Source organism: Clostridium algidicarnis DSM 15099, assembly GCF_002934235.1.
In the GTDB taxonomy this organism is placed as follows: Bacteria; Bacillota; Clostridia; order Clostridiales; family Clostridiaceae; genus Clostridium_L; species Clostridium_L algidicarnis.
In genome coordinates this window covers 346029-403699 of sequence record NZ_PTIS01000001.1, presented here as the reverse complement: position 1 = coordinate 403699, position 57671 = coordinate 346029, and the positions used below count along the sequence as shown (strand labels likewise).

60 protein-coding genes (2 of these 60 cut by a window edge) are annotated in these 57671 nt (G+C 29.6%); 5 read left to right on the top strand and 55 right to left on the bottom strand.

Annotation, left to right across the window (positions count from 1 at the left end; genetic code table 11):
- The 13 genes from BD821_RS01955 to BD821_RS01895 all read right to left on the bottom strand — a co-directional run.
- On the bottom strand, nucleotides 1-580 hold the 5' portion of the coding sequence (locus tag BD821_RS01955; protein ID WP_104409053.1) for a CD0519/CD1768 family membrane protein. Its footprint begins 593 nt before the window's first position; the window shows 580 of its 1173 coding nt (coding positions 1-580); its start codon is at nucleotides 578-580; its stop codon lies off the left edge, out of view.
- A gap of 36 nt (nucleotides 581-616) precedes the next feature.
- The gene (locus BD821_RS01950; RefSeq protein ID WP_104409052.1) at nucleotides 617-1258 is read right to left on the bottom strand and encodes a cyclodeaminase/cyclohydrolase family protein; all 642 of its coding nucleotides are present in this window, start codon (nucleotides 1256-1258) and stop codon (nucleotides 617-619) included.
- An 83-nt stretch (nucleotides 1259-1341) separates the two neighbouring features.
- On the bottom strand, nucleotides 1342-2865 hold the full coding sequence (gene hutH / locus BD821_RS01945) for a histidine ammonia-lyase (RefSeq protein WP_029453239.1): 1524 nt from the start codon (nucleotides 2863-2865) through the stop codon (nucleotides 1342-1344).
- 210 nt (nucleotides 2866-3075) lie between these two features.
- Entirely contained in the window at nucleotides 3076-4182 is a 1107-nt protein-coding gene (locus BD821_RS01940; protein ID WP_242971444.1) for a glycosyltransferase family 4 protein, read from the bottom strand.
- Nucleotides 4183-4202: 20 nt separating this feature from the next.
- The gene (locus BD821_RS01935; protein WP_104409119.1) at nucleotides 4203-4925 is read right to left on the bottom strand and encodes a WecB/TagA/CpsF family glycosyltransferase; all 723 of its coding nucleotides are present in this window, start codon (nucleotides 4923-4925) and stop codon (nucleotides 4203-4205) included.
- Nucleotides 4926-4944: 19 nt separating this feature from the next.
- A complete protein-coding gene (locus BD821_RS01930) occupies nucleotides 4945-6195 on the bottom strand; it encodes an O-antigen ligase family protein (RefSeq protein ID WP_104409050.1) in 1251 nt (416 codons plus the stop codon).
- 39 nt (nucleotides 6196-6234) lie between these two features.
- Entirely contained in the window at nucleotides 6235-7323 is a 1089-nt protein-coding gene (locus BD821_RS01925; RefSeq protein WP_104409049.1) for a glycosyltransferase family 4 protein, read from the bottom strand.
- A gap of 67 nt (nucleotides 7324-7390) precedes the next feature.
- On the bottom strand, nucleotides 7391-8779 hold the full coding sequence (locus tag BD821_RS01920) for a sugar transferase (RefSeq protein ID WP_104409048.1): 1389 nt from the start codon (nucleotides 8777-8779) through the stop codon (nucleotides 7391-7393).
- 225 nt (nucleotides 8780-9004) lie between these two features.
- Nucleotides 9005-9763, bottom strand: coding sequence for a tyrosine-protein phosphatase (locus BD821_RS01915; RefSeq protein ID WP_104409047.1), 759 nt, complete (start codon nucleotides 9761-9763; stop codon nucleotides 9005-9007).
- 17 nt (nucleotides 9764-9780) lie between these two features.
- Nucleotides 9781-10464 (bottom strand): CpsD/CapB family tyrosine-protein kinase, encoded by a 684-nt coding sequence (locus BD821_RS01910; RefSeq protein WP_104409046.1) that lies wholly within the window; start codon nucleotides 10462-10464, stop codon nucleotides 9781-9783.
- 8 nt (nucleotides 10465-10472) lie between these two features.
- On the bottom strand, nucleotides 10473-11147 hold the full coding sequence (locus BD821_RS01905) for a YveK family protein (RefSeq protein ID WP_104409045.1): 675 nt from the start codon (nucleotides 11145-11147) through the stop codon (nucleotides 10473-10475).
- A gap of 71 nt (nucleotides 11148-11218) precedes the next feature.
- A complete protein-coding gene (locus tag BD821_RS01900) occupies nucleotides 11219-12292 on the bottom strand; it encodes a tetratricopeptide repeat protein (protein ID WP_104409044.1) in 1074 nt (357 codons plus the stop codon).
- 53 nt (nucleotides 12293-12345) lie between these two features.
- Nucleotides 12346-14082, bottom strand: coding sequence for a phospho-sugar mutase (locus BD821_RS01895; RefSeq protein WP_104409043.1), 1737 nt, complete (start codon nucleotides 14080-14082; stop codon nucleotides 12346-12348).
- A gap of 214 nt (nucleotides 14083-14296) precedes the next feature.
- On the opposite strand from BD821_RS01895, the gene BD821_RS01890 reads away from it, so the two are divergent.
- On the top strand, nucleotides 14297-15757 hold the full coding sequence (locus tag BD821_RS01890) for an aminotransferase class I/II-fold pyridoxal phosphate-dependent enzyme (RefSeq protein WP_104409042.1): 1461 nt from the start codon (nucleotides 14297-14299) through the stop codon (nucleotides 15755-15757).
- 44 nt (nucleotides 15758-15801) lie between these two features.
- Here the strand turns inward: BD821_RS01890 and BD821_RS01885 are convergent, their stop codons facing one another.
- The 13 genes from BD821_RS01885 to BD821_RS01825 form a co-directional block, all read right to left on the bottom strand.
- Nucleotides 15802-16377: an indolepyruvate oxidoreductase subunit beta gene (locus tag BD821_RS01885; RefSeq protein WP_104409041.1), complete on the bottom strand. Its 576-nt coding sequence runs from the start codon at nucleotides 16375-16377 to the stop codon at nucleotides 15802-15804.
- Nucleotides 16370-18139 (bottom strand): indolepyruvate ferredoxin oxidoreductase subunit alpha, encoded by a 1770-nt coding sequence (gene iorA / locus BD821_RS01880; RefSeq protein WP_104409040.1) that lies wholly within the window; start codon nucleotides 18137-18139, stop codon nucleotides 16370-16372. Before iorA ends, BD821_RS01885 begins: the two co-directional genes overlap by 8 nt.
- 18 nt (nucleotides 18140-18157) lie before the next feature.
- Nucleotides 18158-19054 (bottom strand): bifunctional enoyl-CoA hydratase/phosphate acetyltransferase, encoded by an 897-nt coding sequence (locus tag BD821_RS01875; RefSeq protein WP_104409039.1) that lies wholly within the window; start codon nucleotides 19052-19054, stop codon nucleotides 18158-18160.
- A 215-nt stretch (nucleotides 19055-19269) separates the two neighbouring features.
- Nucleotides 19270-20079 carry a phosphatidate cytidylyltransferase gene (locus BD821_RS01870; protein ID WP_104409038.1) on the bottom strand — a complete coding sequence of 270 codons (810 nt, stop codon included), beginning with the start codon at nucleotides 20077-20079 and terminating at the stop codon, nucleotides 19270-19272.
- Nucleotides 20079-20783 carry an isoprenyl transferase gene (locus BD821_RS01865; protein WP_242850899.1) on the bottom strand — a complete coding sequence of 235 codons (705 nt, stop codon included), beginning with the start codon at nucleotides 20781-20783 and terminating at the stop codon, nucleotides 20079-20081. Before BD821_RS01865 ends, BD821_RS01870 begins: the two co-directional genes overlap by 1 nt.
- A gap of 137 nt (nucleotides 20784-20920) precedes the next feature.
- Complete coding sequence (gene frr / locus BD821_RS01860) at nucleotides 20921-21478, bottom strand: ribosome recycling factor (RefSeq protein WP_104409037.1); 558 nt, start codon at nucleotides 21476-21478, stop codon at nucleotides 20921-20923.
- A 15-nt stretch (nucleotides 21479-21493) separates the two neighbouring features.
- Nucleotides 21494-22207 (bottom strand): UMP kinase, encoded by a 714-nt coding sequence (gene pyrH, locus BD821_RS01855; protein ID WP_104409036.1) that lies wholly within the window; start codon nucleotides 22205-22207, stop codon nucleotides 21494-21496.
- Between the two features lie 73 nt (nucleotides 22208-22280).
- On the bottom strand, nucleotides 22281-23204 hold the full coding sequence (gene tsf, locus BD821_RS01850; protein WP_104409035.1) for a translation elongation factor Ts: 924 nt from the start codon (nucleotides 23202-23204) through the stop codon (nucleotides 22281-22283).
- 70 nt (nucleotides 23205-23274) lie between these two features.
- On the bottom strand, nucleotides 23275-23976 hold the full coding sequence (gene rpsB / locus BD821_RS01845) for a 30S ribosomal protein S2 (protein ID WP_029453256.1): 702 nt from the start codon (nucleotides 23974-23976) through the stop codon (nucleotides 23275-23277).
- 215 nt (nucleotides 23977-24191) lie between these two features.
- A complete protein-coding gene (gene codY, locus BD821_RS01840) occupies nucleotides 24192-24968 on the bottom strand; it encodes a GTP-sensing pleiotropic transcriptional regulator CodY (RefSeq protein WP_029453257.1) in 777 nt (258 codons plus the stop codon).
- A 234-nt stretch (nucleotides 24969-25202) separates the two neighbouring features.
- The gene (topA, locus tag BD821_RS01835) at nucleotides 25203-27290 is read right to left on the bottom strand and encodes a type I DNA topoisomerase (protein WP_104409118.1); all 2088 of its coding nucleotides are present in this window, start codon (nucleotides 27288-27290) and stop codon (nucleotides 25203-25205) included.
- A gap of 120 nt (nucleotides 27291-27410) precedes the next feature.
- Nucleotides 27411-28475, bottom strand: a complete 1065-nt coding sequence (dprA, locus tag BD821_RS01830; RefSeq protein WP_104409034.1) for a DNA-processing protein DprA — start codon at nucleotides 28473-28475, stop codon at nucleotides 27411-27413.
- 101 nt (nucleotides 28476-28576) lie between these two features.
- Nucleotides 28577-30121 (bottom strand): YifB family Mg chelatase-like AAA ATPase, encoded by a 1545-nt coding sequence (locus BD821_RS01825; RefSeq protein WP_104409033.1) that lies wholly within the window; start codon nucleotides 30119-30121, stop codon nucleotides 28577-28579.
- A 145-nt stretch (nucleotides 30122-30266) separates the two neighbouring features.
- Here BD821_RS01825 and BD821_RS01820 point away from each other — a divergent pair, with 145 nt between their 5' ends.
- The gene (locus tag BD821_RS01820; RefSeq protein ID WP_104409032.1) at nucleotides 30267-30632 is read left to right on the top strand and encodes a YraN family protein; all 366 of its coding nucleotides are present in this window, start codon (nucleotides 30267-30269) and stop codon (nucleotides 30630-30632) included.
- Here BD821_RS01820 and BD821_RS01815 read toward each other — a convergent pair.
- From BD821_RS01815 to pta, 19 genes are all read right to left on the bottom strand, one after another.
- The gene (locus BD821_RS01815; RefSeq protein ID WP_104409031.1) at nucleotides 30610-31440 is read right to left on the bottom strand and encodes a ribonuclease HII; all 831 of its coding nucleotides are present in this window, start codon (nucleotides 31438-31440) and stop codon (nucleotides 30610-30612) included. The two genes, BD821_RS01820 and BD821_RS01815, sit on opposite strands and share 23 nt — an antisense overlap.
- Before the next feature lie 16 nt (nucleotides 31441-31456).
- Nucleotides 31457-32299, bottom strand: coding sequence for a ribosome biogenesis GTPase YlqF (gene ylqF, locus BD821_RS01810; RefSeq protein ID WP_104409030.1), 843 nt, complete (start codon nucleotides 32297-32299; stop codon nucleotides 31457-31459).
- Nucleotides 32300-32404: 105 nt separating this feature from the next.
- Nucleotides 32405-32749 carry a 50S ribosomal protein L19 gene (gene rplS, locus BD821_RS01805; protein WP_029453264.1) on the bottom strand — a complete coding sequence of 115 codons (345 nt, stop codon included), beginning with the start codon at nucleotides 32747-32749 and terminating at the stop codon, nucleotides 32405-32407.
- Nucleotides 32750-32865: 116 nt separating this feature from the next.
- Nucleotides 32866-33585, bottom strand: coding sequence for a tRNA (guanosine(37)-N1)-methyltransferase TrmD (trmD, locus tag BD821_RS01800; RefSeq protein ID WP_029453265.1), 720 nt, complete (start codon nucleotides 33583-33585; stop codon nucleotides 32866-32868).
- Nucleotides 33575-34072 (bottom strand): ribosome maturation factor RimM, encoded by a 498-nt coding sequence (rimM, locus tag BD821_RS01795; RefSeq protein WP_104409029.1) that lies wholly within the window; start codon nucleotides 34070-34072, stop codon nucleotides 33575-33577. The genes trmD and rimM overlap by 11 nt, the downstream gene beginning before the upstream one ends.
- Before the next feature lie 69 nt (nucleotides 34073-34141).
- Nucleotides 34142-34369 carry a KH domain-containing protein gene (locus BD821_RS01790; RefSeq protein ID WP_029453267.1) on the bottom strand — a complete coding sequence of 76 codons (228 nt, stop codon included), beginning with the start codon at nucleotides 34367-34369 and terminating at the stop codon, nucleotides 34142-34144.
- 55 nt (nucleotides 34370-34424) lie between these two features.
- Nucleotides 34425-34682: a 30S ribosomal protein S16 gene (gene rpsP / locus BD821_RS01785; protein ID WP_029453268.1), complete on the bottom strand. Its 258-nt coding sequence runs from the start codon at nucleotides 34680-34682 to the stop codon at nucleotides 34425-34427.
- Between the two features lie 34 nt (nucleotides 34683-34716).
- On the bottom strand, nucleotides 34717-36066 hold the full coding sequence (ffh, locus tag BD821_RS01780) for a signal recognition particle protein (protein WP_029453269.1): 1350 nt from the start codon (nucleotides 36064-36066) through the stop codon (nucleotides 34717-34719).
- A 10-nt stretch (nucleotides 36067-36076) separates the two neighbouring features.
- Complete coding sequence (locus BD821_RS01775; RefSeq protein ID WP_029453270.1) at nucleotides 36077-36433, bottom strand: putative DNA-binding protein; 357 nt, start codon at nucleotides 36431-36433, stop codon at nucleotides 36077-36079.
- Between the two features lie 80 nt (nucleotides 36434-36513).
- Nucleotides 36514-37422, bottom strand: a complete 909-nt coding sequence (gene ftsY, locus BD821_RS01770; protein ID WP_104409028.1) for a signal recognition particle-docking protein FtsY — start codon at nucleotides 37420-37422, stop codon at nucleotides 36514-36516.
- A gap of 15 nt (nucleotides 37423-37437) precedes the next feature.
- The gene (gene smc, locus BD821_RS01765) at nucleotides 37438-40995 is read right to left on the bottom strand and encodes a chromosome segregation protein SMC (protein ID WP_104409027.1); all 3558 of its coding nucleotides are present in this window, start codon (nucleotides 40993-40995) and stop codon (nucleotides 37438-37440) included.
- A gap of 108 nt (nucleotides 40996-41103) precedes the next feature.
- Nucleotides 41104-42171: an elongator complex protein 3 gene (locus BD821_RS01760; protein ID WP_104409026.1), complete on the bottom strand. Its 1068-nt coding sequence runs from the start codon at nucleotides 42169-42171 to the stop codon at nucleotides 41104-41106.
- A complete protein-coding gene (gene rnc, locus BD821_RS01755) occupies nucleotides 42164-42868 on the bottom strand; it encodes a ribonuclease III (protein ID WP_029453274.1) in 705 nt (234 codons plus the stop codon). Before rnc ends, BD821_RS01760 begins: the two co-directional genes overlap by 8 nt.
- Nucleotides 42869-42977: 109 nt before the next feature.
- Nucleotides 42978-43211, bottom strand: a complete 234-nt coding sequence (acpP, locus tag BD821_RS01750; RefSeq protein ID WP_029453275.1) for an acyl carrier protein — start codon at nucleotides 43209-43211, stop codon at nucleotides 42978-42980.
- Between the two features lie 77 nt (nucleotides 43212-43288).
- The gene (gene plsX, locus BD821_RS01745; protein WP_104409025.1) at nucleotides 43289-44281 is read right to left on the bottom strand and encodes a phosphate acyltransferase PlsX; all 993 of its coding nucleotides are present in this window, start codon (nucleotides 44279-44281) and stop codon (nucleotides 43289-43291) included.
- Between the two features lie 66 nt (nucleotides 44282-44347).
- A complete protein-coding gene (gene rpmF / locus BD821_RS01740) occupies nucleotides 44348-44533 on the bottom strand; it encodes a 50S ribosomal protein L32 (RefSeq protein ID WP_029453277.1) in 186 nt (61 codons plus the stop codon).
- Nucleotides 44534-44546: 13 nt separating this feature from the next.
- Complete coding sequence (locus BD821_RS01735) at nucleotides 44547-45047, bottom strand: YceD family protein (RefSeq protein ID WP_104409024.1); 501 nt, start codon at nucleotides 45045-45047, stop codon at nucleotides 44547-44549.
- A gap of 126 nt (nucleotides 45048-45173) precedes the next feature.
- Complete coding sequence (locus BD821_RS01730) at nucleotides 45174-46370, bottom strand: acetate kinase (protein WP_104409023.1); 1197 nt, start codon at nucleotides 46368-46370, stop codon at nucleotides 45174-45176.
- 35 nt (nucleotides 46371-46405) lie between these two features.
- Nucleotides 46406-47407 (bottom strand): phosphate acetyltransferase, encoded by a 1002-nt coding sequence (gene pta, locus BD821_RS01725; protein WP_104409022.1) that lies wholly within the window; start codon nucleotides 47405-47407, stop codon nucleotides 46406-46408.
- Nucleotides 47408-47678: 271 nt separating this feature from the next.
- Between pta and BD821_RS01720 the strand changes: the two genes are divergently transcribed.
- Together BD821_RS01720 and ylbJ are read left to right on the top strand one after the other, a co-directional pair.
- Nucleotides 47679-48902: a nucleotidyltransferase gene (locus tag BD821_RS01720; RefSeq protein WP_104409021.1), complete on the top strand. Its 1224-nt coding sequence runs from the start codon at nucleotides 47679-47681 to the stop codon at nucleotides 48900-48902.
- A gap of 110 nt (nucleotides 48903-49012) precedes the next feature.
- Nucleotides 49013-50188 (top strand): sporulation integral membrane protein YlbJ, encoded by a 1176-nt coding sequence (gene ylbJ, locus BD821_RS01715; protein WP_169993894.1) that lies wholly within the window; start codon nucleotides 49013-49015, stop codon nucleotides 50186-50188.
- Here ylbJ and BD821_RS01710 read toward each other — a convergent pair.
- The 6 genes from BD821_RS01710 to BD821_RS01685 form a co-directional block, all read right to left on the bottom strand.
- On the bottom strand, nucleotides 50171-50695 hold the full coding sequence (locus BD821_RS01710; protein ID WP_104409019.1) for an ATPase: 525 nt from the start codon (nucleotides 50693-50695) through the stop codon (nucleotides 50171-50173). The two genes, ylbJ and BD821_RS01710, sit on opposite strands and share 18 nt — an antisense overlap.
- 11 nt (nucleotides 50696-50706) lie before the next feature.
- Nucleotides 50707-51186: a pantetheine-phosphate adenylyltransferase gene (gene coaD / locus BD821_RS01705; RefSeq protein WP_029453284.1), complete on the bottom strand. Its 480-nt coding sequence runs from the start codon at nucleotides 51184-51186 to the stop codon at nucleotides 50707-50709.
- Between the two features lie 4 nt (nucleotides 51187-51190).
- Complete coding sequence (gene rsmD, locus BD821_RS01700) at nucleotides 51191-51748, bottom strand: 16S rRNA (guanine(966)-N(2))-methyltransferase RsmD (RefSeq protein WP_029453285.1); 558 nt, start codon at nucleotides 51746-51748, stop codon at nucleotides 51191-51193.
- Between the two features lie 69 nt (nucleotides 51749-51817).
- Nucleotides 51818-53851, bottom strand: a complete 2034-nt coding sequence (gene recG, locus BD821_RS01695; protein ID WP_104409018.1) for an ATP-dependent DNA helicase RecG — start codon at nucleotides 53849-53851, stop codon at nucleotides 51818-51820.
- A gap of 42 nt (nucleotides 53852-53893) precedes the next feature.
- A complete protein-coding gene (locus BD821_RS01690) occupies nucleotides 53894-55516 on the bottom strand; it encodes a DAK2 domain-containing protein (RefSeq protein WP_104409017.1) in 1623 nt (540 codons plus the stop codon).
- A 13-nt stretch (nucleotides 55517-55529) separates the two neighbouring features.
- On the bottom strand, nucleotides 55530-55877 hold the full coding sequence (locus BD821_RS01685) for an Asp23/Gls24 family envelope stress response protein (protein ID WP_104409016.1): 348 nt from the start codon (nucleotides 55875-55877) through the stop codon (nucleotides 55530-55532).
- A 196-nt stretch (nucleotides 55878-56073) separates the two neighbouring features.
- On the opposite strand from BD821_RS01685, the gene rpmB reads away from it, so the two are divergent.
- Nucleotides 56074-56265, top strand: coding sequence for a 50S ribosomal protein L28 (gene rpmB / locus BD821_RS01680; RefSeq protein ID WP_029453289.1), 192 nt, complete (start codon nucleotides 56074-56076; stop codon nucleotides 56263-56265).
- 43 nt (nucleotides 56266-56308) lie between these two features.
- On the opposite strand, the gene spoVM is transcribed toward rpmB, so the two are convergent.
- The 4 genes from spoVM to rpe all read right to left on the bottom strand — a co-directional run.
- Nucleotides 56309-56377 carry a stage V sporulation protein SpoVM gene (gene spoVM, locus BD821_RS13835; RefSeq protein WP_104409117.1) on the bottom strand — a complete coding sequence of 23 codons (69 nt, stop codon included), beginning with the start codon at nucleotides 56375-56377 and terminating at the stop codon, nucleotides 56309-56311.
- 71 nt (nucleotides 56378-56448) lie between these two features.
- Complete coding sequence (locus BD821_RS13370) at nucleotides 56449-56610, bottom strand: hypothetical protein (protein ID WP_169993891.1); 162 nt, start codon at nucleotides 56608-56610, stop codon at nucleotides 56449-56451.
- Between the two features lie 143 nt (nucleotides 56611-56753).
- A complete protein-coding gene (locus BD821_RS01670) occupies nucleotides 56754-57389 on the bottom strand; it encodes a thiamine diphosphokinase (protein ID WP_029453290.1) in 636 nt (211 codons plus the stop codon).
- A protein-coding gene (rpe, locus tag BD821_RS01665; RefSeq protein ID WP_104409015.1) for a ribulose-phosphate 3-epimerase crosses the window boundary here: on the bottom strand, nucleotides 57386-57671 show its final stretch. Its footprint extends 368 nt past the window's final position; 286 of the gene's 654 nt are visible here — the last part of the coding sequence; its start codon lies off the right edge, out of view; it ends in the stop codon at nucleotides 57386-57388. The genes BD821_RS01670 and rpe overlap by 4 nt, the downstream gene beginning before the upstream one ends.

The window sequence follows — 57671 nt, the reverse complement described above, 5'->3', positions numbered from 1 at the left end:
TTTTAGTAAAATGTAACATTATTCTAACACTTATAATACTTCCTATAAATGCACCTACATTTCCTATAATAGCTGCTAAAAAAAAGTCTTCTCCAGCATTTGACTTTTGTCCCATCATAAATGTGGTTACTATTAATCCCATGCCAAAGGATGTCCCAAGATTTGTTAACGCAGGTATTTGATATTTCTTAAAATATCTCTTAAAGCCCTTATCATCCGCAAGAGTTATTATTGCAGGATTATCGGATAAGTAAGTGGTGACAATCCCCAAAGCCGCAGCACCTGGCAAATCATATAGTGGACGCATTAGGGGTGATAATATTTTGTTAATTATAGATATCACACCAAATTCAGATAGTAACGCTGCCACAGCACCTGCTATTACAGCTATACCCATTATAAAAAAAACTGTATTTAATAATAATTTATGAGAAGTATTCATAATAGTATTAAACATATTTGAAGTTCCCATTTGTCGCCCCATTAAAAAGAAAAAGGTAATAAATAAAATCATAGATATAAAGCCTTCTAAGCTTATAGACTTTTTCATTATCTTTTTGACTACATCCTTGTCTTCCATATATGATCCCCCAAAATTAAATTTTATTGTATAATATTAAGCGCCTATCTTATTTTCTACTATTTTTAATATTGCATCTTTCTTAATTGATCCTTCTTTTATAAGTGTATTTGTCTCTTTTAAAAGTGTTTCTTTTAACTTTATATCTTCCAAACTAGCCAAATTTATTTTCACATTAAGCGAAGCTCCCTCAAGCGCAGCTTGAATCATAAGAGCCGAAACCCCAGCATCTGAAATGGCGTTAGCGTTGCCGTACTTTGCAGCAATCTCAATGTACTTATATAATTCAAAACACTTTTCAGATAACCTCCTTGGAACCTCTAATGCTAGTTTATAAGCTTCTTCTATTTTTATCTTTCTTAAGTTCTTTTCGTCTTCACTATCTTTAGGCATCTTATAAGCATCCATCACCTTTAAGAATACAGTTGTATCCTCTTGCATAATATCAAGATACTCTTCTCTTAAAACTTCAGTTTTCTTTAGTGCATTTATTATACATTCTTTTTCTGCGTCTTTTAAATTTTCATAAGCCTTCTTACCTATTGTTAAGTTAAAAACCATACTACTTAAAGATGCAGCTAAAGTAGCTGACAAAGCTGCTGCACTACCGCCACCTGGTGCTGGTGATTTTGATGCTAGTTCTTTTGCAAAATTTTCTACCGTTAATTCTTTTAACATTTAAATTCCCCCTACCTTTATGATAATGCATTCAATATCATAATCTCCCTAATATTAAATGCATTATCTTATAAATTTTTAAGTTATATGTTTATATTAACTTTTTTCTCTACAGCTTCAATAATACTTCTATCTTTTAATATTTTAGTACATTTATCTAATTCTTTATACATAACCTTATCTTCTTCAATAAAATCTATACTTTCTCTAACTACGTTATATGCTTCTTGTGTTCCCTCTCCTAAAATGAATCCTTCTCTGAAATCAAGTGCTTGACAAGCAGCCATAATTTCTGTTGCTAGTACCCTTCTAACATTTTCTAATATATCTCTACTTTTTCTTGCAGCTATAGTCCCCATACTTACATGGTCTTCTTGATTTGCAGAAGATGGTATTGAATCCACTGAAGCTGGATGGGCTAATATCTTATTTTCTGACACTAAAGAGGCTGCAGCATATTGGGTTATCATAAACCCTGAATTTAAGCCTCCATTTTTAACTAAAAATGCAGGTAAATCATTTAGTTGATAATTAATTAGTCTTTCTAGTCTTCTTTCAGATATATTTGCAACTTCTGCTAAGGCTATTCCCATGAAATCGAAAGCTAAAGCCATAGGCTGACCATGAAAGTTTCCCCCTGAAATAACATCTCCTTCTTTTGTTACAATAGGATTATCAGTAACTGAGTTTATTTCAATAAGAACTTTTTCTTTTACATAATTTATAGCATCTTTAGTTGCACCATGAACTTGTGGAACACATCTTAATGTATAAGCATCTTGAACTCTAAGCTCACCTTGTGATGTTACATAAGTGCTTCCTTTAACTAATCTTAAGACATTGTCTGCAGTGCTTATTTGTCCACTATAAGGTCTAATGTTATGTATCCTTGGGTCATAAGCATCTTTTATTCCTCTTAACGCCTCTAAAGATAGTGAGGCTGCTATATCTGATATTTTGCATATATCTATAGCATCGTATAAGGTTATTGCACCAATAGCAGTCATAACTTGTGTACCATTTATTAAAGCTAATCCTTCTTTATAAGTCAAATCTACGGTAGGAATGCCCGCCATTTCCATGGCTTCTTTTCCTGACATAATTTGTCCGTTAAATTCTGCTTCACCTTCACCTAGCATAGGAAGTACCATATGTGATAAAGGTGCCAAATCTCCCGATGCTCCAAGTGAGCCTTTTTCAGGTATACAAGGGTGAACTCCTTTATTTAGCATATTAACTAATGTATCTAAAGTCACTTCACTTATACCTGAATACCCTTTACATAAAGCATTAATTCTAAGTAACATTACAGCCCTTACTATTTCTTGTGATAAAAGATTTCCCGTGCCACAAGCATGAGAAAGAATTAAGTTCTTTTGCAGTGTTTTACAGTCCTTATTCGAGATACTTACATCAGCAAACTTTCCAAATCCTGTAGTTACACCATACACCACTTTTTTTTCTTCAACTATTTGTTCAATTATTTTTCTAGATTTTCTTATACCCTCTCTTGCTTCTTTAGTTATTTCTACTTTTGACCCCTTTCTTGAAACCAAAATAATCTTTTCTAAATCTAACCCATTTCCATCTATTTCTATAATATTCATATTTACCTCCTTTTACTTATTCACCTTATATATATTCTGTAAAGTTTTTAATTTTCCTTCTATAAAATCTATTTTGAATATTCTTATGATAATTTTTATACTGTAATTATGATTTTTATAGTTAAAATGATTTTTTAATAAAAGATGATGAAATTAAAATATTTAACCTCATCATCTTTTATTAATTATATTTAATTGTTTTTATAAACTTTATAATTTTGATATATATTCATAAAGTTTATCTGCAACTTTATTCCAATCATATTTTTCTTTTGTAATCTCATAAGTTTTATTGCTAATTTCTTTTATATTTGATTTATATATAGTTTCTTGTAGTGCTTTGGTTAAAGCCTTTGTATCCTTTATAGGCACAGTAACTCCATTGCCATCTCTTACTATCTCTTTTGCTATTCCTACCTCTGTTGATACTATAACATCGCCAAAAGCTGCTGCTTCTACAAACGCTATGCCAAAGCTTTCAAAGTCAGATGTCAAAGAAAATATTTTAGCTCTTTGATACTCTTCATACAAGCACTTTCTATTTTCTATGTTTCCTTTGATTATTACCTTATTTGCTATATTAGGATAAGACTCTAAATAACCTTTTATGTATTCTTTAAATGTTTCTTCAACTGGACCTACTATTACAAGTTTCCAATCTGTTTTATCTATACCTTCTATATTCGCAAAGGCTTCTAATAACATAGAGGTGTTCTTTTCCTCTGATCCAACCCTTGTAACGCTTAAAATTATATTTTCTTTTTTAGAAAAGTCATAAGAAAGTCCAATGTCCTTTATATAATCAAAGTCTACTCCATTAGATATATTTATTATCTTATGTTTTTGACTTGGCAATAAATCTTTAATTTTAGGGTAAAGTTCCTCTTGCTCTACGCTTATTAAATCCATCTTATTAAAGGCTTTGTTCAACATTTTGTATTGGAGACTATTTAATCCTTCAATTCTTTCTACTAGCTTATGACTACAATCAAGTTTTAGATATATCTTCCCTTTTGAATTAAATATCTTATAGGTATAAGCATAAATAAAAGATGATAATGTAGTGTGAAATATTTGTATTATATCATAATCTTTAGCATATCTAACCAAATATAATGCCCCATCTAGTGAAAAATTGTTAAATATTCTTTTTACAAATCTTAAATTAAGGCCTTTAACTTCTTTATCTAAGTAAGGATATTCTCCATTTTCATAAGTAATTACAAAAGGCTTATATCCATGTCTTTTAAATAACTTATAAGGTATCATTCCCATATCCTTGATTAAATGAACATTTTCTGTTTTTAAATATTGCATCCCATATCTCATGGTTTCACCTACACTTTGCCTATTATAGCTCTAATCATAAATTTAGGTATAGATTTCATTCTTTTAATTCTAAAAGGCTCCTTTAAGATTCTATAAAGCCACTCTATTCCAAAAGTTATCATCCATTTTGGTGCCCTCTTTAGCTCCCCTGCTAATATATCAAAACTTCCCCCAACTCCCATAAAAAGCTTACAATGAAGTTTATCCATATGTTTTATTATAAATCGTTCTTGTCTCGGGCACCCCATTGCAACAAATAAAACATCAGGATTACATTTATTTATATCCTCTATTATATCATCGCAATTATCTAAATCAAAATATCCATCCTTATAACCTACCACATTAATACCTTTATAAGTTGCCTCTATATTTATTTTACATTTTCTTACTATGGAATCTTTTGATCCTAGTAAATATATGCTCTTATTTTTTCTATTACAATAACTTATAATATCTTGCATAACTTCAATACCGGCGATTTTTTCTTTTACTTTTAAGCCCTTAACCTTTGCAGAAAATATAACACCAACACCATCTGGTATTATTAGACTTCTTTTGGAAGTAAAATTTTCATAAAGTGGCTTCTCGAACAAACCTTGATATAAAACCTCTGGATTTCCAGATACAATATGTACACACCCCTCGGAGCTTACAATTTCTTCTATATCATTTAATATTTCTTTTTTATATCCACTATAAATTGGATATCCTAAAATTTCTATCACAATCTTCACATCCATTTAAATTCTAGTTATTAAACATTACTATATTTTCTCTAATATACTCTGCAATAAATGCAAAAATCCAAAAATGAACTGCTACTTGCGGAGCAAAGAATATATTATCAAACAAGTTTAATATAATCATCACAATTAAAGAAATGAAAAACCCTGTATAAAATTCGCCGTAGTAACCTTTTAAATTTTTCCTTAAAAAGTTAACTGTCTTTATTATTCTAGCCATTACTACTATAAATATAATAAATGCAAATACACCAAGTTCACTAAACACCTTAAGAAAAGAATTATGGCTAGGATATCCTTTTATATCTTCCATCCACAGTTCAGGATACTTTTCCACATAATTATCATAAAGAGCTGAAAAGTTACCATTTCCAATGCCTTTAAATGGATGCTCTTTAATCATCTTTAAGGCTACTCTCCATATATTTATCCTAGACATATTTTGTGATACATCCGTAAATTGAAGAAGTCTTCCTCTCATAGACGGGAACACTAATGCTCCTGCTCCACCTAAGGCTAATATGTATAAAAATTTATAACTATAAAGTAGTGCTAATACTACAATTCCAATAGTCCAAGCTAACCAAGAGTTTCTAGAAAAGCTTAACACTATATTAATAGATATTAACAATAAATTAAATCCATAAAACCACTTTATTTTCTTGCTTTTTTCACTTATAAGTAGGCTTAACAATGGAAAGAAACTTATAACTAAAAAAGCGCCAAATGCATTAGGATTTCCAAGTGTTGATTGGACCCTATTAACTTTATCCATTATTATAACTGTAGTAGATATTCCTTTTCCTGTGAAAAATTGAATTATACCGAATATACATATGATTCCTGTCATCACAAAATAATTAGTAATAATCATTCTAAAAAAGCTCTTATTATTCAGTTCTAAGTAAATCATTATTCCTATCAGGATGTAACTAAAAAATCTAAATGCTTCTCCTATGGATACTAACTTATTACTTGCATATATAGTTGAAACCACCATAAAAACAAATAATAATAGCATACTTTTAATAAGTTTATTTTTGAATACCTTTTTTGAGTTAAGTACTACATATTTTTTTATATTTCCACTTCTTAATATTGCAATAAAATAAAATATAAATAACAAACATAATATTGAATCTGCGGGTCCCACATTTTTATATATATTAAAATCTCTAGGGACAAGCAAAAGAGCTGCTAAATAACAATTCAGCACAAATAATAAAGTCTTTTTTACTTTGTTAGATAATTGCATTGGTTTCCCTCCAAACTTAAACTTGTTAAACTTTAAAATTTAATTTTCATATATGTGTTTTGTAAGATTTATCATATTTTCTAAAGAATATACATTTTTACAATACTCATAGGCCATATCTGATTTATTTATAGCCTCTTCATAATTATTTATAACATATTCCATAGCTTTTTGCATTTCTTTTATAGAAGCTTTTTCTATAATTAGACCATACTTATCATTTTTTAAAATATCCCTAATCGCACCTACATCCGTAGATATTATAGGTACTTTTTGCTTTATAGCTTCTAAAATCACAAAAGGAAACCCCTCTTTTACCGAAGATAACGTAAAACAATTAAAATCTTTTATAAGTTCTCCGCCATTTTCTTTGTATCCCAAAAATTTTATTCTATCTTCTCCATCAGATAATGAAACCATTTCTTCTTTTAATATTCCTTCACCAATTAATACAAGTTCGCATTTAGGATAAGTCTTTAATATTTCTTTAAATGCTTTTATTAAATATCTATGTCCCTTGGTTTCATAAAAGTTAGCTACTAATCCAAATCTAAATGTATCATTTTCTTTAAGTGCCATTTTATTGTTATCATTTTCAAAGTTTATACCATTAGGAATGTAAACTAATTCTTTTTTAGGTATTATACCTAAATCTTTTGCTATTATTATATCTTTAGGATCTACACATATTATATTATCACTAAATCTTGCTTCTCTTTTTTCAGCTATTTTATATATAGTTTGTTTAAGCTTGCTCATAGGCTCATTAAAAACAAATCCATGGGCTGTGTATACTATGTTATGAATCTTAGCCCTTTTAGCTGCTTCCCTTGCCAAAACCCCTGCTTTAGAGCTATGGCTGTGAACTATATCAAATTTTTCTTTTAGAAACTCTGCTTTTAGATATTTATAAGCCTTGTAGTCATTTAATGGGCTTATTTCTCTTACCATATTAGGTATTGATTTATGCCTAATATCCATTTCCTTTAGGATATCTATCATATCTCCTCCACTAGCTGAATATACAGTTATCTCATAAGAAGATTTTAAGCCTTCACAAAGTAAAAGTATATTTTTTTGAGCTCCGCCCATTTCTGATTGAGTAATCACATATGCTAACTTTTTCATCCATAATACCTCTTAAATTATTTATTTTAATATGTTATAAAAGATATTAAGCAAGGCCTAATATCTTTTAATCTTTATCTACAATTATTTTAGGATTTCTTTTCTCTATTATATCCATTAAAGGCTCATCTAACGCTACACCTTCTGAGCTCTCCTTCATAAACATTATTTTAATAGTTTGAAGTATAAGCTTTAAATCTAACAAAATGGAATAATTTTTGATATATATTATATCATATCTAACTTTATCTTCTGGTGTTGTTGTGTATTTTCCCATAACCTGGGCAACACCTGTTAACCCTGCCTTTACAAGAGTCCTATATTTGAAATCTGAAATTTCACTTTTAAACTTTTCTACAAAAAAAGGTCTTTCAGGTCTTGGACCAACAACGCTCATATCACCTTTTAATATATTGAAAAATTGAGGTAACTCATCTATTCTAGTAGCACGCATGACTTTTCCTATCTTAGTTATTCTAGGATCATCTTCACCAGCGAGCACTGGTCCTGTAAGTTTTTCTGCATTCATAACCATTGTTCTAAATTTAAGAACCTGAAACCTCTTTTCCCCAATAGTTACTCTTTCTTGTTTATAAAATATGTTTCCACCATCTGTTAACTTTATAATTATAGATACTATTATCATAATTGGGCTAGTTAAAACTATTCCTATAATTGAAATTATAATATCTAATACTCGTTTAAAGAATAACTGCTCGAAATTAAGTCCTAATTTTTGCACCTTAAACATAGGAATATCATCTGCTCTATTTAATTTAGAGTTTAATATTGCTATCTCATATATATCCGGTATTATATATATGCTTTTTCTATTATCCAGACATTTATCTACTATGCTACTTTTTATATTATAATCTACATCATTGCATATAAATACAACCTCTACGTTGTCTAAATAATCATCTATATTTTTTGACTTACTTCCACATATATACTTTATATTGTACAATTCATTTTGTTTTAAAAGTATCTTTTTTGTAACATAATCTATATTTTTTTCACCAATTATAAGAGAATCCTTAACACCATGTTGTATTCTCCTTAGCTTCCAAACTATACTTCTCCATATACTTAGCAAAGCAAATTGTATAAAAGGACTTATTACGAGAACACTTCTTGGAAAGGAAAATCCTCTTGCAAAAAATGTTATAAAAGCTGTAGTAATAAAAAGTGAAATTACCGTTAGTGTTATAGAATATATTGTTTCTCCTATGCTTCTTTTCAATATGTCACTTAATCCAAAGACATACATAAAAATTAAATACGCAACTATTATGAAAGGTATTATATCTATAAATGGCTCTAAATTGTACATAGGTGGTTCAAATTGAAACTTTATAATAAAGGCTATATATATTGACAAAATTACCAATATTGAATCAATTAAATAGGTTCCCAATTTAAACGTTTCTGTAACAACTTTTTTATTTTTCATATTGCACCTCATTCAAGCTTGTTTTCTTAAATAATTTTACACTTTAAACTATATTAAGTCAAACTAATAATATACCTTATTCCATATAAATACATTTTTCAGTGTGATTCATAGTTATTTGATACCATTATGTATTTTAAAACAGGTAGCCTACAAAATTTTTTATAAATTTTATAAGACTACCTATTTTAAAAACATTTTAATGTAAATATACATATGATTATTTTAATTTTTTTTAAAAAAGCTAAACATCTTTTTTCTTTTATTTAAATTTATTTCTAGTTTTTCTACCTCTTGTCCATCTAATACTTTTTCTTCATTATTTAATATCCATTTGTATAAGTCTAAATTTCTACTTTTAATAATTTCAAAAGCTTCTTTTATATTAGTATTTCTTTTATCATCATTATGTCCGTCACTACCTAAGATATGGGCTAAGTTTTTATCAACTAAACTCTCCGCAAACTTTTTAATTCTATCACCATAATTTCCCATGAGGCTTCCTGCATTCATTTGTATTAGCGTACCTTGGTGAACTAAGTCCATAAGTAACTTAGGGTCCTTTAGTATTGCTATGTTTCTCTCAGGATGAGCAATGATAGGATTAAGCCCTAGTAGCCTTAGTTCATAAAATACATCTTTTGTGTATATAGGAAAGTCTCTCATAGGTAATTCAATTAATAAATAGCCTTTATTGTTTATACCCCATATATTATCTTTTTCATATAAGTAAGGCAATTCAGGATTTATGTACAACTCTAATCCATTTACTATTTTTATATCACTAGTAGCTTTCCTTAAGCTTTCAATGCTTTTTTCGTATTCTATTCTATCTATTTCGTATTCCCCTACAATAAAATGAGGAGTTGCACAAATTGCTTTTACTCCCTGTCTTTTTGAGTTTTCGATCATATTTAATGACATTTTAAAACTGCTAGATCCATCATCTACTGAAGGTATAATGTGGCTATGAAAGTCTATCATATAACTTCCTTCCCATGCTAATTACTTTCATATTCATTGTAGTAATTACCATAATAATATTCCTGTGAATCTGTAGGCACTTTATTTAAAACCACTCCAAGTAATTTTCCGCCAACCTTATATATTAGTTCTTTAGATTTCACTAACGCTGTCTTCTCAGCTTTTCCATAGGCTGCCACCAGTATCACACCATTTACAATAGTAGATAATATTTGTGCATCTGTTACTGCTATAACTGGTGGAGAATCAATTATAATTATATCAAAAAACTCCTTAAGGTTTATAATAATGTTTTCCATCTTTTTCGTTCCTAATAATTCCGATGGATTTGGAGGTATTGCTCCACTAGTTAAAACGAATAAATTAGAAGTTGATGTAGACAAGATGCAATCTTCTATATTTTTATCTTTTATTAATATATTGGTTAGTCCTTCTCTATTTGGTAAACCTAGTTTTTTGTGTATAGATGGTTTCCTAAAATCACAATCCAATAAAAGAACCTTTTTTCCACTTTGAGCTATAGTTATTGCTAAGTTTATAGCTACAGTACTTTTTCCTTCTCCTGGTCCTGATGACGTTACAAGTATAGTCTTTAAATTATCTCCATCTATAGATGAAAACTGTATATTTGTTCTTAACGTCCTATATGCTTCAGCAGACCTAGATTTAGGGTTTTTAACTGTAATTATATCATTAATCATTGCTAGTCCTACCTTTCTTCTTCTGTTAGGGGAATTATACCTATTACTGGTATTTCTAATAGTTTCTCAATATCTTGTTGTGTTTTAACTGTATTATCTAAATATTCTATAATAAACACTAAACCTATTGATACCATAACTCCTAAAAAAAGAGCTATTATAATATTTAAAAATATTTTAGGACTATCCTTAGAGCTTGGAAGTGAAGCCTCATCTAGTAGTTGAACATTATCGGCTTTTTTAGCTTCCTTACTTACACTTTTTAAAGACAGTGCTATTTGATTTGCTATCTTTCTTGCTTCTTCAGGATCTTTTGCTTTAACAGTAATTGTTAAAAATTCAGTATCGCCTTTTGGTGCTACTGTAATAATAGACAATAGTTCCGAAGGTGTAACCTCAAGTTTTAATTTTTCAATTACATCTTCTGATACAGTTCTTGATTTCGCAAATTCACTATAGGTCTTAACCATCTTTTGATACATTATTACATCATTATAATTTTGATTTTGATTTTGTGATTCACTAACTTCACTTTTTCCTATTATAACTGAGATATCTGATTTATAAGTGGGTTTAATAATAAATATGCTGATTACAGCGCTTAGTATTGTTGCAAGTAAAGTAATTCCAATAATAATTTTAATTCTTTTTTTAATTATAAAAAAATATTCTTTTAATTCCATTGCTTTCCTCCGGATATTAAAATAACTTTATAAGGCTATTAATAAAGCTTCATAAAATTCTTTTAATAATATTATTTAATAGTTCTTTCTATCTCTGTAATTATATCATCTTCTGGACTTATTTCTTTACCTTTTGAAATATATATTTCAGCATTCTTTTTATCTCCTATTTTTAAATAAGAAACTGCTAAGTTTGTACAAAATTCAACATTTTGAGAGACCTCAAATCCTTTTTTGAAATATATAATAGCATTACTATAGTCACCCATAGATGCATAATTAAGTCCTAATTCATTTACTACTTCTAAAATGTCACTATCTATAGATCTACTTTCATTTAAATAATATATAGCCTTTTGGTAATTACCTATAATTCTATAAGCTACCGCTATATGATAAAAAAGCATAGAATTTTCTTCATGACTTTTTACTAAAGGCAATAACTTTTCTAATGCCTTTTTGGGATCATCATAAATCAAAGATTTTCCATTTTCATAGTTTAATGATTGAAGTATAGTCTCTCTAAGATTCAGTGATTGCGTCTTAAACTCTCCTTCCCTTTTCAGACATTCTTCAATAGCTAGTATTGCCTTTTCATATTCTTCTTCATCTTTATATATTAAAGCTTCATAAAAGTATGGTAAATCATAACTATTTATAGTTTTTAAATATTCGATAAGTTCTAATTCTTCTTTTATAAATTCCTTTTCTTCTCCTCTTAATGTTTCTAGTATCCATATAGCCTTTTCAATGTTTTCGTCTTCATCATCTACTGAAATCAATCCCTTAAGTAGCAAATATGCATCTTCATAATTCTTTTCTTTAACATAGGATGCTATTTCACCCTTTATATATTTTATAGCTTCTTCATTTTTTATAACCAAGGCTTTATATATATTGTTATATTCAAACTCACTATCTGCCCCTAGTATTAAAAATATAGATTTTACTATTTTATTTAAAGGTATACTCTCTAATTTTAAAGTTTCTAGAATCTCTTTAGTAATATAAGAAGACTCTACCGGTATAAATATATTTTCCTTATTTATTAGTTTTGTGTTAAAAAGTTCTTCTACCGCTTCTTTTTTAACCTCTATAAAGATTAGCTTTTCTAATTTTTGTTTGAATTTAGAATCTATATCCAAAAAAACCCTCCTTATTAACTTACAATTTATTATTATCTTAATTTTAAAGATAATTAAGCTTTTACATCCATAGCATTATTTACTATATCCATTATGCTATTTTCTAATTTAACAATTCTTTCTTCAGCCTCAAATATATCATAAGACCAAGCAGAAATATAAATTTTAATCTTAGGTTCAGTACCTGAAGGCCTAACAACAAACCATGATTCATCCTTTAATATAAATTTAAGTACATTCGACCTAGGTAGATCTATTGTTTTTTCTTCTATTTTAATAAGATCTTTTTCAATTCCAGTTTTGTAGTCTAGCTTTTTTACTATACTGATATTATTTATAGTAGGTTTCATTGAATGCCTTAAATAATCTATGCAATTTTCAATTTTTTCTTGTCCTTCTTTGCCTTGTAATTCAATAGATATAAGTTTTTCCTTATAATAACCATATTGTTTATATATCTCAAGTAATGCATCAAATAAGGTCTTTCCTTTTTCTTTATAATATAGAGCCATTTCTGATATTAACATAGCTGTTATAATTGCATCTTTATCTCTCACAAAATCTCCTGCTAAATATCCATAACTTTCTTCAAATGCAAATATAAAATCCTTTTCTTTACTATCTTCAAATTCTGTAATCTTTTCTCCAATATATTTAAATCCAGTAAGTACATCCATAACCTCCACATTATAATCTTTTGCTATTCTTTTAACTAAATCTGTAGTTACAATAGTTTTTAATATAATTGGGTTCTTTGGCATTAAACTACTTTCTTTTAAAGATTCCATAATATAATTAGATAAAAGGATGCCTATTTCATTTCCACTTAATGATTTATATTCTTCTTTATCAAATACAACTACTCCAATTCTATCACAATCTGGATCTGTTCCAAATATTATATCAGGCTTTATTTCATAAGCCATCTTTATAGCTAGCTCAAAAGATTTAGGGTCTTCTGGGTTTGGGTACTCTACTGTTGGAAAATTTCCATTTGGATTTTCTTGCTTTTTAACCACATGTACATCTGTATATCCTAATTCTTTTAACATCTTTCTCATTGGGATATTTCCTGATCCATGTATAGGTGTATATACTATTTTAAGATTCTTTGCATTTTCCTTTATCATATCTTTTCTTATAGATAATTTTTTGACTTTATCTATATAGGAAGAATCTATGTCTTCCCCAATAATATTTAATAAATTATTTTCTATTGCTAATGCTTTACTTATGGTTTTAACTCCTTCAAATACTTTAACGTTATTAATATATTTAAATATATCTTTAGCCTTAGTATCAGTAATTTGTCCCCCATCTTCACCATATACCTTGTACCCATTATATTCTTTTGGATTATGAGACGCGGTTATTACTATACCTGCATTACAGTGTAACTGCCTTAATGCATAAGAAAGCATAGGAGTTGGTCTTAAGTCTTCAAATAAATAACATTTGATTCCATTAGCACAAAGTGTCAGTGCTGCTTTTTCAGAAAATTCTTTTGACATATTGCGTGAATCATAGGCTATAGCCACGGAAGGCTCTTTATACGTACTATTTAAATACTGAGCTAAGCCCTCTGTGGCCTTACCTACAGTATATAAATTCATTCTATTTGTTCCAGCACCCATTAAGCCTCTTAATCCGCCAGTCCCAAATTCTAAATCTTTATAAAATCTATCGGTTATTTCTGTTTCACTATTTTTAATTAAAATTAGCTCATTTTTAGTTTTATCATCAATAAACTTTGAACTTAACCATTCCTCATATATATTATAATGATACATATTGTTATCCTCCTAGAAATTCTTAACAAACCTATTATACTAAAAAACATATTATAAGTACACCCAAGTATTTATAAATAAAACATATTATATTTTTTTATTACCTTTTCATATTGCATTTAAGCACTATATAACATATAATAATATTGTTTTTTAAGCGATATAAATTTAAATATTTATTAGATTATAACAGGAAAGAAGGTGCTATAGTAAGGTGTATAAATTAGATCAAAATGAAACCCCATTGTTTGATTCTTTAATGGAATATGTAAATAGAGAAACTATACCATTTCACGTTCCTGGCCATAAAAAAGGCGTAGGTATGGATGAAGAATTTAAAAGCTTTATGGGTATAAATCCATTTAAAATTGATGTAACTGTATTTAAACTGGTGGATAGTCTTCATCACCCTACAGGTCCCATAAAAAAAGCTCAAGAATTGGCAGCAGATGCCTATGGATCAGAAGATGCATTTTTCTCAATCCATGGTACTTCTGGTGCAATTCAAGCTATGATAATGTCTGCAGTAGGTTCCGGTGATACATTGTTAGTTCCAAGAAATGTACATAAATCCGTTACTGCTGGAATTATCTTAAGTGGTGCTACCCCAGTGTATATGCAGCCAGAATTAGATAAAAACTTAGGTATAGCTCAAGGTGTAACACCCGAGACTGTGGAGGCTACCTTAAAAAAGCATCCTGAAACAAAGGCAGTTTTGATAATAAACCCTACTTACTATGGTGTAGCTACAGATTTAAAACGCATAGCTGAAATCGTTCATAGTTATGATATTCCTTTAATTGTAGATGAAGCACATGGTCCTCACCTAAGATTTAATGAAAAGTTGCCACTGTCCGCAATCGATGCAGGTGCTGACATATGTGCTCAAAGTACACATAAGATAATAGGTGCTTTGACTCAATGTTCTTTATTACATGTTAACTCAAAATATATAGATTCTTCAAGAGTTCAACAAGTTTTAAATTTGTTACAAACAACATCTCCATCTTATATCCTTATGGCATCACTGGACTGTTCTAGACGTCAGATTGCACTTCATGGTAAAGAACTGCTTGAAGGTTCATTGGCACTTTGTAGCTATGCTAGAGATGAAATAAACAAGATACCGGGACTTTATTGTTTTGGTGATGAAATACTAGGATCTCCTGGAGTATTTTCATTGGATCCTACAAAACTTACCATTACTTGTAGAGATTTAGGTATTACAGGATATGATTTAGATATGATTTTGTCCACAAAATATCATATTCAAATGGAGCTTTCAGATCTTTATAACATTTTAGCAGTAGGCTCTTTTGGAGATACTAAAGAAAGTATAGATAAACTTATAGAAGCTTTAAAAGAAATAAGCACAGAATATTCAAATAAGAATTCTAAAAAGCCAGATTTTATTGATATACCATCTATACCTGAAAGAATACTAATACCTAGAGATGCTTTCAACAGCAATAAAGAGTCACTTCTTTTAGACGATAGCATAGGTTTAATTAGTGGTGAGTTTTTATTAGCTTACCCACCAGGAATTCCAATTTTATGTCCTGGAGAAAAAATCACTGAAGAAATAATAAGCTATGTAAATGAACTTAAAGATGCAGGGCTTTATGTTCAAGGTACAGAAGACCCAAAGGTAGAATATATAAAAGTTGTAAAATAAAAAGAATGGAGATTTAAGTCTCCATTCTTTTTATTTTATTAGCCTTAAAATTCTAGCCCTATTTTAAATGCCTTCTTATTAAGTTCTAATGCCTTCTTTGGCACATTATTTTCCAAAACCTTTTCCCAATCTATATCTTCTAAATTTAATGCTTTGATTAATGCTCCTAACAAAATAATATTTTGGGATTTTACATTTCCAAGATCCCCCGCCATACCATGAGCATCAACAATAACAGTATTTTTAACCAAAGCTTTTAATCTACTACTAACATCTTCAGGATAGCTTTCCATCCCTATAAGTACAGTAATAGGATATATTTCATAATCATTAACTATTAAAGTACCTTCATCTTTTAAATAAGAAACCCATCTAGCAGCCTCACTCTTTTCAAATGAAACAATTACATCTACAGTTCCTTTTTCAATTAAGGGTGAAGAAACGCATTCTCCATACCTTACTTGAGTTGTTACACTTCCTCCTCTTTGAGCCATTCCGTGCACTTCCGACATTTTTACGTCGTAACCAAAATTTAAAAGTCCTTCTGTTAACACCTTAGATGCTAGTATGGTTCCTTGGCCCCCTACACCTACAAACAAAATATTTTTAGTATTACTCATTTTGTTCACCTACCTTTTCAATAGCTCCGAACTTACAGACTTGCTTACATATTTCGCATCCATTACACATATCTTTATCTATGCTTACAATTCCATTTTTATAATTTAATGCAGGGCATCCAACCTTTAGACAAGCCTTACACTTTTTGCATTTTATAGGATCTATTTTGCACTTCATATGAGCTCTGTACTTTATTACATCTTTTATTAAAGCACAGGGCTGCTTTGCTATAATAACAAAAGGTTCTTCACTTTCATAAGCTTCTTTTACAGCAGCTTCAGTGGCCTTTAAATCATAAGGATCTACAACCTTCAAGTTCTCTTTTTTAACACCTAAGGATAATACTAATCCTTCGATATCTATTATAGGTGCAGTTTTGCGTTGAAGTGTTTTTCCTGTACCAGGATTTTCTTGATGACCAGTCATGCCTGTAATTCTATTATCTAATATACAAGTAACTATTGGAATACCGTTATAAACAGAGTCTATAAGTCCTGTTATTCCAGAGTGAAAGAATGTTGAGTCACCAATAAATGCAAACACCTTTGATTTATCACCAGATAGTTCCCTTGCCTTTTGCATTCCAAGTCCTGATGAAATCGAAGCTCCCATACAAATAACTGTATCTGTAACACTAAGTGGCGGCATCATTCCAAGAGTATAGCATCCTATATCCCCTGTAGCTATTATATCCTTATATTTTGATACGGCATAAAACATTCCTCTATGAGGACACCCAGCACACAATATTGGAGGCCTTGATGGTGGAACTATATCTGTTATATAATTAGAGTCTGCTTTTTTACCTAAAATAGCCTCTCTTATAATCTCTGGGTTTAATTCTCCACATATTGGAATTATATCTTTTCCTATACAATCTATACCCATTACCTTTATAGCATTTTCTAAATAAGGTTCATTTTCTTCTATTACATAAAGTTTGTCCACTTTCTTAGAAAATTCTTTTATTAATTTATCTGGTAAAGGATAGCTCATTCCTATTTTAAGATAAGATGCACCATCATCGAAAACTTCTTTAGCATATTGATAACTTATACCACTAGTTATTATTCCTATAGATGTATCATTCATCTCTATTTTATTTAAAAAGGTTGTATTAGAAAAGTCTTTTAATCTTTCTAATCTTTCTTCTACCTCATAGTGTTTTTTTCTTGCATTAGCAGGTATCATAGCATATTTTGATATGTTTTTTACATAGGGTTTAACAGGAACCTCTAACTTTTCTCCAAGTTCGACAGGTCCTTTAGAATGGGAAACTCTAGTAGTGCTTCTGAATAAAACAACAGTATCAAAATCTTCACTTATTTTAAATGCTTCTTTCATAAATATTCTACACTCATCTGAGTCAGAAGGTTCTATAAGTGCTATTTTTGCATGAGGTGCATATAGTCTATTGTCTTGCTCATTCTGAGATGAGTGCATACCTGGGTCATCTGCAGTTACTACTACAAAACCACCATTAACGCCTTCATAAGCCATTGTAAAGAGTGGATCTGCAGCTACATTAAGCCCTACGTGTTTCATGGCTGATAAACTTCTAGCTCCACCTATAGATGCTCCAGACGCCACTTCAAATCCAACCTTTTCATTAGGTGCCCATTCTGCATAAACGCCTTCATAAGTAGCAAAATTCTCTAATACTTCCGTACTAGGTGTCCCAGGATATCCTGATGCGATTTTACAATCTGCTTCATAGGCTCCCCTTGCAATAGCTTCATTTCCTGACATTATAACTTTCATAAAATCTCCTCCTAAAAATTAGTCCATTAGCGCTCCAAGCGCTATGGAATATAGCTTTGACATTGCACAATCTGCTCTTGATACCAAAACTATTGGACATTTAGCTCCTACAATTATGCCTGCACTCTTAGCCTTTCCAAAATAGGTTAATGATTTGCCTAAAAAATTACCGGATTCTATATTTGGAACAAGTAGTATATCAGCATCTCCTGCAACTTCACTTTTAATACCTTTATGATTTGCAGCTTCTTTAGATATTGAATTGTCTAGCCCTAAAGGTCCATCAACCAAGCAATTTTTTATTTGTCCTCTTTTATTCATTTGAGATAGTATAGACGCATCTATTGTAGATTGCATAGAGGGGTTAACGGTTTCAACAGCACATATAGCTGCCACCTTAGGGGTTTGAATTCCAAGGCTACTTGCAACAAACACAGCATTATTTATTATTGCAACTTTATCATTTACATCTGGATAAGGTATCATTCCTCCATCTGTTAAAAAGAGCAACTTATGGTAAGTCGGTGTTTCATAAACCATAACGTGTGAAAGTATACCTTTACCTCTAAGATCTGCTTTTTTATCAAGTACCGCTTTTAATAAATCTGCAGTGTTTATCATACCCTTCATTATAAAATCAGCTTTTCCTAAAGATACTTCTTCCACTGCAATCTTTGCTGCATTCTTACTATCCTTTTCATTTATGATTTTCGCACCTTTAATTAATATATTTTCATCCTTTAAAATAGCTTCTATTCTTTCTTTGTTTCCAACTAACGTAGCATTTATAATTCCTAAATTAACAGCTTTTGCTACAGCCTTTAATATATCATTGTCATCTGCAACAGCAACTGACATAGTTTTAACAGGTCTTTTTTTAGCCATATCAATAAGTTGTTCTAATTCCTTAACCATATAACCCTCCCTTATATTTTTTATAACAAGTTAATTTAATTAGTTATAACTTCCTATAAATAACTTTTGTGCTCTTCTTTTAGTATATTACAACTAGTCCATATATTCAATTTATTCTATTTGATGATATATAGGGCATTAAATATTTCGCATAAAAAGGAGCCTTATATAAATATAAGGCTCCTTTTTATTGGTTAAAAATATTAATTTTATAATTAAAGCTGTAATATAAAATGAAGATAATAAAACACTATTACAGATGAAAATAATATACTATCGAATCTATCTAATATTCCACCATGACCTGGTATTAGATTACTATAATCTTTTATACCTACATATCTTTTTATAGCTGATGCTGATAAATCACCAAATTGACCTGCTATACCACCTAATAATCCCAATATCACATAATGATAATTTGGTATTGGTACACTCTTACTTATAAAAAAGCCAAAAGCACTACAAGCTACCATACTACCAATTAGCCCACCAATAGAGCCTTCTATAGTTTTTTTAGGACTTACTTTAGGACATAACTTTCTTTTTCCAAAAATTCTACCTGTATAATAAGCCGCCGTATCACAAATCCATGAAGATAAAAATATTATCCACACCATGTATTTTCCATATTGCATCTGATTTACTAATGAAATAAAACTAAAGAATATCCCGCAATAAATAAATCCTAATAATGTTACAGATATATCTATAAAGTTATATTTCACGTTTAATACTGAATTTATCAAAAGAATAAAAATTAATACTATAATAATAAATAATGATATCTCGGAATTTGAATTAAATATATAATAAAAAACACAAGCCACATACCCTAGTATTGGTATAGGTTTAATATCTACAGTTCTAGCTGCATTATATATTTCATACATTCCCATTAAAGACAAGATTAAAGACACAATTTTCAAATATGGTCCTCCTATAAATAAAAATGCAATAAGGGGAGATAATATTAGCGCTCCTAAATACCTATTATTAGATTTCAATTTACCACCTACATTCATTATTTTACACTACCAAATCTTCTATCTCTCCTTTGATAGTCTGCTATAGCTTTATGAAGATCTTCTATCCCAAAATCTGGCCAATATATATCAGAATACCAAAACTCCGAATAAGCACACTGCCATAATAAAAAGTTACTTATTCTTTGTTCTCCACTTGGTCTTATTATTAAATCTGGATCCGGCATGTCTTTTGTATAAAGATACTTTTCAAAAACTTTTTCATCTATTGGTTGTTTTAATATATCTTTTTCGCTAAAATCCTTAATTAAACTATTAACAGCATAAACTATCTCATCTCTTCCACCATAGTTTAGAGCTAAATTCATAATTACCCCTGTATTATTTTTAGTTTTTTCGTATGCACTAATAAGTTCTTTTTGACAAGATAAGGGTAACTTTGTTATATCTCCAATATGATTTATAACTACTCCGTTTTCATGTAATTCATTAAATTCGTTTCTTAAATATTGAATTAAAAGTCCCATCAATGTATTTATTTCTTCCTTTGGCCTATTCCAGTTTTCTGTAGAGAAGGCATATAACGTCAAATACTTTATTCCTAATTTATTGCATTCCTTAACAATACATCTTATTGTCTCTACCCCAGCTTTATGTCCCATGGATCTTGGTAAATTCTTTTCTTTTGCCCATCTACCATTTCCATCCATGATTATAGCTATATGTTTTGGTATATTATTCATATCTAATTTTAGCTGTTCATTTGGCCTAATAAGTTTCTTTTTAAATATATTAAACAATTACAATGCCCCCAATACTAAAAAATATTAAATAAAACCCGCAAAGCAGGTTTTATTTATTTGAAACTTAAAGACATCTACTATACTGACATTACTTCTTTTTCTTTATCATCTATTATAATATCAACTTCTTTTATATAGTTATCAGTTAGCTTTTGTATATCGTCTTCTACATTTTTAACTTCGTCTTCTGAAAGATTTCCATCTTTTTTCAAGTTCTTTATTTTATCGTTACTTTCTCTTCTTATAGATCTTATAGCAACCTTAGAATCTTCCCCTGCTTTTTTTATATTTTTAACTAGATTCTTCCTTGTTTCTTCAGTAAGTTCCGGTACTATAAGTCTTATAACCGTTCCATCATTTGAAGGGTTTATACCTAAATCTGATTTTAAAATTGATCTTTCAATATCCTTAAGAGTAGATTTTTCCCAAGGTTGTATGAGAAGCACCCTAGGTTCTGGGGCAGAAATATTTCCTACCTGGCTTAAAGGTACCATACTCCCGTAGTATTCTACCTCTATTCTATCCAGCATTGTAGGATTTGCCCTACCAGCTTTCATAGTAGATAAATCACTTTTTAGCACTATTATTGTCTTTTTCATCTTATCTTCAGCTTTTTTTATAATATCTTTTATCATAATAACCCTCCTATATTATTTTGATGATATTAGAGTACCTAAATTTTCACCCATTATAGCTTTTTTTATATTTCCTGGATTATCTAATCCAAATACTAAAATAGGTATGTTATTGTCCATACACAATGATGCAGCCGTTGAATCCATTACTTGTAATCCCTTTTCTAATACTTCCATATGAGATAATTTATTGAATTTTATAGCATCACTATATTTATGGGGATCTTTATCATAAACTCCGTCTACTTTTTTAGCTAATAATATCACATCAACTTCCATTTCTGCAGCTCTTAAGGCAGCAGTTGTATCTGTAGAGAAATATGGATTTCCAGTTCCTGCAGCAAATATTACAACTCTTCCCTTTTCTAAATGTCTCATTGCTCTTCTTCTTATAAAAGGTTCTGCGATTTCTTTCATTTCAATTGCAGTTTGCACTCTAGTATGCACGCCTACGTTTTCAAGAGAATCTTGAAGAGCTAATGCATTTATACAAGTTGCTAGCATACCCATATAGTCTGCGGTAGCTCTGTCCATACCTTTACCGCTTCTTCCTCTCCATATGTTTCCGCCTCCAACAACAACGCCAATCTCTACTCCCATATCAACTAGCTCTTTAATTTCTATAGCTATTCTTGTAGCGACATCAAAGTCGATACCAAATCCATTATCTCCCGCTAATGCTTCTCCAGATACTTTAAGTATGATTCTCTTATATTTGCAACCTTCCATATACTAACCCCCAGTAAAATTATTGCTTTTAATATATATTTTTAAAAAAAGAGAACACGCAGTGTTCTCTTTTTTATTTTCCCTGCTGCATTTGCTTTTGAACTTCTTCAGCAAAGTTTTCTTCTTTTTTCTCTATTCCTTCGCCCTTTTCAAATCTTTCAAACCTATTAATCTTTATTTCAGATCCTACTTCTTTGGACTTTTCTTTTAAATACTTTGAAATTGTGTAATCAGCATCTTTTACCCAAACTTGCTCAACTAAACAAACTTCTTTATAGTATTTTTGAATTCTACCTTCAACCATTTTTTCAACTATCTTTTCAGGTTTTCCTTCATTTAAAGCTTGAACTTTATATATTTCTCTTTCTTTTTCAATTGATACTTGATCTACAGATGTTTTATCTAAGAACAATGGATTAGTTGCTGCAATTTGCATAGCAACATCTTTAGCAACTGTTTCTAATATTTCGTTGCTATTTTCACATCCCAATTCAACTAAAACCCCAATTCTGCCTCCGCCATGAACATAGCTTGATATTACACCATTTTGAACATTTAACTTAACAAATCTTCTAATGTTCATATTTTCTCCAAGCTTTGCTATTAAATCAGTTAAAACTTCTTTTGCAGATTTATCTGGATTATCTATATGTTTTTCTTCTATAAATTCATCAATATCTTTTGCATTAGAAACTGAAGCCATTCTAGCTAAGCTCTTAGCAAGTTTTATAAATTCTTCATTAAGTGAAACAAAATCAGTTTCACAATTTAATTCAACCATACCAGCTTGTTTTTTATCTTCAGAAATAAATGTTTCAACTACTCCTTCTGAAGCAATTCTTCCAGCTTTTTTAGCTGCAGCTGCCAATCCCTTTTCTCTTAATACTTCAACTGCTTTTTCAATATCTCCATCAGCTTCAGTTAAAGCTTTCTTGCAATCCATCATCCCTGCACCCGTCATATCTCTTAGTTCTTTTACAGACTTTGCACTAATCATTTTAAATCCTCCTTATTCAGTTAGTTTAAATGGCAAATGAGATTTAAACCTCATTTACCATTTATATCAACTATTCAGCTAGTTGTTCACCTTGTCTTCCTTCGATAACAGCATCAGCCATTCTCCCAGTTATTAACTTAACTGCTCTTATTGCATCATCATTTCCTGGTATTATATAATCAACTTCATCTGGATCACAGTTTGTGTCAACTATTCCTACTACAGGTATTCCTAATATCTTAGCTTCTGAAACAGCATTTTTTTCTTTTCTTGGATCAACAACAAATAGTGCTCCTATGTTGCTTACATCCATGTTTTGAATTCCGCCTAAATTAGCTTCTAGCTTTTCCATTTCATTTCTAAGATTAGTTACTTCTTTCTTTGGAAGAACATCAAATGTTCCATCTTCTTCCATAGTTCTTAAGTCATTTAATCTTTTTATTCTAGCCTTTATAGTTTTAAAGTTTGTTAACATTCCACCTAACCATCTATTGTTAACAAAATGCATTCCTGATCTTTCAGCTTCCTCACGTATAGCTTCTTGAGCTTGTTTTTTAGTTCCAACAAATAGAATATCTTTTCCATCCATTGATAATTGTCTAATAAAATCATACGCATTATCTATTTTCTTAACTGTTTTTTGAAGGTCAATTATATATATACCATTTCTTTCAGTAAATATATATGGAGCCATTTTAGGGTTCCACCTTCTAGTTTGATGTCCAAAATGAACACCTGCTTCTAATAATTGTTTCATTGAAATTACTGCCATTTTATATACCTCCTTGGTTTTTACCTCCATTGTTCTCATATTCATAAAATACCTTTAAGGCACCCCTTTATAAATTGAACAATGTGTGTATTTTCTCTTTTGATAGTATATCATAATGCTATCATAGTATCAATATATATTTTAAAATTTATTAACTTTTTTAATAATCTAAATTTACATTTAAAAAAGTAAAAGGATAATTCCTTTTACTTTTTTTATTTCATCTTTTTTAATTCATCTAATAACTTGTCATTTAATATCTTTATATGTGTACCCTTCATTCCCAGGGATCTTGATTCAATTACTCCTGCACTTTCAAACTTTCTAAGAGCATTTACAATAACTGATCTAGTAATTCCTACTTTATCAGCTATTTTAGAAGCAACTAAAAGACCTTCACTCCCATTTAGCTCATTAAATATATGCTCTACTGCCTCTAGTTCAGAATAAGATAAAGTACCAATAGCTAATTGAACTACTGCTTTTTTACGAGCTTCTTCTTCTATTACGTCTTGTTTAGCTCTTAACATTTCAAGCCCTACAATTGTAGCACTATATTCAGCTAAAACTAAGTCATCATCAGTAAATAGATCTCCAAATCTAGCTAAAAGTAAAGTACCGATTCTATCTCTGTTTCCTATTATAGGAACTATAGTAGAGTTTTTCTCTAGTAAGTTACATTCACAATTATCTTCAAACACGCAGCTTCCTTTATTTGGAACATTTGATATTGTTTCATGAATATTTAAAAGATTATTGTTATAGTCTTCTGGGAATCTCCCTTGGTCTAAAACATTGCTTTTGACTTTATCGCACTCAAATCCTTTGGAAAAATTATGTCCTAGTATCTTTCCTTTTCTGCTTACTATATAAACATTACATTCCAGAACTTCACTTAGGATCTTACAAATATCATCAAATACTACTGGTTCTGCTCCAGATTTTTGAAGTATCTTATTTAGGCTTCTTGCTTTACTCAACAACGTAGACATTTTATTCCTCCTTACAATAAATTATATAAAATATCTAATTTATATACATTTATATAACTTTTAAGTTTATTGACTATTCTAAAGACTTAATCTTTTCTAAATATTTAGAATAGTCGTAGCTTTACCTAAATCATAATATCATACTATAGAACAAGTTTCAACCTAAATCTTATTAATTCAACATATTTCTCCTTGTATTGAAATTAAATTATCATCAATTAAGTATTAATCAACTTATTCTTCAGTTTCCTTTTCTATAATTTCTTTGAATTTACACTCTGCATTAGAGCATTCCAAATAATTTCCTTTAGCTTTACTATATTTTTTATACATAAATGTTCCGCATTTAATACATTTTTTTTCTGAAGGTTCAAACCAACTAATAAAATCGCATTCTGGATATGTAGAACATCCATAAAATCTATTACCTTTTTTACTTCTTTTAGCAACTAATATACCTCCGCACTTAGGACATGGAGCTTTTAGTTCTTCCACTATTGCTTTAGTATTTTTACATTCTGGATATCCCGGACAAGCTAAAAACTTACCAAATCTTCCATGCTTAATAACCATTAATTTACCACATTTATCGCAAGGCACCTCACTTACTTCATCCTCTATGGTTATTTTGGATATTTCTTTTTCAGCTATATCTATAGATTCCTTTAAAGGTTTAAAAAACTCATCTACAACTTCTTTCCATGGTTCCTTTCCCTCTTCTACACTATCTAGCTTATTTTCCATTGCCGCAGTAAATTCTATATCAACTACTTGTTTAAAATACTTTTCCATAATGTCATTTACTATTTTGCCCAAATCCGTTGGTAATAAACTTTTTTTCTCTCTATCAATGTATTTTCTGCTAAAGAGTGTAGATATAGTTGGTACATAAGTACTTGGTCTTCCAATTCCATTTTCCTCCATAGTTTTAACAAAACTTGCTTCTGTGTATCTAGCAGGAGGCTGTGTGAAATGTTGTTTAGGATCTATATCACAACAATTTAAAATTTCATTTTCAATAAGCTCCGGTATTTTTGTGTTTTCCTCTTCCGTATCAGGAGCATAATCATACACTTTCATAAAACCTTCAAATTTAATTGATGATCCGCTAGCTCTAAAAGTGTAATCTCCATTTTTCATCTCTACTGAAATAGTATTTAATGTACAAGATGACATTTGACTTCCTACATATCTATTCCATATAAGTAAATACAGTTTATATTGTTCTGGCTTAAGGCTTGCCTTTACTTTCTCTGGTGTAATGTTTACATCTGAAGGCCTTATAGCTTCATGAGCATCTTGTATATTTTTTTTACTTTTATAAACTCTAGGCTCTTTTGGTAAATATTCTTTACCATAGGTGCTTTCGATAAATTCCATTGCATATCCTTGAGCCTCATCAGATATACGTACAGAATCTGTCCTCATATAAGTAATTAAACCAATGGTTCCATATCCCTTTATTTCAACACCTTCATAAAGTTGTTGAGCTACCGACATAGTCTTTTTTGTTGCAAAATTTATCTTTTTATAAGCTTCTTGTTGTAATGTACTTGTTGTAAATGGTGGAAGTGGATTTTTATTTTTTAAAGACTTCTTAACTTTTTCTACTTTAAAATCATTGTTTTTTATATTTTCAATAATATTATTAGCTTCTTGTTCATCTTTTATTTCTATTTTTTTATTATTATAACCTGTAAGTTTTACAGGAAATTTTATTTTATCTTTTAAGATAATACACTCTATGCTCCAATACTCTTTTGGAATAAACTTTTCAATTTCTGCTTCTCTATCGCAAATCAAGTGTAACGCTGCTGACTGAACCCTACCTGCACTAAGTCCCCACTTTACATTTCTCCATAAAATTGGACTTATTTCATATCCAACTAGTCTATCTAAAACTCTTCTTGCCTGCTGAGCATCTACTAAATCTTCATCTATAGTTCTTGAATTCTTTATAGAATTTTTCACGGCCATCTTAGTAATTTCATTAAACTCTATTCTACACTTTTCTTTTTTATCTATTTTTAATGCTGTTGCTAAATGCCATGAAATAGCTTCTCCCTCTCTATCAGGGTCTGTTGCAAGATAGACTTTATCGCTTTTCTTTGCCAGCTTTCTTAGCTTATTTAATAATTCACCTTTACCTCTTATTGTAATATATTTAGGATCATAATTATTTTCTATATCCACTCCTAGTTGACTTTTAGGTAAATCTCTAACATGTCCCATAGATGCTTCTACTATATAATTCTTTCCTAAATACTTACCGATTGTTTTTGCCTTTGCTGGTGATTCAACAATAACTAAATTTTGTCCCATATAATACTCCATAATGAAATGGAGATTTCACCCCCTACATAATTTAATCCCACAAACATATTTCATACTATCTTTTATACATATTTACTATATTTTCTATCTGACTTTATATTATCATATTTAAATTTTCTTAACATAATAGTCTCCTGCTAAACATATTATTTCTTCAGCAAGTTGCATTTCAAATAATAACTCATACAGTACCTTTATGTCAATATTACTTTTGTTAATTATTTCATTTATATGTATGGGTCTATCTTCAATAAACTTCATTAAAAAGTTTTTATTTAAATTCATTTCATTGCTTTTATTAGAATTATTAATCTTTTTATCAATTCCTAATAATTCTAATATATCATTTATTCCTGTAAATATATAGGCGCCATCTTTTATTAGATCATTGCAGCCTCTACTCTGTTTCCAGTAATAGCTACCTGGCACAGCCATAACATCTTTACCTTGAAGTAGCGCATAATTAGCTGTTATTAGTGTGCCACTTCTTTCTGCGGCTTCTACTATTATTACTAATTCACTAAGCCCACTTATTATTCTATTTCTTCTTGGAAAATTAATCTTATATGGTGGAGTTCCCGGCATAAATTCAGAAATTATACATCCTCTTTTAGAAATTTCATCATATAAAGTTTTGTTTTCTTTTGGATAGATAAGATCTAATCCACACCCCAATACAGCTGTTGTATACAACCCTTCTTTTAATGATATATTATGAGCTATGCTATCTATTCCTCTAGCTCCACCACTTATAATATTTATATCATATCCGTTTAAACCTTTAATTATTTGTTTAGCCATTTCTTCTCCGTAATTACTACATTTTCTAGACCCTATTATGGATATATTAGTATGATTTTGCAGCTTTTCTATTTCTCCTTTATAAAATAATACAAAAGGAGGTTCTTCTATGTTTTTCAAAAAATAAGGATATACGCTTTCACCATAAAAACAATATTTCATTTCATTTTTAAATATCATTTCACTTAACTCTTCTATATTTATATAAATACTCGACTCTAATTCCATCCATATATAGTTAAGGTAATTGTTTTCTTTTTGCCTTTCAATATTATTGTATATATTCTCCACACTGCCATAAGTTTCTAATAATAATGATTTTTTGCTATTAGAGATTTTAGCTAAAATAAAATTTAATTCATATTTATTCATATATTTACCTCAAATCTTTTTTCTAGAGTATAACCATTAATACTTAAAATTATAACAATTTCTTGTAACTTTAAGTAAATAATACTGGTTTCTTATTATGACTAAATTATATCTTTAAGAAACCGTCTATACTGTATTGATTCTATAATATCATTTTTGGTTATATTTTTATTATCATTTAAATCGGCTATAGTTCTTGAAATCTTTAATATTTTATAATATCCTCTAGTGCTTAATCCATATTTCTCATAAACAGTTTTCAATATTTCACTAGAATCTTTATCTAACTTACAATATTCTTTAATATATTCTTTATTCATCTCAGAATTATATTTTATATCTCCATTTTTAAATCTCTGAGCTTGTATTTCTCTAGCTTTAGAAACCCTATCTTTTATCTCTTTAGAATTTTTTGAAGTCTTAGACTTATTATCTTTATTTATATCCTCATATTTTAAAGAGGGTACAAATGAGAATAAATCTATCCTATCAAGCAAAGGTCCCGATAACTTTTGAAGGTACCTTTTTCTTTCAGCTTCACTACAAGTACATTGTTTAATTTCTGAGTGAGAAAGATAAAATCCACATGGACATGGATTTAAACTTCCTATAAATATAAATTTAGAAGGATAATCTATAGACCCTGTAAGTCTAGTTATAGTTACATTACCATCTTCTAATGGTTGCCTTAATAATTCTAGTGTACTTCTATTAAACTCTAAAATCTCATCTAAAAATAGTACTCCATTATGCGCAAGTGTTATCTCACCTACCTTAAGGTCTCTCCCCCCACCTATTAATGCTGTTTTTGTTATACTGTGATGAGGATTTCTAAAGGGTCTTGATTTTATAAGTCCTTGCTGTTTATTAAGATTTCCTGAAACACTGTATATTTTAGTTACTTCTACAGATTCTTCATAAGTTAACCCCGGAAGAATGCATGACATCCTTTTCGCTAACATTGTTTTACCAGATCCTGGTGGCCCATAAAGTATTAAATTGTGAAATCCTGCAGCAGCAACTTCTAACACTCGTTTTACACTTTCTTGTCCTACTACATCATCAAAATCATATTCTAATGCTTTTATATTGTTTTCATCCTTTTCATTGGAAGAATTTTTATACGGTAACATATCCTTATATGTTAGGAAATGTATAACCTCTTTTAAATTCTTAAATGGAAAAGCTTTTATGTCTTTACTTACCATACACTCATTAATATTTTCATAGGGCACAATAAAATCCTTTATACCATTGTTCATAGCTTCTAATATTATAGGAAGAATTCCTTTTACAGGTCTTAATTCACCATTAAGAGAAAGTTCGCCCATAAACACAAATTCTTCTATACTTGCATAAGTTATCTGAGAACTTGCTAACAATATACCTAAAGCTATAGATAAATCAAATACAGCTCCTTCCTTTTTTATACTAGCTGGGGCAAGATTTACTGTTATTCTTCCTACAGGAAAATCAAATCCCGAGTTTATAATGGAAGTTCTTACCCTATCCTTAGATTCTTTTATAGCAGTATCTCCAAGTCCCACAATATTAAATGTTGGTAGTCCATATGATATATCCACTTCCACATCTACTAAAAACCCTTTAATGCCTGTATAGGCGGCACTATAAATTTTGATAGCCATAATTAAAATCACCTCTAGTTAATTATTGACCATTATGTATAATTTTATAATTAATGTTAATACTATTTTGTAAGTTTTATATTTTATTTGTATTTTAATCTTTACTTACTAAATTGATAAATTATATAAAGGATAGGTGGTAATTTTGAGATCACAAAAAAAGGCCCTAGGATATCACGGTGAATCCTTAGCCTTAAATCATCTACTACTTCAAGGATATGATATTATAGAAACAAATTTCTTATGTAAATTAGGTGAAATTGATATAATTGCAAGAGATGACAAATACATTTGCTTTATAGAGGTTAAGACTAGGTATGGATCACATGTATGCACAGCACTGGAATCCATAACCTATTCTAAAACTCAGAAAATAAAGCGTGTAGCTAAATTTTATATTCAACAAAATAATTTGCATAAAAACTTTTTTAGATTTGATGCTATAGAAATATTATTAAATCAATATAGTACACCTAAAATAAATCTCATTAAAGATGCTTTTCGCCTATAATATTATTTAAAAAACTTACTCTATGTATTGAAGTTGCCCCGTACTTTTCTATAGCTTCAATATGTTTTCTGGTTCCATATCCCACATTGTGATCAAAATCATAATGCGGATAAATTTTAGCTTGTTCCTTCATTAAGGTATCTCTATAAACCTTTGCTATTATAGATGCAGCAGCTATACTAGCGCTCTTTGAATCACCCCTTATAACTGCTATATTAGGTGATTCAAAATTCTTTATAGTATACCCATCAGACAAGACTAAATTTGGCTTTATATCTAAGCTATATACTGCCTTTTTAAATACTTCATTGTTACAGAATCCTATACCTCTTTCGTCAATATCACTATTGCTACAAAAAGATATTGAATATGCTAATGCTTTTGATTTTATTATGTTGCTAAGATATTCTCTTTTTGTTTCAGTTAGCTTTTTAGAATCATTTAACCCTAAAATCATATCTTTATTATTAACATTTAGATCCAATATAACAGCTGCAGAAACTATAGGACCCGCAAGTGGTCCTCTTCCTACTTCATCTATTCCTGCAATCAGCTTAAAGTTTTTAAAACCTTTATCAAACATATATAAATTTTCAATTCTCTTCAATTCCTTATTATAGTTTTCGTAACACCTCATAAATCGTGTAGCTAAATATTGAATTGATTTTCTATTATCTAATTCAAGCTTTTTATTTATAAAATATACCTCTTCTTTTTCTAAGTTATAGAAGCTAAGCGAATTTACATAACTTTTTAAAATATCTACAGACAAACTTTCGAAATTTTCATTAAGCAAAATGTCTTTCAAAATATTCTCTCCTTAATTAAGGTGTCTCAAGAGATATCTTCCCTACTTTTCCACCTCTAAATTCATCTAATAGCATTATTGCAATTCTATTATAATCAACACCACCACCAGATATTATAGCGCCTCTTTTTTTACCTATAGCTTCCATTATTTCTAAAGACGTTCCTTCTAGTGTATCTAATTTATATCTATTTTTAAGATTATTAGGATTTGTAACAGCTAACCTTTCAATAAGTTTTAGTGCAAGCTCTTCTACATCCATTATTTCATCTTTTATTGACCCTGTAAATGCTAGATTTAAAGCAACCTCTTCATCTTCAAATTTAGGCCATAAAATACCTGGAGTATCCATAAGCTCTACTCCCAAAGAAGTCTTTATCCATTGTTTATTTTTTGTAACACCAGGTTTATCCCCTACCTTAGCTATATTGTTTTTAGCCATCTTATTTATAAATGAAGATTTACCAACATTGGGTATTCCAACTACCATAGCTCTCCATACAATGCTTTTAAGGCCCTTTTTTTTCATTCTATCTTCTTTTTCCTTCAAAAGTTCTGATATTGCAGGCTTTATATTTTTAATGCCTTCCCCTGTTAAACTGTTTACTTCCAATAGCTTAATTTTATCTGAAGATAAAGTTTTAATCCAATCTTTTGTAACCTTACCTTCACTTAAATCAGCTTTATTTAATAATATTATTCTAGGCTTATTTTCACAAAGCTCATTTATTTCTGGATTGCTACTAGATTTAACTATCCTAGCATCTCGTATTTCTATAACTAAATCAACTAATTTTAAATTTTCGGTTATTTGTCTTCTAGTCCTAACCATATGACCTGGAAACCAATTTATTGCCATTAAGCTCACTTCCTTTCATTTTTACAAAACATATATTTTTAAATAACAAAAATGGGACTATAAAAGTCCCTTTTGCTATAAAATAATTTATGTAACTATTATATATTATTTACGTTCTCTAACCTTAGCAGCCTTACCAACTCTATCTCTTAAGTAGAATAATTTAGCTCTTCTAATCTTACCTTTTCTTACTACTTCTATTTTTTCAACTATTGGAGCATTTAAAGGAAATGTTCTTTCTACCCCTACACCTGAAGCTAGTCTTCTTACAGTGAATGTTTCTCTTATTCCACCATTTTGTCTCTTAAGAACGGTTCCTTCGAAAATTTGTATTCTTTCTCTAGTTCCTTCTTTTATTCTTACGTGTACCTTAACTGTATCACCTACATTAAAGTTTGGTAAATCACTTCTTAGTTGTTCTGCTTCAATAGCTCTTATTAATTCATTCATTGTGTATTCCTCCTTAAACTAATTTAACGTTCTTGCCAGTTATTTTCTGACAGAGGACCGTTCGTACTAACACATTTGATATTTTATCACATATGGTAGGTATATTCAATGTTTTTTTATAATTTATCAATATCTTTTAGTAATTTTATATCTTCTTTGCTAAGCGGAAACTTTTTAAAAAGGTCCAATCGATTTTTTTTAGTTAATAAAAGTGACTTAGTTTTTCTCCATTTTCTTATGTTCTCATGGTGCCCTGAGATAAGCACCTCAGGTACTCTTTCATCATTAAAGACTTCTGGTCTTGTATACTGAGGGTACTCTAGAAGCCCGTTATAAAAGGATTCATCTTCATAGCTGTTACTATTAGATAATACCCCTGGTACTAATCTACATATGCTATCTATTACTGGTATAGCAGCCATTTCGCCACCAGTAAGTATAAAATCCCCTAAGGATATCTCCTCATCTATGTAATTATAAACCCTCTCATCTATACCTTCATAATGGCCACATAAAAAGATAAGATTTTCTTCCTTTGATAAATCATTAGCCTTTGACTGTGTAAAAGTCGCACCTTTAGGTCCTAAAAATATTACCCTACCCTTATTATTTTCTTTAACATGCTTTATGCAATCAACAATAGGTTGTGGTGACATAACCATACCAGCTCCACCACCATAAGGATAATCATCTACCTTCCTATGTTTATTTTCTGTAAAGTCCCTTATATTAAAGCAATTTATATCTATAATTCCTTTTTCCCTAGCTTTAGCTAATATACTATGATCGAATACACTAAACATCTCTGGAAACAATGTTAGGATATCAATCTTCATCTTGCCACTCCTTTATAGGTCTTATAATAATCTTATGAGAATCTATATCCACATCAAGTACTATATCCTTTAAAGCTGGTATTAAAATCTCTTTTTCATGTTTAATCCAATACACATCATTACTTCCAGTTTTAATTACATCATATACTTTTCCTATTTTGTTTTCTGATGTATCATATACTGTACATGATAATAAATCTGCTATAAAATAGCTATCCTTTGGTAATCTAACTGCTTCTTCCCTTTTTACTTGGATATATTTATTTCTTAAACTTTCTGCACCTTCAATAGTATCGATACCCTCTATTTTGAGTATGACTCTATCAACTTGCATTTTACACCAGACTATAACTTTTTCATTTCCGTCTATATACACCTTTTTTAATTTTCTAAACCTCTTTATATCATCTGTTAGAGGTATTACTTTGACTTCCCCTTTTATTCCATGAGGTTTGCTTATTTGACCTACAGATAAATAATCTTCCACATATTCACCACCAAACATAATTTAATCAAAAAGAGCTAGGAATAAACCTAACTCTGCCTTGAAAATATTTTATATAATTTCAACAATTACTCTTTTATTTTCTTTAATTGCTGCGGCTTTTACAACGGTTCTTATAGCTTTTGCTATACGACCTTGTTTCCCTATAACTTTTCCCATATCACCTTCAGCAACTTTTAATTCTAAAATTATAGACTGCTCTCCAGTTATTTCATTTACTTGTACCATCTCAGGATTATCAACTAATGATTTAGCTATTATTTCAACTAATTCTTTCATAAAGATTCTGCTATAAGACTTTATAAAATCTTAAGCAGAAATCACCTCCCAAGTATTACTTTGAAAGTTTATCGTTTATTCCAGCCTTTACAAAAAGCTTTTTAACTGTATCTGATGGTTGTGCTCCATTACTTATCCATTTAGCTGCCTTTTCTTCATCAATTTTGATTACTTTTGGCTCTGATACTGGATTATAATATCCTATTTCTTCTATGAACTTTCCATCTCTTGGGCTTCTTGAATCAGCTACTACAACTCTATAAAAAGGAGTCTTCTTAGCGCCCATTCTTTTAAGTCTTATCTTTACTGCCATTATTTTTCACCTCCTTTAAATCTTATAATTTATATTAAACAAAGGGTAAATTTCCAAAAGGACTCTTTTTCATTCCCTTTTTCATACCTTTCATTTGCTTAGTCATCTTTTTCATGCTTTCAAAGTTTTTTATTACTTTATTAACTTCTTGAACAGTAACTCCAGACCCATTAGCTATACGCCTTTTTCTGGATTGAGCACTTAGTAAATTCGGATTTCTCCTTTCCTTTAATGTCATGGATTTTATTATAGCCTCCATCTTAGACATTTCTTTCTCACCCTGATTAAAGTCCACCCCTTGTAATTCTTTTGAATTACCTCCTGGTATCATATCCATTATCTTATTTAAAGGTCCAAGTTTCTTCATTTGGCTCATGGCCGTTAGAAAATCCTCAAAGTTAAATCCTTGATTTAGTATTTTATTTCCAAGTTCTTTTGCTTCTTTTTCATCTATAGATTGTTGCGCTTTCTCTATAAGTGATAACATATCACCCATTCCTAATATTCTTGAAGCCATTCGTTCAGGATGAAAGACTTCGATATCATTCATCTTTTCCCCTATACCTACAAATTTAATGGGTTTTTTAGTTATTTCCCTAATAGATAAAGCTGCTCCACCTCTAGTATCTCCGTCAAGTTTAGTTAAAACTATTCCAGAAACGCCTAATTGGTCATTAAATGATTCAGAAACATTCACTGCATCTTGCCCAGTCATAGCATCTACTACAAGCAGTATTTCAGACGGGTTTATAGCAGTTTTTATGCAAGCAAGCTCCTCCATTAAATTTTCATCTATATGAAGTCTTCCTGCAGTATCTATTATTATTACATTATTTCCATTATCTTTAGCAAAGCTTAAGGATGCCTTTGCTATATCTACAGGACTTATTTTATCTCCCATAGAAAATACAGGAACGTCTATTTGCTTACCTACAGTTTGCAATTGCTTGATTGCAGCTGGTCTATATACATCTGCTGCTACTAGCAATGGTTTTTTATTCTTTTTTCTAAAATGAAGGGCAAGTTTGCCTCCCATGGTGGTCTTACCAGCTCCCTGTAACCCTACAAGCATTATAACTGTAAGCCCAGTATCAGAATGATTTATCTTACTTTCTTCCTCACCCATAAGCTTGGTTAACTCATCATTAACTATTTTTATAACTTGCTGCGCAGGTGTTAGACTTTCTAAAACCTCTGATCCCAAACATTTTTCGCTTACAGAACTTACAAAGCTTTTAACCACTTTATAATTTACATCTGCCTCTAAAAGAGCAAGTTTAACCTCTCTCATGGCTTCTTTTATATCTTTTTCTGAAAGCTTCCCTTTTCCCTTTAACTTCTTAAAAGTTTCTTGAAGTTTGGATGTTAATCCTTCAAAAGCCATGCTAATCCTCCTAAATATTAATATCCTTTAAAAGGATACTTTTTATATTATTAATTTCAATATAACTCTCTTCAGTAGAATCAAAATTTTTCTCCACTTTATCTAATTTAATGCATATTTCTTTAATACTTTCTGATAGTTTCAAGCTCTTTTCCAATAAATTTAATTTAGACTCATAGTTCATAAGTAATTTATAACAGGTCTTAATTGTATCATATATAGCTTGACGACTAGTTTCATTTATTTCTGCAATCTCTACTAATGAAAGATCTTCGTTGTAATACAAATTCATTATATTAACTTGTTTTTCAGTTAAAAGTTCACCATAAAAATCAAATAATAGTGAGATAGTAAATCTATCTTCCATTTATATCACCTAACCTACAAAAAAAATTATAACAAAATATAATTACATTGTCAAGCATTTTTACTTAACAGTTTTATATTTTAAAATAAGGCCTTTGCAAAGGCTTCTGCATCAAATTCTTGAAGATCATCAATCCCTTCTCCAACCCCTATATATTTAACCGGTATTTTAAGTTCCCTTTTTATAGATATTACAACTCCACCCTTAGCAGTACCGTCAAGCTTAGTTAATATAATCCCGTCTAAAGGGCTAGATTCCATAAATTGCTTTGCTTGTATTATTGCATTTTGACCTGTGGTGCCATCTAGTACTAGCAATGTTTGTTTTTCTGCTTCGCTAAATTCTCTATCTATTATTCTATTAATTTTAGAAAGTTCATCCATCAAGTTTTTCTTATTATGAAGTCTCCCTGCAGTATCACAAATTAATATATCTGCTTTTCTAGCTTTTGAAGCTTGAATAGCATCGTAAACTACTGCTGCTGGGTCAGATCCTTCTTTATGTTTTATTAGGTCTACATTAGCTCTACTGCTCCAAACTTCTAATTGATCTATAGCTGCTGCTCTAAAAGTATCCGCTGCAGCAAGAATAACTTTTTTGCCATCATTTTTATACTTTAAAGCAAGCTTTCCAATAGAAGTAGTTTTCCCAACACCATTCACTCCTATAACTAAAATAACTTTAGGAAACACATTGTTATCTATAGGCTCTTCATCCACCATTAATTCCTTTATAATTTCTTTCAAACAAGGCTTTATAAGCTCAGGATCATTAATTTTTTCTTCTCTAATCTTGATTTTTAGCCTGCTTATAATGTCCATAGAAGTCTCTACTCCTATGTCTGACGTTATCAAAATTTCTTCTAATTCCTCATATAAATCTTCATCTATTGTTACAGCTAAATTTAACATATCGTTAACCTTATCTGTAAGAGTATCTCTGGTTTTACTTAATCCAGATTTTAATTTTTCAAAAAGACCTCCAAACATATTTATCCTCCTTAATTATTTACTTAAATCTACTGATACTATCTTAGATATACCTTTTTCCTCCATAGTGACACCATAGAGCATATCTGCTGATTCCATAGTTCCTTTTCTATGAGTTATCACTATGAACTGTATCTCATTTGAAAACTTTTTTAAGAATTCAGCGTATTTATAAACATTTGCATCATCTAATGCTGCCTCAATTTCATCTAATATACAAAATGGCGTAGGTTTCATCTTTAATATTGCAAAAAGTAGAGCTATTGCCGAAAGTACCTTTTCTCCCCCAGACATAAGATTTATATTTTGAAGCTTCTTACCTGGTGGCTGCACATTTATATCAATATTAGCCGTAAGTTCATCACCTTCACCTAATATAAGAGCTGCGTTCCCACCTTTAAATAATTCTTTAAATGTATTATTAAAGTTTTCATTTAAAACTTTAAAATTAGATGAAAAAACGTCTTTCATTTTACTTGTCATATCATCAATAACTTCTTTTAGCTCAATACGTGCGTTGTTTAAATCTTCCTTTTGGCTATTCATAAATGTATACTTTTCTTTTATATCTTTGTATTCATCTATAGATCCTAGATTTATGGTACCTAGCTTAGATATTTCTTTTTTTATAGTTATAACTTCTTCTTTTGCAAAATCTTCATTTTCAATATCTTTTGCTATATCTAAAGCTTCAACAAAGCTAATATTAAACTCATTATTTAATCCTGCATATAAATTTTCTTTTTCTATATCTATTCTAGTTTTATTTATATTAAACTTATTCTTTTCTTCTTCTTTTTTTTGTATAAATAATTGCAATTGTTCTATTCGACTTTTTAGATTAGTAATATTCGCTTTAATTTTTATATTTTCTATCTCATAATTTTTAAAATCTTTATCCAAATTCTCTATTATAAATTTATTTTCTTCTATGCTTTTAGTTAAGTTTTCAATATCTTCCTTTGATTTCACAATGGTTTGTTCTTTATCTAGTATAGTCTGCTTTTTTTCTATTATCTCTGATTCTAGTTCATCTAGATTCTTGCATACCCTTTCTACTTCTTTTAGCATATTTAATATAAATTCATCTATTTTAGCTTTTTTAACTTTTAAATCTAAGATATATTCTTTTTTAACCTTGGATCCTTCTTCTTTGTTTATTATCTCTTCTTCTAAAAAAGTTATTCTATCTCCACATTGCTTTTCCTTTTTATCTAAACTAAGTATTTGTTTAATATCTTCTTCTAATTCTTTAGTTTTATTATCTATATTTTCTTCTATTAAAACTATTTCTTGTTTCGACGTAAGTATATTTTTAGTTAACCTTTCTTTTTCTGAATCTATAGCTAAAATCTTCTCATCTATTTTAGCTACCTCTATGTTATTATAATGAATCTTTTCTCTTAACTTAAGATAATTTTCTTCTAGAATTTTATACTCATCTTTGTATCTTTCTAATTCACTATTCGCTTTTTCCAAAGACTTATTAAATTCTAATATCTCTAACTTTAATTTTTCAATTTCATCTTTTCTACCTATTATATTTGTATTTTTATAATACAAGCTTCCACCTGTAAGTGCTCCACCTGTATTTATAACTTCCCCTTGAAGTGTAACTATCTTATTTTTATAATTTACTTTTTTCGCTATCTCTAAAGCACTTTTCATATCATCTGATATAATGGTTCTTCCTAAAATATATTCTATAGCATTTTTAAATTTATCATCAAAATCAATAATTTTACTAGCAATACCTATATATCCTTTTATAGATGTTATTTCTTTATCTAAATAAATACTTTTCCCTTGTATTATGTTTAATGGTAAGAATGTGGCTCTACCTAAATTATTCTTTTTAAGATATTCTATTAAGTACTTCGCTTCATTTTCAGTATTAGTTACCATATTAGATACCCCAGCGCCTAAAGCTATTTCTATAGCAGATTGATAGTTAGGATTTGCCCTTATTATATCTCCTAAAACCCAAAAATTATCAATATGGCCATGCATATCACCTTTTTTCATACGCATCATTAAAGCTTTAACGGATTTATTATATCCTTCATAATTACTCTCTAAATTTATAAGTGCATTTTTATTTGCCTCTAATTTATTAATATCTCTATTAATATTTTTTAGCTTTATTTCATTATCATTTAAAGCCCTTTTTACAAAAAGAACTTTGTTTCTATTATCCTTTATAGATATTTCTAATTTTTCTGTACTATCCATAAATCTTTCTTTTTCACTAATTATCCTAAAACCTGTATCTTTATTTGTTTTTAAAAGATTACAATAATCTTCACAGTAACCATGAAGTTGTTGCTGTTTTTCTTTTAAAGAATTAATCTCTATCTCAACTTTTGACTTGTCATTTCTAAGTTTTGATTGATTTCTTAGTATTTCAATAGCATCTTTTCTTAAAATAGAAACTTCTGATTTAAAGTTTGATAATTCACTATTACATAAATTACTCTCTTCTTCTAAAATATTTATCTCATGTTTTAGTTTCTTTTCGTAGTTTTCATTTTCTTTTAAAGACTCTTCATTTTTATTTTTTTCTCTTTTAAGCTCTTCTATCTTCTGGTTTAAGTTCTTTATACTTCCTTCATTTACTTGTATAGTGGTTTTTGAATTGTCTAAACGTTCTTTAGCAATTCCTATTTCTGCCTTAAGTGACTGAACTATTTCTTTTAGTTTATAATATTCATCTGCTTTATATTTATTTTTTATAGAAGACTCTTCTAACAAGGATTCACTTTTTGTTAACTCTTCTTTTATACTAGTTTCATCCTTTTTTAATTCATTTAAATCTTTTTCTATTCTCTCTAAGTTGCTATTTTGCTTTAAAATGTTTGCTTCTATAATTTCTATTCTTTTTACTATTAAGGATACCTCTAAACCTTTAAGTTTAGATGATAATTTTAGAAATTCTTTTGCTTTTTCATTATCTATTCTTAAAGGTTCTAGTCTTTCTTCATAGGTAAGCAATATATCATTTATTCTTATTAAATTTTGTTCTGTTGAGTCAATTTTCTTTTGAGCATCATCTCTTCGAGTTTTAAACTTTACTATTCCTGCTGCTTCTTCTAGAAGAGATCTTCTATCCTCTGCTTTTCCACTTAATATAGCATCAATTTTACCTTGTCCTATTATAGAATATCCTTCTTTTCCAATACCTGTATCCATAAATAACTCGTGTATATCTTTTAATCTACAAGATATATTATTTATAAAATACTCGCTTTCACCCGATCTATAAAGCCTTCTACCTATTGTAACATCCATGTAATCTATAGGTAATTCACCTTTAGAATTATCAAGAGTTAAGGAAACTTGTGCTAAACCAACGGACTTTCTAAATTCAGTTCCAGAGAATATAACATCCTCCATTTTTCCCCCTCTTAAATTTTTTACACTTTGCTCTCCAAGCACCCATCTTATTGCATCTGAAATATTGCTTTTTCCGCTTCCATTTGGTCCAACCACTCCAGTAATACCTTTTTTTAATTTTAATTCTATCTTATCTGCAAAAGATTTAAAGCCCTTTATCTCAATAGATTTTAAAAACATACGCCCACTCCTTTAGCTACTTAAATGCTACTGGCAATAGTCCAATCAAAAATATCAAGATTATCATTCCTAATAAAAACTTCCCTATCTTTTCTCTAGTTTTAATTTTCATATTAGCCTCCTATTTTTTATAATAGAATATAAATTTAAGACCATTTTATTTTCATAAAACTCTATTATAAAATCTCCTCGCTTTAGATTATCATTTACTTTTATAATAAAAAATTTTGATTCAATTCTATCTTTCATTTTATTAAAATACATCTTTTTATTAGCATACAGTTTAGATAAATCTTTACTTGGTACTTGTATTATTATCTCTGATTTAACTTCTTTGATAATTTCATATATAACATCATTCCATATATCGCTTTCCACTAATTCTCTAAATGCAGGATGAAATGGGCCAGCTACAACGTCTTTACCCTTATTTATATTTTCTGTAGGCTGCAGTCCTATCCTTATAACATTTATATCTTTTTCTACAAGCATCATATAAATTGTTTTAGATACCTCTATTGCCTCTTCTAATGTATATGGTTTATACACTCCTTTATTGTACATAAGTTCCATAGGAGTGTCTTTAATTACAAGAGAGGGGTATATCCTACAAATGTCAGGTCCCATAGCTATAATCTTTTTAGTAGTTTCTATATCTTTTTTAAAATTATCCGTAGGCAATCCTAGCATTATTTGATGACCTAATGTAAATCCATAATCTTTTATCAGTTTAGAAGCTTTAATAGCATCTTCCTCGCTATGTCCTCTTCCAGACCTTTTTAAGACCTCTTCGTCTAAAGATTGTATGCCAAGTTCAATTATGTCTACAGCGTAATCTTTTAATGTATTTAATATCTGTTCATTTATATAATCTGGCCTAGTTGATAGCCTTATTTTAGATATGAGTTTAGATTCTTTATATGTTTTTGCTACACTTAAAAGTTCTTTTTGTTTTTCTACTGGTATTGCTGTAAAGGTTCCTCCAAAAAATGACACCTCTATAGTGACCTCTTTATTATTTATAGTTAATAGATATTCATCTATAGTACTTTTTACTAACTCTGCATTTACTTTTTCTTGTTCCCCGGTTATTTTATCTTGGTTGCAAAATACACAGTTATGTGGACATCCTTCATGGGGAACAAATATAGGAATAATATAATAATCTTTACTCATGTATTTCCTCCAGTTTTAATAAGGCCTCTTTAGCAGAGCTTTGTTCTGATTCTTTTTTACTATAACCATTCCCTTCACCCATAACCTTATTATTAATTACAACCTTAGTATAAAATTTTCGTCTATGAGGAGGTCCCTCATATTTTACTAGTTCATAATCAATTTCAACTTCGCCATCCTTTTGAAGTTTTTCTTGAAGAGCAGTTTTATAATCTAGTACTATTTCTTGATTAATTGCCTTACTTATAGTTTCTTTAAAACTCTTTAGTATGAAGTCTGTAACGTAATCTATCCCCTTATCTAAGTATACGGCTGCTATTACAGCTTCTACGCAATCTGCTTGAATTGAAACTCTATCACGCCCACCTGTAAGCTCTTCCCCGCGACTCATACGCATGTGCCTTCCAATTCCCCATGTTAATGCAATTTCATATAAAGAGTTTTCGCATACAATAAGTGATCTTAGCTTTGTTAAATCACCTTCGCTTTTTTGCTTATAATTATTAAAAAGGTATTCTGTTATACATAATTGAAGCACAGAATCACCTAAAAATTCTAATCTTTCATTGTAGTCTACATTTTTAAATTGATTAGCATAAGAACTATGAGTTATAGCTGTTAATAAATGTTCTTTGTCGCTGAATACTGTATCAATCTGTTTTTCTATATTTTTTATGTTTTCTAGATAATGTTTCATTCTTCCAACTCCTCAAAGAAGTTTATTCTTCAATCTACTAATTCTTTGCAAACTCAAGAATAAACTTTGTTTTTTTGATAAATAAAGCCCCGATATACGGGACTTTACACTATTCTTCAATATGCTCTTTTATATAATCAACTACATCTTTAACTATAACCATCTTTTCTGCATCTTCATCAGCCATCTCTAAGTCAAATTCATCCTCAAGGGCCATTATAAGTTCAACTATATCAAGAGAATCTGCTCCTAAATCTTCTATAAAAGATGATTCCATATTAATCTCATTCTCGTCAACACTTAATTTATCAGCTATAATTGCTTTTATCTTTTCAAATGTCATATTATCACCTCCCAACGAAATTCTATAATTAGATAATATTACATATATTATTCATCGTCAATAGAAAGAACTTAATATTACAAACTTTCTATTTCATTACTTATTTTTTCTATAATCTTATTATCATAAAATATAATAGCTTGCTTTATAGCATTTTTCAAGGCTTTTCCATCTGAGCTTCCATGTGCCTTTATACATATACCCTTTACACCTATAAAAGCTGCTCCACCATATTCTTTATAATCAAATTTAGTTTTAAATTCTTTGAATATAGGCTTTAATAAAAGTCCACCAATTTTAGTTCTTGTAGAACTCATTATTTCAGATTTTAAAACATCGAATATACTAGAAGACACACCTTCATACATCTTTAAAATAGTATTTCCTACAAACCCATCACATACCACTATATCTGTATTTCCTAATGGAACATCTCTAGGCTCTATATTACCTACGAAGTTAATAGCTTCATTTTTAAGCAACTTGTAAGTAGCCTTAGTTAATTCATTTCCTTTTTCCTCTTCTACACCTATGTTAACTAACCCTATAGATGGATTCTTAACGCCTAAAACATTTTCAAAATATATTTTCCCCATATGGGCAAACTGAACAAGATTATTAGGCTTACAATCTACATTAGCACCACAATCTACCACCATAAACTTTCCATTTTTACCTGGCATTATTGGTGCAAGAGCTGGTCTATCAATACCATTAATACGTCCTACTATGAAAAGAGATCCCGCCATAAAGGCACCAGTGCTACCCGCAGAAATTATAGCATCAGCTTCATTGTTTTTCACTAAATTTAACGCTTTAACCAAACTAGAATCCTTTTTTCTCCTTATTGCCATTACAGGATGATCATTAGTGTCTATTACCTCAGTTGCATTAACAACGGTAATTTTATTTTTATCATATTCATATTTAGAAAGTTCCTTATTTATTTCATTTTGTTTCCCTGTAATTATTATCTGTAAGTCTTCAAATTCTTTCAAAGCTTGAATTGAGCCTTCTACAACTATTCTAGGAGAATTATCTCCCCCCATTCCATCTACAGCAATTTTCACGGTTAACACGCCCCTTTTAATTTCAGATATAAAGAAAAGAAAGCCCTAAGACTTTCCTTTCCTACATTATTTTGCTTCAGTAGCAACTATTTCTTTACCTTTGTAAAAACCACAGTTCTTACATACTCTATGTCCAAGTTTCATTTCATGGCATTGTGGACATTCAACAATTCCTGGCGCACTTAATTTAAAAGTTTGCGCTCTCCTTGAGTCTCTTCTACCTTTAGAAAATTTTCTCGCTGGATTTCCCATTTATAACACCTCCTTAATCATCTAAAAACAGTTGTTTTAACTTTGCCAATCTTGGATCAATAATATCTTTATCGCAACCACAATTTTGGTTGTTTAAATTAGTCCCACAAATTTGGCAAAGACCTTTGCAATCTTCACTGCAAAGCTTCTTCATAGGCAATGTTAATATTATACTGTTTTCTACGACTTCAGTAATATCTAAATTATCATTATTTAAAATGATTATATTCTCATCCTCTATTTCTTCATCAAAAGAAAATTCTTCATTCAAATTTAAATTTAGAGGATAATTAAACTTTTCAAGACATCTAGAACAAGTAAGTTCTAATTCTGTTTTAACCTTAGCTATTAGAGTTATTACATCCCCATTGGAACTTATATCTCCACTTACTGCTATAGGTCTTACAAAACTTATATCTTCTCCGTCATAACTTATTGTATCTTTATTATAAATAAAAGATACTTCTTTCTTAAAAGACTTGCCTTTGTTTAATTCTATAATTTCTACATTCATAGCTTTAACTTTGAAAGATTACAGATAACACTTTAAATCTTTCACTTCTCTCCTTAGTAATTATATTTTGCTTATAACCACAATTTATTATATAAACTTGCCCATTAAAAGTCAAGATATTTCTTACTATTTGTTCAAAAGTTCTTTTGTATCTCTTGCTATCATAAGTTCTTCGTTAGTAGGTATAAGAAAAACTTTAACTTTTGAATCTGATGAACTTATTTCAGTAACTTTACCTCTTACATTGTTTTTCTCTTTATCTATTTTAACTCCTAAGAATTCTAATCCATCACATATTGATTGTCTTGTTTCTGGTGAGTTTTCACCAAGTCCTGCAGTAAATACAAGACAATCAAGTCCATTAATTGATGCTGCATAAGATCCTATTGTTTGCTTAACTCTATAATTAAATACATCTAATGCTAAAGCTGCTCTTTCATTGCCTTCACCCACTGCATTTTCAATATCTCTAAAGTCACTGCTTACTCCTGATAATCCTAGAACTCCTGACTTTTTATTTAATATGTTGTTAGTTTCTTCTACAGAATAACCAACTTCCTTTATTAAATAAGTAACTATTGCAGGGTCTATATCTCCACATCTTGTTCCCATGACTATACCTGCAAGTGGAGTGAATCCCATGCTTGTATCAACACATACACCATCATTGATAGCTGCAATACTAGCTCCATTACCTAAGTGACAAGTTATCATTTTTATATCTTTTAAATCTTTGTTCATACATTCTGCTGCTACTGTTGAAACATATTTATGTGATGTTCCGTGGAATCCATATTTTCTGATTTTATTTTCTTTATATAACTCGTATGGCAATGCATACATATATGCTTTTTCAGGCATAGTTTGGTGGAATGCAGTATCAAATACCACTACCATAGGAGTTTGTGGCATAAGTTCCTTACATGCATTTATTCCAATTATATTTGGTGGGTTATGAAGTGGTGCAAGTTTTGCGCACTCTTCAAGTTCTTTCATAACTGTTTCATCGATAATTACTGACTTAGAATATTTTTCTCCACCATGAACAACTCTATGACCTACAGCATTGATCTCATCCATGCTGCTTATAACTCCACTTTCTTTGTTAACTAGTGTATTTAGCACTATACTAATTGCAACTTTATGGTCACTCATAGGCTCTTTAACAATATACTTCTCTCTACCCTCTACCTTTTGTGTTAATATTGATCCCTCAATACCAATTCTTTCAACTAATCCTTGAGCTAAAGATTCCTCATTTGTCATATCAATTAATTGATATTTTAATGATGAACTTCCACAATTAATAACTAATACTTTCATTTAATTTTCCCCTTTCGTTTTAAACCCTAATAATTTTATTTACTTGTTTGAGCTTGAACCGCAGTCAAAGCCACAACATTTACTATATCCTCAGAGCTACATCCTCTAGACAAATCATTTATAGGCTTTGCAAATCCTTGAGATATTGGTCCTATAGCTTCTGCCATTCCAAATCTTTGAACTAATTTATATCCTATATTTCCTGATTGTAAATCCGGAAATATAAGTACATTAGCATTTCCTGCAACTTTACTATTTGGAGCCTTTTGGTTAGCAACTTTAGGAACTATAGCAGCATCAAGTTGCATCTCTCCATCTATATCTAAGTCAGGCCTTCTATATTTTGCAATTTTTGTAGCATTTCTTACCTTTTCAACTAATTCATGTTCAGCACTTCCCATAGTTGAAAAAGATAACATAGCAACCTTAGGTTCCATTTTACATAAGTTTTTTGCTGTTTCAGCTGTAGCTATAGCTATAGATGCTAATTCATCTGATGTTGGGTTTGGATTAACCGCACAGTCTGAAAATATTAACATTCCATCATCACCATAATTATGGTCTGGAACCATCATAATGAAAAAACTAGATACTACCGATACCCCTGGCGCTGTTTTTATTATTTGAAGTCCCGGTCTTAAAAGGTCTCCTGTAGTATGTATAGCACCTGATACCATGCCGTTAGCATCATTCATCTTAACCATCATTGTACCATAGTAAAGGGGATCCTTTACTATTTTTAAGGCCTTTTCTTTAGTCATGCCCTTCTTTTTCCTTAGTTCATAAAATTCTTCCGCATATTTATCTGTATTAGATGATGTTTCAGGATCCTCTATTTGTATACCCTCTATGTCCACCCCTAAAACTTTTGCTTTTGCTTTTATTATAATGCTGCTACCAACTAATATAATATCTGCAAGACCTTCTTTATTGATTTTTTCACTGGCGATAAGTGTTCTATCTTCATCGCCTTCTGGAAGAACTATTTTTTTTCTATCTGACTTTGCAGATTCCCATATGTTCTTCATAAATTCCATGCTCATTTCTCCTCTCATTTAATTAAGGCTGCTTTTTTAATATACTTTTTATAAACTCCAACAATAATTTTTTCCTAAAGCATTATATATTGAAATTTTAAAATATAAGTTGAAGTTTCAATATGTATTTCTCTATAGTATAATACTATAGATTGAGTTATTTTTAAAGTCTATATTGACTTTAGTTTGATAGTTTTTTATCTTTATTGCAAAATTATTTTATTAATATCACTTTTTAATAAAATTTTATTAAACCAAAGGAGGTCTTTTTATGAAAGTAGCTGCTATTATCTCTGAGTATAATCCATTGCATAACGGCCATAAACTTCACATCGAGAAAACTAAAAAAGAATTAAATTGTGATTATCTCATATCTATAATGAGTGGTAACTTTGTCCAAAGAGGTCTACCCTCTTATATTGATAAATGGAATAAGTCAAAGGTGTCTGTTTCAAACGGAATAGACCTTGTAATTGAACTTCCTGTAATATTTAGCCTTTCATCAGCAGAATTTTTTGCAAAGGGCTCTGCTCAAATATTAAATTCTTTAGGAATAGTTGATTATTTAAGTTTTGGAAGTGAAGTTGGTAATATCCAGCCCTTAAAACTTATAGCATCTATTCTTTGCAATGAGCCTCATGCATATAAGGCTTTGCTTAAATCTAAGCTATCTTACGGACTTGCCTTTGCAAAAGCAAGATCTCTAGCTCTAACTGAATATATTACCGATAACTTTCCAATGTATACTATAGACTTTATAACAAACCTTTTAAGCTCTTCAAATAATATATTAGCTATAGAATATTTAAAAGCTTTATATTCACTAGACAGTACTATAGAGCCTTTTACCATTAAAAGGCTTGGTTCAAATTACAACGATGAAGGTTTAAATGCGAGTTTTTCTAGCGCAACCTCCATAAGAAATCATCTTAAAACTTCAGATGATTTAACATTACTTAAAAATCATCTACCAAAATCGTCTTACACCCTTATAGAAACTTTAATCAAAGACAATTATACATTTCCTCAAATGGAGAATATATTCCCTTTTATAAAATATAAAGCCTTAACAGATAATAACTCTTTAAAGCAAATTCCAGAAGCTTCTGAAGGATTATACAATAAAATATATAAAAGTTTATGGGATAGCTCTACTTATGAAGAATCTTTTTCTAAAATGAAAAGTAAAAGATATGCTTCCACAAGAATAAATCGGTTATTGTGCCAGTATTTTATTGGATTTGAAAACTATTCTATTGATAATTTAAGAAGAAGTGATCCAAGTTATATACGTGTTTTAGCTTTTAATGATAAAGGAGCTGAGCTTCTAAAAAAAATCAAAAACACTTCCCCACTTCAAATATATACAAAACTTCCTAAAAGTTTATGTCCAATGTTAGAATTAGATTTACAAAGCACTAAGGCATACAGTATACTAAATCCTTCTATAAGATATAATGAAGATTATTTTAAAAGCCCTATAATAATTAAATAAATATACTTATTTTGTTAATATTCCTTCACATCCTTCAATATACTTTTTAGTATGATGTACCATCGACATGCTATACTATCTCAATGCTTTTATTTATTGGAGGAATGATTGTGAAATTTCTTTTATTTATAACTATAGTTTTGATTATCATTTTATTGTTTTACTTATTAAAATACAATAAGGTAAATATTTTGATGACAATAATACTAACTTATTTTATAATTAACTTTATTTTAAATCCAACTTTATGCATAGACGCTTCTATAAATGGTGCCAAGCTCTTTTTCACATCTTTATTTCCATCTTTATTTCCATTTATAATTATAACTAATATTCTAGTTGCTTATGATGGAGTAAATATTTATTCAACATTCCTTGGTCCCTTAATCTCGAGGCCCCTGGGATTACCTAAAGAAGCTAGCTTTGCTCTAATCATTAGCATATTATGCGGTTACCCTTTAGGTGCAAAATATAGCTGTGAATTGTACGACTTAGGTAACATAAATTCATCAGAGCTTTCTAAGCTAATAAGTATAGCTTCAAATTCTAGTCCGCTTTTTTTAATAGGATCTGTCGGAACATCTATGCTTGGAAATACAAGAGCTGGTTACCTATTACTTTTTTCTAATTATTTATCTTGTGTTTTTATGGCTATTATTTTAAAACATAAATATAAAGAACCTGTGTCAAAATTAAAGGTTAAAACTATTAAGGCAAGTAAAAATAATAATTTAGGAATGGTGCTTAAATCTTCTATAGAAAATGCAATAGCCACAACGCTTAACATCGGATCTTACGTTGTAATATTCTCTGTTATTTTAGCTATAATAAAAAACAATGTTGTCTTCAACATTGTTTTAAATAAAATATATATGGAGTCTTCTTTACCAAAAAACGCTTTAAGTGGAATCATTTTAGGTTTAATAGAAGTTACAAACGGCTGTTATCTTTTATCTAAAGGAAATATAAATTATGTTTTAAGCCTATGTTTTATTAGTTTTTTATGTGCCTTTAGTGGGCTTGCAATAATAGCTCAAATTCATTCCTTCACACATAAATACAAGGAAATTTCAATAATTAAATACGTCATAAGAAAAGTAATTCAAGGTGTTATAAGTTTCATTATAACCCTTGTATCCTTATTATTTTTAAATGATAGAACACTTTTTACTTTTTCCAATAAGACTCCTCTAACTATAAGTTTTAAAAGCTATATTCCTATTTTATTATTACTCTTTATTTACTTTGCACACTATTTTTCAAAAAAATTATTTGATGTTTCTTAATTCCTTTATATTTTCTCTTATTGTAGATGAGTTTTGTGATAAATCTTCAGACAGGTTTTTCATAAAATCTTCTACATCTTTTTTTACATTTTCCATCATTTTTTTGCTATTTTCTTTCATCTCTTCATCTAATTGACATAATACTTCATCGGCATAATCCCTTGCACCGAGCCTTATGGCCTTAGCATCTCTTTGAGCTACAGCTATTATATCTTGAGACTTTATTTTAGCTTCTTTTGTTATATCATGATTTTCTACCTGTTTTTTCATCATCTCTACAGTTTGACCCTTTATATTGTCATACTCTTCCCTAGCTTCTGCAAGAATTCTTTCTTTTTCGCTTAAAACCCATTGAGCTTTTTTAAATTCATCTGGCATATAATTTATTATTTGATCAATTACCTCTAGCATTTCCTTTTTATCTAGTACTATCTTTCCAGTAATGGGAACTTTCGACGCACTATCTATTATTTCTTGAAGATATTCTAATAATTGAATAACGTCCATTTAAATCACTCCTATATTTTAGCTTTTTCTACTATTGTAGATATTATTTCGTCCGGAACTAATCCTTTTATACATCCACCAAACTTAGCTACTTGTCTAACTGAAGAAGAACTTAAGTAAGAATATTTTGCATTTGTCATCATAAAAACAGTTTCTATAGATGAATCTAATTTATTATTCATAAGTGCCATTTGAAATTCATATTCAAAATCTGAAAATGCCCTTAACCCTTTAACAATTACTTTAATATCTTTTTCTTTCATAAAGTCTATTAACAAACCATCAAAACTATCTACTTTGACATTTTTATATGGTTTAACAACTTTTCTTATAAGTTCTACTCTTTCTTCAATATCAAAAAGCCCTTTTTTATCAACATTAACTAAAACTCCAACCGTAACTTCATCAAATACTTCAGAGGATCTTTTTATTATATCCAAATGTCCATTTGTTATAGGGTCAAAACTCCCCGGATAAACAACTCTTCTCATGGGCTTAGTCCTCCTTATAATCATAAAAACATATAGTTGTATTTCCGTATCTTCTATGATCCTTTAGTATTATAAAGCCATTGCCTTCATATATTTCCTCTTGACTATCAATCTTTGTTACTATAAGCCCTCCCTTAGCAAGTAAACTGTTACTATGTACGAGTTCTATGGCCTTAGGTATCATCTCTTTCATGTAAGGTGGATCTATAAATATCACATCAAATTTATTTTCAGATTTACCGAGCCTTTTTAAGGCTTCATAAGAATCCATATTAAGGCAATATGCCTTATCTTGAAACTTTAAATTTTCTACATTTTGTTTTAATAAAGGAAAGGTTACAGGACTTTTATCTATTAAATAACATTCCTTCGCACCTCTACTTACGCTTTCTAAACCTAAGCTGCCAGTACCTGCAAAAACATCTAGTGTTGTGGCATTTGGGATTCTTAATTGTATCATACTAAACATGGCCTCTTTTACTCTATCTAAAGTTGGCCTTGTATCTAGGTTAACAGGAGCAAGTAACTTTCTTCCCCTTGCTACACCAGCTATTATTCTCATATGCCATCCTCCTCAAAATTACTTTTATACATTTTACCATAGGAATTTATAATATACAAAGTTTTTATATTAATTAAAACAAATATATTTAGAACTACTTTCTAAGTAACTCATTATTTCTTCTATCAGTAGTTTATTTATATAAAGATCGCTATTTATAACTTGGTGTGCTTCATTATTAGCTATTTTAAATAATTCTATATCTTCCATTATATCAGCCAATATAAGTCCCGTCTCTCCATGTTGTTTAATTCCAAATAGCTCTCCAGACCCTCTTAATTTTAAATCTTGCTCCGCTATATAAAATCCATCGTTACTTTCTACCATAGTCATCATTCTTTTCTTAGTTGTATTACTTTTAGCTTCCCCTATAAGCATACAATATGATTTATAAGTTCCTCTTCCAACTCTTCCCCTTAGTTGATGAAGCTGAGATAGACCAAATCTTTCAGCGTTTTCTACAATCATTACTGTAGCATTAGGAACATTTACCCCAACTTCTATAACCGTAGTTGAAATTAAAACAGATACTTCTCCATTTTTAAACTTAGTCATTATATCTTGTTTTACTAATGGTTTCATTTTTCCATGAAGTATCTCTACAGTTTCCTTATTCAGATATGTTTGTTTTAACTCTTCATATAATTTGTTTACAGAGTTAAGATCTAATTTTTCATTTTCTTCTATAAGTGGACATATAATATAAGCTTGACGTCCCTTTTTTATTTCTTCGAATAAAAATTTATAAGCTAGCCCTCTTTGTTTTTGATTATAAAAAACAGTATCTATTTTTTGTCTTCCAGGAGGCAGTTCATCTATAATTGAAACATCTAAGTCTCCATATAAATATAGTGATAAAGTCCTAGGTATCGGAGTTGCTGTCATTACTAACACATCTGCAGTTTCTTCTTTATTTATAAGCTTACTTCTTTGATGTACTCCAAACCTATGTTGTTCATCTGTTATTATGATACCTAGCTTCAAGGCTTTTACATCTTCTTCGATTAAAGCATGTGTACCTATTGCTATCATTGGTTTACCTTCTTTTAGATCTTTTTTAATTCTTTCTTTTTCCTTTGGTGATGTACTTCCAGTAAGTAGTTCTATTTCAATACCAAATTTATTTAATATGTCTTTACATTCTTTATAATGTTGATTTGCAAGAATCTCAGTAGGAGCCATAAATATTGCTTGATAATTATTTTTGACTACATTAAACATTGCTATTATGGCAATTATAGTTTTCCCACTTCCTACATCTCCTTGTACTAACCTATTCATTGGATAAGCTCTTTTTTCATCTATAAGAATTTCTCTTACAGTTCTACTTTGAGCTTTTGTAAGTTTAAATGGTAAACTTTCTTTTAGATTAGTTAAGGATTCATCCATTTTAAAAGCTATCCCCTTTGTATTAAACTGAAGTTTTTTCTTTAACATTAATATTTTTAAGGAATAAGTAAAAAGCTCTTGAAATTTCAGCCTTTCTTTAGCTTTATTTAAACTTTCCATATTTTTTGGGAAATGTATGTTTCTAATAGAACTATCTAAGGACATAAAATTATGTTTTTGCAATAAATCTTGTGGTAAATTTTCTTTTATTTCTATATTATCTAAGACACTATTTATCAATTTCAATATGATTTTATTAGTCAATTTGTCCTGAAGTATATATTTGGATATAATATTTCCAGTTTTAAGCTCTTTACTTCCTATAAGAGGATTAGTAATTTCTAAAATATCTCCACTCTTTTTATAGCTTCCAAAAAGTACATATTCTTCGTCAATGTTAAACTTTGTTTTTATGTATGGTTGATTAAACCACTTCGCTATAACTTTCATATTTTTGTAGCTAAAATTTAAGGTAATAAGATGTTTACCTGTTCTAGTCTTAATATGACTTTTAACTCCTTTAAAAGTGCAAGTTAATACTAATTTTTCTTTTTCAAAGTTTTCACTCCATAAGGTTTCATTGTTTACAAACTCATAAGTCTTTGGGAAATATAATAAAAGATCCATAACCGTGAATATACCACATTTATTTAAATTTTCTTTTGTTTTAGCGCCAACTCCTTTTAATTCTTCTATATCTTTATAAAGATTCACAAATAACACCTCATAGCAAAAAAAGCCCGTAGGCTTTTTAAATTATTCTACAGAAATTATGAAATAATACAAGGGCTGTTTTCCTTCATAAAATTGGATGTCTATATTTTCATATATACCTTCTAATTTTAAAGCAAACTTTTCTACTTCTTCTTTTGTGCAGTCTGCCCCGTAAAAAAGAGTTATAAGCGATTTATCCTCGTCAACTATCTTTTCTAACAACTTTTCGCTAACTTCGTATATCTCACTACCAACTTCTTTAATTTTACCTTCAACAAGACCTAGTATATTTCCTTCTTTTATTTCAATACCATCCATTTCAGTATCACGAACAGCATAAGTTATAGATGCTGATATAACAGATTCAATACTTTCTTTCATAACTTCTAAGTTTTCTTCTACATCTCCATCAGGATTAAACATAGTAACACAAGTTATACCTTGTGGTATACTTTTTGTAGGTATAACAACAACATTTTTTTCTGAAAGCTCCGCAGCTTGAGTTGCTGACATAAATATATTTTTATTGTTTGGCAATATAAATATATTTTCTGCATTTACCTTTTCTATACTTTTTACTATTTCTTCTGTACTAGGATTCATGGTTTGGCCACCTGGTATAATATAGTCTACTCCTAAGTCTTTAAAAATATGTTCTATTCCCTCTCCCATAGATACAGAAATGAATCCATATTTTTTTTGTTCTTCTTTAGTTTCTTCTTTATATTTTTCTTGATCTATAATTAAACTTCTATGTTCTTCCCTCATATTATCAATTTTAATTTTTGAAAGTTCTCCAATTGCTACTGCTTTTGATAAAACATTTCCAGGATCATTGGTATGAATATGAACTTTAATTACATCTTCATAACCGACAACTATCATAGAATCGCCCTGAGCTTCTACTTCCCTTTTAAAATCTTCTGCTTTAGATGAATCTCCTAAAATTATAAATTCGGTACAATAACCAAATTTAATATCATGAGGTTCAAGATTGTTAGCAGCAGATATATTAGTGGCTATTGAATGAAAATCTCCAAGCGTAGATTTAACATCATCTCTTAAAGCTTCATGAATTCCTTTTAATATTATTAAAAGTCCCATTCCACCAGAATCTACTACCTTAGCACTTTTTAAAACTGGTAACATATCAGGTGTCTTATTTAAAGTATCTTCTGCACCTTTGCAAACGTCATCCATAAGGAGTGTTATATCTTTAGCTTTACTCTTCAGAGCATTTTCACCTGCTGACCTTACCACTGTAAGGATTGTACCCTCTATCGGTCTCATTACTGCTTTATATGCAGATCTACTACCTTCCATTATACTTTCTGCAAACTCTTCAGCATTTGCTTCTTCCTTACCTTCTAATCCTTTTGCAATACCTCTTAGTATTTGAGATAATATAACTCCTGAATTACCTCTAGCTCCCATAAGAGCTCCTTTAGCAAGTTTCTTTGAAACTTCGCTAATAGATTTAGAGTTCATATCCTCTATTTCTTTTACTGCTGCTTTAAATGTCATTGACATATTAGTCCCTGTGTCCCCATCAGGTACTGGAAATACATTTAAGGAATTAACAAACTCCTTTTGTTCTTCTAATTTATTACTAGCATTAACCATTACATTATAAAAATGCTCACCATTTATTTTTAAATATTTCATTTAAGTAAACCTCCTAGACCCTGATACCTTGAACATTCACAGTTATATAAGAAACCTTTAATGCTGTATAGCTTTCTATATTATATCTTATTCTTTGAATAATATTATTAGCTATAACAGATATTTTAGTTCCATATTGTACTACTACAAATAATTCTATAGTCAGTTCTTCATTTTTATAATTAATTTTAACGCCTTTACTCAAATTTTCGATCTTCAGTAATTGCCATAAACCATCAGCAGCACTTTTAGAAGCCATTCCTACTACACCATAACATTCCATAGTAGATAACCCTACTATATTAGCTATAACTTCGTCTGAATACTCTACGTTTCCATATTCATTAGATATTCCTATCATATTCAGTCCTCCTTGATTAATTCCATATCATATATTCTATATTAACTTTTCACTTTATTCAAGAAAATTTAAATTTTAATTACTTTATTTACTAATAACCTTATATTTTACTTGCACAAAATCTGAATATTTGATAGAATATTATTTGTGCTAAATGAAGAATATTATCTTCTATAGTTAGAGGAGGTGTTTTATAATGTCAAGAAGATGTGAATATTGTGATAAAGGTGTTATGTCAGGGGTTCAATACAGCCACTCGCACCGTCAATCAAAAAGAAAATGGGCTCCAAATATAAAGAAAATAAAAGCCATAGTTAACGGTACTCCAAGGACTGTCCATGTTTGTACAAGGTGCCTTCGTTCCGGTAAGGTTGAAAGAGCTATATAAAAGATAAAAAATGCAATTGTTAAGATACAATTGCATTTTTTATTTATCTTTTTTTTAGAGCTTTTAGTATGTTAGATAAGAACTTAGGTAACTTTATTGCCATTATCTTCATGTTACATTGCCTCCTTAAAAGAGATTAGGCTTAAATTAGCTTCTAAATATATTAAATATATGGTTGATTTTTTACTTTTTACCACAGAAAATATACCATCCACAGTATACAAGTCCAGCTCCAATAGCCAATAACCATGCCCACAGAGGCATTAATACAGATAATACCATTCCAAGTCCTACACACCCAACTACTATTCCATAAAACTTTTTCTTATTCCATCTTTTACCCAAATAAATCACCCGAAACATATTGCTCCAATAATTATTATATTAAACATCTTTACTTTGGTGATTATCATATTTTATTAATTTTATTGCTTAAAATAACTCTTATTTGGTTAACCACAAATTATAATACTTTGTTTTATAATAATTTAATCTTTAGAATACATAACCATAACTATACCTTTTTTAAACTCAATTCTCACATCTTCTTTTAAAAATTCATTAGACACCGTCCTAGGGTCTCCAAATGCAAGCCTATAGTCTCGAAGGTCATACTTTGCACCATATATATTAAACTCTTCTACCTCCTCTTTAAAAGCTTGAAATGATAGTATTTGGCCATACTCGCCTTTAAGACTACAATTTTTATTTCTTAAAAATATACAATTGTTGTCATCTTTTATATACGCATCTACTCCATTATCAAGGCAAGTCTCTAAAAGCCCCAAATTTGCTAACATATGATCTAATCTACTTCCTGTACATCCTAAAAAAACTATTTCTTTTGCCTTTTTTTCTAATGCCTTTATTAAAGCAAGTTCTGTGTCTGTAAAATCTTTTTCTTTTGGATATATTTCTATATCCTCTAAATTATTTTTAAAATACTTAAAAACTTTTTCATCTATAGAGTCGAAGTCACCAAGTAAAATATTGGGGCTTATACCTGCCCTATAAAGCACTTCCCCTCCCTTATCAGCTGCTATAAGAAAATCACAATCTCTAATCTCATCATTAAGTAAATTAAAAGAGGGGGGATTTCCCCCTGCTACTATAACTATTTTCATTTTGTAACCTCTTTAAGGTTTTTTATATTTTCTTCTATTCTATCTTGTTTAAACACCGCAGATCCCGCAACTATTATGTCAGCTCCGCTACTTGATACATCTTTAATATTAGTTAAATCTATTCCGCCATCTACTTCTATAGCTATATCCTTACCAGTTTTCAGTATCATTTGTTTTAAATCTTTAATCTTTTCATCACAATACTTTATATATTTTTGCCCCCCAAATCCTGGGTTTACGCTCATAATTAAAACCATATCTAATTCTTTTAATATACTTTCT

Excerpts from the sequence above, each read along its gene's own strand:
- BD821_RS01950 (WP_104409052.1), bottom strand. The coding sequence starts at position 1,258 with ATGTTAAAAGAATTAACGGTAGAAAATTTTGCAAAAGAACTAGCATCA.
- hutH (WP_029453239.1), bottom strand. The coding sequence starts at position 2,865 with ATGAATATTATAGAAATAGATGGAAATGGGTTAGATTTAGAAAAGATT.
- BD821_RS01940 (WP_242971444.1), bottom strand. The coding sequence starts at position 4,182 with ATGCAATATTTAAAAACAGAAAATGTTCATTTAATCAAGGATATGGGA.
- BD821_RS01930 (WP_104409050.1), bottom strand. The coding sequence starts at position 6,195 with ATGCAATTATCTAACAAAGTAAAAAAGACTTTATTATTTGTGCTGAAT.
- BD821_RS01925 (WP_104409049.1), bottom strand. The coding sequence starts at position 7,323 with ATGAAAAAGTTAGCATATGTGATTACTCAATCAGAAATGGGCGGAGCT.
- BD821_RS01920 (WP_104409048.1), bottom strand. The coding sequence starts at position 8,779 with ATGAAAAATAAAAAAGTTGTTACAGAAACGTTTAAATTGGGAACCTAT.
- BD821_RS01915 (WP_104409047.1), bottom strand. The coding sequence starts at position 9,763 with ATGATAGACTTTCATAGCCACATTATACCTTCAGTAGATGATGGATCT.
- BD821_RS01910 (WP_104409046.1), bottom strand. The coding sequence starts at position 10,464 with ATGATTAATGATATAATTACAGTTAAAAACCCTAAATCTAGGTCTGCT.
- BD821_RS01905 (WP_104409045.1), bottom strand. The coding sequence starts at position 11,147 with ATGGAATTAAAAGAATATTTTTTTATAATTAAAAAAAGAATTAAAATT.
- BD821_RS01895 (WP_104409043.1), bottom strand. The coding sequence starts at position 14,082 with ATGTATCATTATAATATATATGAGGAATGGTTAAGTTCAAAGTTTATT.
- BD821_RS01885 (WP_104409041.1), bottom strand. The coding sequence starts at position 16,377 with ATGAGTAATACTAAAAATATTTTGTTTGTAGGTGTAGGGGGCCAAGGA.
- iorA (WP_104409040.1), bottom strand. The coding sequence starts at position 18,139 with ATGAAAGTTATAATGTCAGGAAATGAAGCTATTGCAAGGGGAGCCTAT.
- BD821_RS01875 (WP_104409039.1), bottom strand. The coding sequence starts at position 19,054 with ATGGTTAAGGAATTAGAACAACTTATTGATATGGCTAAAAAAAGACCT.
- BD821_RS01870 (WP_104409038.1), bottom strand. The coding sequence starts at position 20,079 with ATGAATGTAGGTGGTAAATTGAAATCTAATAATAGGTATTTAGGAGCG.
- BD821_RS01865 (WP_242850899.1), bottom strand. The coding sequence starts at position 20,783 with ATGAATAATATACCAAAACATATAGCTATAATCATGGATGGAAATGGT.
- frr (WP_104409037.1), bottom strand. The coding sequence starts at position 21,478 with ATGATAAAAGATATTATAAAAAAAGCTGAAGATAAGATGAAAAAGACA.
- pyrH (WP_104409036.1), bottom strand. The coding sequence starts at position 22,207 with ATGGAAGGTTGCAAATATAAGAGAATCATACTTAAAGTATCTGGAGAA.
- tsf (WP_104409035.1), bottom strand. The coding sequence starts at position 23,204 with ATGATTAGTGCAAAGTCTGTAAAAGAACTAAGAGATATGACGGGTGCA.
- rpsB (WP_029453256.1), bottom strand. The coding sequence starts at position 23,976 with ATGGCAGTAATTTCAATGAAACAATTATTAGAAGCAGGTGTTCATTTT.
- codY (WP_029453257.1), bottom strand. The coding sequence starts at position 24,968 with ATGTCTACGTTGTTGAGTAAAGCAAGAAGCCTAAATAAGATACTTCAA.
- topA (WP_104409118.1), bottom strand. The coding sequence starts at position 27,290 with ATGGGACAAAATTTAGTTATTGTTGAATCACCAGCAAAGGCAAAAACA.
- dprA (WP_104409034.1), bottom strand. The coding sequence starts at position 28,475 with ATGAATAAATATGAATTAAATTTTATTTTAGCTAAAATCTCTAATAGC.
- BD821_RS01825 (WP_104409033.1), bottom strand. The coding sequence starts at position 30,121 with ATGGCTATCAAAATTTATAGTGCCGCCTATACAGGCATTAAAGGGTTT.
- ylqF (WP_104409030.1), bottom strand. The coding sequence starts at position 32,299 with ATGGCAATAAATTGGTTTCCAGGTCATATGGTTAGGACTAGAAGACAA.
- rplS (WP_029453264.1), bottom strand. The coding sequence starts at position 32,749 with ATGAATGAATTAATAAGAGCTATTGAAGCAGAACAACTAAGAAGTGAT.
- trmD (WP_029453265.1), bottom strand. The coding sequence starts at position 33,585 with ATGAAGATTGATATCCTAACATTGTTTCCAGAGATGTTTAGTGTATTC.
- BD821_RS01790 (WP_029453267.1), bottom strand. The coding sequence starts at position 34,369 with ATGAAAGAATTAGTTGAAATAATAGCTAAATCATTAGTTGATAATCCT.
- rpsP (WP_029453268.1), bottom strand. The coding sequence starts at position 34,682 with ATGGCAGTAAAGATAAGACTTAAAAGAATGGGCGCTAAGAAGACTCCT.
- ffh (WP_029453269.1), bottom strand. The coding sequence starts at position 36,066 with ATGGCTTTTGAAGGATTAACATCCAAACTTCAAGAAACTTTTAAGAAG.
- BD821_RS01775 (WP_029453270.1), bottom strand. The coding sequence starts at position 36,433 with ATGGAAGATAGATTTACTATCTCACTATTATTTGATTTTTATGGTGAA.
- ftsY (WP_104409028.1), bottom strand. The coding sequence starts at position 37,422 with ATGTTTGGAGGTCTTTTTGAAAAATTAAAATCTGGATTAAGTAAAACC.
- smc (WP_104409027.1), bottom strand. The coding sequence starts at position 40,995 with ATGTTTTTAAAATCTATTGAGATAAAGGGCTTTAAATCTTTTGCAGAT.
- BD821_RS01760 (WP_104409026.1), bottom strand. The coding sequence starts at position 42,171 with ATGAGTAAAGATTATTATATTATTCCTATATTTGTTCCCCATGAAGGA.
- rnc (WP_029453274.1), bottom strand. The coding sequence starts at position 42,868 with ATGAAACATTATCTAGAAAACATAAAAAATATAGAAAAACAGATTGAT.
- acpP (WP_029453275.1), bottom strand. The coding sequence starts at position 43,211 with ATGACATTTGAAAAGATAAAAGCAATTATAGCTGATAAATTAAGTGTT.
- rpmF (WP_029453277.1), bottom strand. The coding sequence starts at position 44,533 with ATGGGAAATCCAGCGAGAAAATTTTCTAAAGGTAGAAGAGACTCAAGG.
- BD821_RS01735 (WP_104409024.1), bottom strand. The coding sequence starts at position 45,047 with ATGAATGTAGAAATTATAGAATTAAACAAAGGCAAGTCTTTTAAGAAA.
- BD821_RS01730 (WP_104409023.1), bottom strand. The coding sequence starts at position 46,370 with ATGAAAGTATTAGTTATTAATTGTGGAAGTTCATCATTAAAATATCAA.
- pta (WP_104409022.1), bottom strand. The coding sequence starts at position 47,407 with ATGGAATTTATGAAGAACATATGGGAATCTGCAAAGTCAGATAGAAAA.
- BD821_RS01720 (WP_104409021.1), top strand. The coding sequence starts at position 47,679 with ATGAAAGTAGCTGCTATTATCTCTGAGTATAATCCATTGCATAACGGC.
- BD821_RS01710 (WP_104409019.1), bottom strand. The coding sequence starts at position 50,695 with ATGGACGTTATTCAATTATTAGAATATCTTCAAGAAATAATAGATAGT.
- coaD (WP_029453284.1), bottom strand. The coding sequence starts at position 51,186 with ATGAGAAGAGTTGTTTATCCGGGGAGTTTTGACCCTATAACAAATGGA.
- rsmD (WP_029453285.1), bottom strand. The coding sequence starts at position 51,748 with ATGAGAATAATAGCTGGTGTAGCAAGGGGAAGAAAGTTACTTGCTCCT.
- BD821_RS01690 (WP_104409017.1), bottom strand. The coding sequence starts at position 55,516 with ATGAAATATTTAAAAATAAATGGTGAGCATTTTTATAATGTAATGGTT.
- BD821_RS01685 (WP_104409016.1), bottom strand. The coding sequence starts at position 55,877 with ATGATAGGAATATCTAATGAATATGGAAACGTAGAGTATTCAGACGAA.
- rpmB (WP_029453289.1), top strand. The coding sequence starts at position 56,074 with ATGTCAAGAAGATGTGAATATTGTGATAAAGGTGTTATGTCAGGGGTT.
- BD821_RS01670 (WP_029453290.1), bottom strand. The coding sequence starts at position 57,389 with ATGAAAATAGTTATAGTAGCAGGGGGAAATCCCCCCTCTTTTAATTTA.